Raw genomic sequence first — 55,881 nt, forward strand, 5'->3', positions numbered from 1 at the left:
GCCCTGTCCCCCACCCCGCTCGAGCTCAGCCCGTGATCTCACGGGGGCCTTTACGGCCCGGCATTTAGGAAACTTTTTCCATATTTGGCGCCGTACTTGAGCCACAATCCCGCGGCGTTCTGATAAGAGACAAGCTTGAATCGCGGGGACGCCTGTGGGGGCTGCCGGCGATTTTCATGGGGTCAGAGGAAGGCGATGTTGCAAATGACGCGACCTTCCTTCGGCATTCGAAAGACATCGAGAGAGCTTTACCCGTCCAGCTGTTCGTAATTTCGGCCGGCCCCATCAAGGGGCTTTCTGGGCGCGGACAGTTGTGCGGCTTGCCTGCTCCGGCGATCCCCGTTCAAGAGGGCAGCCTGGGACAGGTTCGAAACCGGGCATCTTGGGTCGTTGAGTTGGGGGACTTGGGTTGAACCACAGGACGTCACGCGGCACTTACGGGCGTGAGACCGGGATCATCGATCTCGGCCACGAGCCGCCGCTGTCCGTCGATGGTTCTGAAGCCGCGGTGATCGACCGCCGACGCGTCTCGGTGCAATGGTTCAGCGGGACAATTTTGACCGGACTCTGCGGCGCAGCCCTGATCGGCGGCGCCGTTTTCGCTTCGCTCGACGGCGAGATGACCTTCGCCAAGGTGCCGGAGCGGGTCGAAGGCGCGCTGCGCGGAGCATTCGGCGCCGCCGATCGTGCCGCCACGCTGCACAAGAGCGATCGCCTGCCGCCGCCGAGCGAATCCACCGCTTCACGCAACGTGATGCGCGTCTCGACGGTTGCCCGCGTCGGCAACCGTGACGTGATGCGGGTGCGTCCGTTCGTGCGGATCGCCGGCAATCTGTCGATGACGACGAGCGATCTGTCGGCGAAGATCCCGCCGTTCAACGCCCAGCGCCTGCTGACCGATGTCGGCTCCGACCCGAAGACGGCGTCCGACGATCCCAACAATCCCGAAGCCGTCGAGCCCGACGCGGAAGTGTCCTTCGTCACCAAGGACCTGTCGCCGGTGCTGCCGAAGGCCAAGATTTCCGCGGTGGTGGCACTCGACGACATCCTGATGCGGGTGCGCGATGCCGCCAATTGGCGCGGCAATGGCGGGGTGCGCTACGCCTCGCTCGCCAACACGGCTGCCGACATCTCCGGCGCGACCGGTCCTTCCGACATCAGAACCGCCTACGCCGCCGAGGCCTCGCCGTCCGATCCCTATGCCGGCTTCGAGACGCGCGTGGTGCCGGAGAACGTCACGCTGCTACCCAAGACCAAGGAGCAGATCACCGGCGGCAATCCCAACGGCGAACGCGTCCACATGGTCAAGAAGGGCGACAGCGTCGCCGGCGTGCTGCGCGATCTCGGCGCCAATGCCGACGAGATCAAGGCGATCACCGCGACGCTCGGACCGCGCGGCCGCGACGGCGGCCTGAAGGAAGGCGAGAAGCTCCGCATCCTGATGGCGCCCGCAAGTCCCGGCGCCCGCCTGCAGCCCTATCGCGTCGTGGTTGCAAACGACACGATGGTGGAAGCGATCGCGGCGCTGTCCGATCTCGGCAAATACGTCGCCGTCGACGTCTCCAGCATGAATACCGTCGCCGATACTGCGGCCAACGCCAGCAGCGACGACGAGGATGACGATGACGGCTCCGGCGTGCGGCTCTACCAGAGCATCTACGAGACCGCGATGCGCAACAAGGTCCCGATGCCCGTCATCGAGGACATGATCAAGATCTACTCCTACGACGTCGATTTCCAGCGCAAGGTGCAGCCCGGAGATTCCTTCGACGTGTTTTACGCGGGCGAGGACGAGGGCGTGACCGCGACCGAGAAGAACGAGGTGCTGTTCGCCTCGCTCACCGTCGGCGGCGAGACCAAGAAATACTACCGCTACCAGAGCCCCGACGACGGCCTCGTCGACTATTACGACGAGACCGGCAAGAGCGCGAAGAAGTTCCTGGTCAGAAAGCCCGTCAACAACGCCATCATGCGCTCCGGCTTCGGCGGCCGCCGCCACCCGATCCTCGGCTACGTGAAGATGCATACCGGCGTCGACTGGTCCACCTCCTACGGCACGCCGATCTTCGCCTCCGGCAACGGCATGATCGAGAAGGCCGGCCCCGAGGGCGGCTATGGCAAGTACATCCGCATCAAGCACGCCAACGGCTACGAGACTGCCTACGGCCACATGTCGGCCTTCGCCAAGGGCATGGAGCCCGGCAAGAAGGTGCGGCAGGGCCAGGTGATCGGCTTCGTCGGCTCCTCCGGCCTGTCGACCGGCCCGCACGTCCATTACGAGATCCTGGTCAACGGCCGCTTCGTCGACCCGATGCGCGTGAAGCTGCCGCGTGGCCGTTCGCTGGAGGGCCCGATGCTGGCAAGCTTCGAGAAGGAGCGCGACCGGCTCGACGGCATGATGAGCGGCCGCGGCGGCGCCATCGCCCGGATGTCGGACGCCACCGGCGGGCCGCTGCAGGTCACCAACCGGTAAGCCGACAACCGGCCGAGAAGGCCGGTATTTTCAAACAGGATTTCAAGCAAGTACGCTGCGCAGCGAGGCCGCTTCGCGGCGTCACAACGTCAAGTTTCGTTTGCCAAAGCCGCAGGACGGGCGAATACTTTCCAAAAAATGGGAGGTCACGCCATGAGAAACAGGCTCGCCTGCGCAGCCCTGATTGCTGCGCTGTTCTCCACAACGAGCGCATCGGCCGACGGCTGGGAGGTCACGAGACTCGTGCCGGGCTCGGCATTCCACGGCGTGCACGGGCTCGGTGTCGACAAGGCCGGCCATTTGTTTGCCGGCAGCGTCGCGGGCGCTGCGCTCTACGAGGTCGACATTGCCGGCGGCAGCGCCAAGGTTGCAATCCCGGCACCGGTGGGGATGGCCGACGACATTGCATTCGCGCCCGACGGCACCATGGCCTGGACCGGCTTCCTCGCCGGCGATCTCTATGCGCGCAAGGGCGACGGACCGATCAAGAAGCTCGCGTCCGGGCTGCCCGGCATCAACTCGCTCGCCTTCCGCAAGGACGGCAGGCTCTACGCCACCACCGTTTTCCTCGGCGATGCGCTCTACGAGATCGACGTCGAGGGCGTCAAACCGCCCCGCCAGATCATGGAGAAGATGGGCGGCCTCAACGGCTTCGAGTTCGGTCCCGACGACAAGCTCTATGGTCCGCTCTGGTTCAAGGGCCAGGTCGCAAGGGTCGACGTCGACAAGGCCGAGCTGAGTGTCGTCACCGACGGCTTCAAGATCCCGGCCGCCGTGAACTTCGATTCCAAGGGCAATCTCGTCGTGATCGACACCGCGCTCGGCCAGCTCGTCCGGGTCGATCCCAAATCGGGCGCCAAGACCATGGTCGCGCAGCTGAAGCCGTCGCTGGACAATCTCGCCATCGACGACAAGGACCGCATCTATGTCTCCAACATGGCCGACAACGGCATCCAGGAGGTCGATCCCGCGACTGGTCATGCCAAGCAGATCATCATCGGCAAGCTCGCTTTGCCCGGCGGCATCGGCGTCACCTCGGAGAACGGCAAGGACACGATCCACGTCGCCGACCTGTTCGCCTATCGCACGGTGGACGGCGTGACCGGCGAGGTCATCGAAAAGGCGCGCATGCACGCCGCTGGCACGACGCTCGAATATCCGATGAGCGCGACGGCGAAGGGCAACGACGTGGTCCTGTCGAGCTGGTTCACCGGCACCGTGCAGGTGATCGACGGCAAGACCGGCGCGACGCGCGACATGCTGCACGACTTCAAGGCGCCGCATGACGCGGTCGTGCTCGCGGACGGCAGCATCCTGGTAGCCGAGCTCGGCACCAAGTCGCTGGTCAAGGTGAGCGGCGAGCACGGCAAGGATCGCACCACGCTGATCGGCGCGCTCGAGGGTCCGATGGGTCTCGTCCGCGGGGCCGGCGACGAGGTTTACGTCACCGAGGCTTTTGCTGGCATCATCTCCAAAATCAACAGCACCGGCGAAAAGACCGTGATCGCCAAGGATCTGAAGATGCCAGAAGGCATCGCGCGCACCGGCGACGGTAAGCTGATCGTCGCCGAAGTCGGCGCCAAGCGGCTGATCGAGATCGTGCCGGAATCCGGCAAGGTCACCGAGATCGCAGCCAATCTCCCGATCGGCCTGACCGGCGCCCCCGGCGGCTTGCCGACGCATATCCCCACCGGCGTCGCAGTCGGCGCGACGGGCGCGATCTACGTCAGCTCGGATGTCGAGAATGCGATCTACAAGGTGGTGAAGAAATAGCAGTGGCGTGCACGGGGCTCGACCCCGGGAACCGGCGCGCCGGTTCGCCGTTTAGACGCTGACCGGAAGCCAGCAGGAGGATCGCCCATGACGCGCCTCTCACGCGACGATGTCGTCAAAGCCGTGGACCGCGCCGACGATGTCACCATTGCCCAGATTATCGGAACTGGCGCGACCGCCGAGGAGCTTGCCGAGGCCCAGGCCTGGCTCGCCAACGACGAGCCGATGATCAACGATTTGCGCCCGCTGGCGCAGGGCCGGGTGCGCGAGCTGGTGGATATTTTGTCGGAGCTGGAGGAGGAGGAGGAGGACGGCGTCGAGCCGCGCTCCGCCCTGGCGGCCGGCAACTAAATTTGGCGAGACAGCAAAACAAGACGCCCCGGAGAGGTGACCTCCGGGGCGGATTTCATTTCAGATCCTCACCCTCCGGCTGGTTCACGAGATACTCGGACCGAGGTTCGAGGCCATGATGATCAGCATGTCGCGGAATCGCCGGTACAGCCCTGCCCTCGGTCAGCGGGCCGTCGCCGAGTACCTGCAACAGAACGTTGCAGACTCTAGCCCGCACGCACCCGTGCGAACAATTCCGACGGCATCATACCGAACATGTCGCGGAAGGCCGTGCTGAAATGCGCGGAGCTGGAAAAGCCCGCGTCATGCGCGGCCTCGGTCAGCGATTGGCCTTGTGCGACCGCCCGCGCGGCAGCGCCGATCCGGGACCAGATCCGGTAGCGGCGGAGCGGCACACCCGTGACGTCCTTGAAAAGATGCAGGAAGCGCGAGGACGAAAGTCCGGCCCTGCGGCCGAGTTCAGCAAGGGTGTGCGAACCGCTGGGCTGCTCGCGCATCCGCTCGATGGCGGCGGCAATTCTTGCATCTGGCTGCGGACTTGATCCGATCCCAAGCATATCGCGGGCTGCTTGCTGCGCGTCCTCAGATGCGAGGCGTCGCTCCGCGATGGCGCCGAACAGCGCGACGACCGACCTCTCGTCGATCATGTCGAACGCGGCCCTCGATCCGACCTCCTTCATTCGTGAGCGAAGCGCCTCGATATCGCGGCCGAGGGGATCGACATAGAGGAAGGCCATCCGTCCAGCATCGGTGCGGAGATGGTGCAGACTGTTGGGCATGATCAGCACGCTGCGGGTCTGGCGATAAGACGGTGAGCGCGCCCTCGGATCGTTAGCTACGCCTATCGCCCCGTCGAGCGCGACGGCCAGCACGCCGGTGGCATTGCGGTGGGGCGTCAGCCCGAAGGCTGGACCGAGATAGAGCACCCGCGCGTCCCAATCGAGCATCCGCGCCCTCTTTGGTCCGCCGCTGGGCGGCGTGCTGATAGCCAGTTCCTGAAAGCCGGAAGGCGAGGTCATGCCTCATCATAGCGCACCGGCACAGCGCTGCCGATGACCCGGGAGATCATATCGATGGACAGAGTTCTGGTAGACGACGCCGCACAAATCGCCGCGATCCGCGCCGCCATCACGCGCTACGCGACCGCCTGGCAGGCCGGTGACCGCGCCGCGATCGCCGCCTGCTACCACGATGAATTCATGCTGAACTATGCCGGCCATAATCCGCTCGCCGGCACTCACCGCGGCAAGGCGGCCGCGCTTGCCACTCTGGCCGAGGTCGCACGCCGCTCCAACCGAAAACTGCTCGCCATCGATGACGTGATGGCCGGGCCGCGGCGCGGCGCCATTCTCGCACGGGAATCATTCAGCCGGGACGGTCGCACGGCTGAACTGGAACGGTTGCTGGTCTATGCCGTGCGTGAAGGCCTGCTGAGCGAATGCTGGGTCTACGACCGCGATCAGGCAGTGGTGGACGCGTTCTTAGCGGATTGAAAACGCCCTCCGCGAGTTTGGCGCGGAGGGCGTGTATTTCATCAGTTCAGCTTCCGCTTTGCCAACGGCGCCTCGAACTGGGTGATCTCGGCGGTCTGCGGCGCCTTGCCGTTGAAGGTCAGCACGTTGCCTTCGGACGAGATCGCGACATTGTCGCCGTCCCTGACGTCGCCGGCGAGGATCATCTCGGCGAGCGGGTCCTGGAGGTAGCGCTGGATCACCCGCTTCAAGGGCCGTGCGCCGTAGGCGGGATCCCAGCCCTTGGCAGCCAGCCAGTCGCGGCCGGCGGCATCGAGGCTCAGCACGATCTTGCGATCGGTCAGGAGCTTCTGCAGCCGCGCGAACTGGATCTCGACGATCCGGCCCATCTCGCTCCGCTGCAGGCGGTGGAACAGGATGATCTCGTCGACGCGGTTGAGGAATTCGGGGCGGAAGTGCGCCCGCACCATTCCCATCACCTGCTCGCGCACGGCCGAGGTGTCCTCGCCCTCCGGCTGGTTCACCAGATATTCCGAACCAAGGTTCGAGGTCATGATGATCAGCGTGTTGCGGAAGTCGACGGTGCGGCCCTGGCCGTCGGTCAGGCGGCCGTCGTCGAGCACCTGCAGCAGCACGTTGAAGACATCAGGATGCGCCTTCTCGATCTCGTCGAACAGCACCACCTGGTAGGGTCGGCGCCGCACCGCCTCGGTGAGCGCGCCGCCCTCGTCATAGCCGACATAGCCCGGAGGCGCGCCGATCAGCCGCGAGACCGAGTGCTTCTCCATGTATTCGGACATGTCGAGGCGGACCATCGCGGTCTCGTCGTTGAACAGGTACTCCGCGAGAGCCTTGGTCAGCTCGGTCTTGCCGACGCCGGTCGGCCCTAAGAACATGAACGAGCCGGTGGGGCGGTTCGGGTCCTGCAAGCCGGCACGCGAGCGGCGCACGGCGGTTGCGACCGCACGCACGGCCTCGGCCTGGCCGACGACGCGCTTGCCGAGCTGCTCCTCCATCTTCAGGAGCTTCTCCTTCTCGCCTTCCAGCATCTTGTCGACGGGCACGCCGGTCCAGCGCGAGACCACCTGCGCGATGTGGTTGGCGGTAACAGCCTCCTCCATCATCTCGCCCGAGTTCTCCTTGGCTTCGATATCGGCAAGCTGCTTCTCGAGCTGCGGGATCCGTCCATAGGCCAGCTCGCCGGCCTTCTGGAATTCGCCGCGCCGCTGCGCATTGGCGAGCTCGACACGCAAGCCGTCGAGCTCGGCCTTCAGCTTCTGGGCGTCGGAGAGCTTGTTCTTCTCCGCGCTCCAGCGCGCCGTCAGCGCCGCCGACTTCTCCTCGAGCTCGGCCAGGTCCTTCTCCAGGGTCTGGAGCCGCGACTTGGAGCCGACATCGCTTTCCTTCTTCAGCGCCTCCTGCTCGATCTTGAGCCGGATGATCTCGCGGTCGAGCGAATCCAGCTCTTCCGGCTTGGAATCGACCTGCATCTTTAGCCGCGCCGCGGCCTCGTCCATGAGGTCGATCGCCTTGTCGGGCAGGAAGCGGTCGGTGATGTAGCGGTTGGACAGCGTCGTCGCCGCAACAAGCGCGGAATCGGTGATCCGCACGCCGTGATGCTGCTCATACTTGTCCTTCAAGCCGCGCAGGATCGAGATGGTGTCCTCGACCGAGGGCTCGCTGACGAAGATCGGCTGGAATCGCCGCGCCAGCGCGGCGTCCTTCTCGACATGCTTCTGGTACTCGTCGAGCGTGGTCGCGCCAATGCAGTGCAGCTCGCCGCGCGCGAGCGCCGGCTTGAGCAGGTTGGAGGCGTCCATCGCGCCGTCGCCCTTGCCGGCGCCGATCAGCGTGTGCATCTCGTCGATGAACAGGATGAATGTGCCCTCGCTGCCGGTCACTTCCTGCAGCACGGCCTTCAGCCGCTCCTCGAACTCGCCGCGGTATTTCGCGCCTGCGATCAGTGCGCCGAGGTCGAGCGAGAGCAGCTTCTTGTCCTTGAGGCTCTCCGGCACGTCGCCGTTGACGATGCGCAGCGCGAGGCCTTCGGCGATGGCGGTCTTGCCGACGCCGGGCTCGCCGATCAGGACGGGGTTGTTCTTGGTCCTGCGCGAGAGCACTTGAATCGTGCGGCGGATCTCCTCGTCGCGGCCGATGACCGGATCGAGCTTGCCGTCGCGCGCAGCCTGGGTGAGGTCGCGGGCATACTTCTTCAGGGCATCATAAGCGTTCTCAGCGGTCGCGCTGTCGGCCGTGCGGCCCTTGCGCAGCGCCTCGATCGCCGCGTTGAGGTTTTGCGGCGTGACGCCGCCTTTGCTCAGGATGGTGCCGGCCTCGCTGGTCTTCTCCAGCGTGAGCCCGAGCAAAAGCCGTTCGACCGTGACGAAGCTGTCGCCGGCCTTCTCGCCGGCCTTTTCGGCCGCATCGAAAGTGCGGGCCAGCTCGGGCGCGAGATAGATCTGCCCGGCACCGCCGCCGGAGACCTTCGGCACCTTGTTGAGGGCGTCCTCGGTCGCCTTCAGGATTGCGCGGGAATTGCCGCCAGCGCGGTCGATCAGACCGGCGGCGAGCCCCTCATTGTCGTCCAAGAGGACCTTCAGCACATGCAGGGTTGAGAACTGCTGGTGCCCCTCGCGCATGGCGAGCGACTGCGCGGACTGGATGAAGCCCCTGGAGCGTTCGGTATACTTCTCGATATTCATCTTTTCTGTCCCTCGGCCTGCCCTCGGGGCCCTCTAAGGCACCCCAAACGGCATCTTCATTGGGTTTCCAATTACCGCATTGACGTTTCTCAACCGGTAACGGTCGTCTTTTGCCGGCGTTGCCGCCGGCCTCGGCCAGATGTGGGAAGCAGGTTGCGGATGCGAAAGAGGCTACTTCACCATTTCGTGCGCGGACGGGCGGGCTTGGCGGTGGCGGGCCGAATCCCTTAAGTAGCGGCATGACAGCCAGCCATACCGCCGAGATCACCGGCCTCTACCGCTACCCGATCAAGGGCCTGACGCCGGAGCGCCTGTCGCACGTTCCTTTGCGGGTCGGCCAGACCCTGCCGGCCGACCGCCGCTACGCCATCGAGAACGGCCCGAGCGGGTTCGACCCCGAGGCGCCCGAATGGAAGCCGAAAATCCAGTTCCTGATGCTGGCGCGCAATGAGCGGCTGGCCGAGCTCGACAGCCGGTTCGACGACGAAACCAACGTGCTGACCATCCGCAAGGACGGCCAGATCGTCGCCAGCGGCGATCTCGAGACCGCCGCCGGGCGCGCCGCCATCGAGGCCTATTTCACGGAGAACTTTCAGCCCGAGTTGAAGGGCCCGCCCAAAATCCTCTCCGGCCGCGACCACAGCTTCTCCGACGTTGCCCGCAAGGTCGTCTCCATCATCAATCTCGACAGCGTCCGCGCCATCGAGACCATGCTCGGCGGCGTCGCCGTGCATCCGCTGCGCTTCCGCGCCAATCTCTACGTGAAAGGCTGGCCGGCCTGGTCGGAGCTCGACCTCGTCGGCCAGACGCTCGCGATCGGGCAGGCCAGACTGAAGGTGATCAAGCGCATCGTCCGCTGCCCGGCCACCAATGTCGACCCCGAGACCGCCAAGCGCGATCTCGAAATCCCGCCCACGCTCTCGCGCCATCTCGGCCATATGGACTGCGGCATCTATGCCGAGGTGATCGCCGACGGTGACGTCGGCGTCGGCGATGTGGTGGCGGTGGAAGAGCCGAAGCTGCTGTGAGCTAACTCCGCTGCCGTAGGGTGGGCAAAGGCGCTCTTGCGCCGTGCCCACCATCTCGTCGAGCGGAGGGCACGCTTCGCTTTGCCCACCCTACGAGACCGTCGCTACAGCTCCACCGTCAGTTCGGCATCACATACGCATAGATCTTGCCGCGCGAGACCGGGGCTTCGCGGACGCGGTTGCCGTTGTTGCCGGAGATCATGATCGGATTACCCTGCGCGTCGATGCCGGTGATGATGCCGACATGACCGCCGCGGCGGCCGCGCGACATCACGGCGATGGCACCGACCTGCGGTCCGGAGATGCGCGTGCCGTAGCGCGCGAACGAGCTCGCCATGTCGGAGCCGGTGCCCCGATGGCCGGTATGCTCCAGCACCATGTTCATGAAGCGCGCGCACCACAGGCGGCCGCGCCCGGTCGGATTGCCGCCGATATGGCGGCGAGCCTCGGAGACGAGACCCGATCCTCCGCTGAAGCCTCCATTCATGCCGGCACCGCTGGCATTGGCATTCGGATCATAGCTCGCCTGGGTGTCGGCGAAGCCGCTTGCCTGCAATTGCGCCGCGCTGCGCTCGAAGCGCGAACTGCGGGCATGATGGCGATAGTGACGGTGGTGATGATGTCTGGCGTGATGCACGTAACCGTGCCGCTCTGCGCTATGACGATGATACGGCCGTGCCGAGGCCGGAGAAACGAACACGGCGAACGCCGCGAAGAACAGCGCCAGCGCGACAACACAACGCGACAGGCGAGACGCAAACAACTCGAACATTCTTCATCCTTCTTGACACCCCCACTTCCCGCCGGCCCGTGCAATGGCCGACATCCGTTTGGCCGTTAAGCCGCCCGATGTGGCGAGAAAAAGACGCAACGCCCGCGAATGGCTGCAATGATTTTGTGTTCGTGCTCGGCGCTGCTGCCGCATTGCCGACAACAGAATTAACTGCGATCCTCGAACACGGCTTGAAACAGAGGGAAACGGTTAATGCCCCACGCCACGACCAGGGACGGCGTCCGCATCTATTTCGAGGAGGCGGGCCAGGGAACGCCGATACTTTTTCTGCACGAGTTCGCGGCCGACTACACCAATTGGGAGCCGCAGATGCGCTACTTCTCGCGTGGCCATCGCTGCATCACCTATTCGGCGCGCGGCTACACGCCGTCGGACGTGCCTGACGGCGAGGTCTACACCTACACGCATTTCTACACCGATGCGCTTGCGGTGCTCGATCATCTCGGCATCGAGCGCGCGCATCTCGTCGGTCTTTCGATGGGCGCCTATTCCTCGTTGCAGATCGGGTTGAACGCGCCGCAGCGCGCACTGTCGATGACGCTGGCCGGCGTCGGCTCCGGCTCGGAGCTCGAGAACCTGGAGACCTGGCGCACGCAGTGCCGCGCCAATGCCGAGCAGTTCGAGACGCTGGGATCGGTGGAGGTCGCGAAAGTCACGCGCGAGGCGCCGAGCCGGATTCCGTTCCTGGTGAAGGATCCACGCGGGCATGCCGATTTCTACGCCGCACTGGCGCGGCACGATGCCAAGGGATCGGCGCGCACCATGCGCGGATTCCAGGGCGGCCGTCCCTCGATCTACACGATGACGGACGCGATCAGAGGCGCGGCAACACCCGCGCTGATCATCTGCGGCGACGAGGACGAGCCCTGCGTGGGCGCCAGCCTGTTCCTGAAGAAGCACCTGCCCGCGGCGGGGCTCGCGATGTTTCCGAAGTCCGGCCACGTGCTGAACCTGGAGGAGCCCGCGCTGTTCAACGAGAGTGTCGAGCGGTTCGTGACGCTGGTGGAAGCAGGACGTTGGCCGGTGCGGGACCCGCGGTCGCTGGTTTCCCACTAGCTGTCATTCCGGGATGCGCCGAAGGCGCAGGCCCGGAATCCATCGGGCTGCAGGCGCTGTTGGACGATGGATTCCGGGCTCGATGCTTCGCATCGCCCCGGAATGACGGAGAGAAACTACTTCCCCCCGCCGCGGCTCAGCAAGAACACCGCCTGCTCGCCGAACATGTTCCACACCCACCAGGGCAGGTTCAGCGGCACCGGGCGGCCGTAGAGATCGAGCGCGACCGAGCGCTCCATCTTGACGTTGATCTCGTCGCAGAGCTGCACGAAATCCTTGATGGTGCAGAAATGGATGTTGGCGGTGTCGTACCAGGTCGCCGGCAGATTCTCCGTGCGCGGCATGTGGCCGCCGATCAGGAGCTGGAGCCGCATCTTCCAGAAGCCGAAATTCGGGAACGAGACGATGGCGCGGCGGCCGATGCGCAGCAGGTTCTCCAGCACGACCTTCGGCTGCCGCGTCGCCTGCAGCGTCTGCGACAGGATCACGTAGTCGAAGGCATCGTCGGGATAATTGACGAGATCGGTGTCGGCATCGCCCTGCACCACCGCGAGCCCCTTGGCGACGCAGCGGTTGACGCCTTCGCGCGACAATTCGATGCCGCGGCCGTCGATGCCGCGGGTCTCCAGCAGCTGAAGCAGATCGCCGTCGCCGCAGCCGACGTCGAGCACTTTCGAGCCCGGCTTGACCATCTCGGCGACCAGCCGATGATCGGCGCGATAATCACCCGATGGCCTGGCGGCAACGCCGTCCAGCGGCAACACTTCCTGCACGGACATCGCTAACGGTCCTCGAGGTTGAGTCCGCGGGCCTTGCCTGCCGATTGCAGGAAGGCCCGGGAGATGTCGAAGAATTCGGGCACGTCGAGCAGGAAGGCGTCGTGGCCGCGATCGGTCTCGATCTCGGCGAATGACACGCGCGCGCTCGAAGCGTTCAGCGCGTGCACCAGCGCGCGCGATTCCGAGGTCGGAAACAGCCAGTCGCTGGTGAAGGAGACCACGCAGAAGCGGGTCTTGATGTCGGCGAAGGCCTTGGCCAGCACGCCGCCATGGTCGGCGGCGATGTCGAAATAGTCCATCGCCCGCGTCAGGTAGAGATAGGAATTGGCGTCGAAGCGCTCGACGAAGGACGAGCCCTGGTAACGCAGATAGGATTCGACCTGGAAATCGGCGTCGAACGAGAAGGTCGGCAGCTCGCGGTCCTGCATGCGCCGGCCGAACTTGCGGTGCAGCGCCGCGTCCGAGAGATAGGTGATGTGCGCCGCCATCCGCGCCACCGCGAGCCCGCGATGCGGATGGATGCCGCGGTCGGCATAACCGCCACCGTGCCAGTCGGGGTCGGCCATCACGGCCTGGCGGCCGAGCTCGTGGAAGGCGATGTTCTGCGCCGAGTGCCGCGTCGCGCAGGCGATCGCCAGCGCGGAGTACACGCGCTCCGGATAGGCGGCGGTCCATTGCAGCACCTGCATGCCGCCCATCGAGCCGCCGACGACCGCAAACAGCGTGTCGATGCCGAGCCGGTCGATCAGCATCGCCTGCGCGCGCACCATGTCCGGAATGGTGATGACGGGGAAGTCCAGGCCCCAGACCTTGCCGGTGGCGGGATTGATCGACGCCGGCCCGGTCGAGCCCATACAGCCGCCGATCACGTTGGAGCAGATGATGAAGTAGTGCTTGGGATCGATGGGTCGGCCGGGACCGACCAGCGTCTCCCACCAGCCCGGCTTGCCGGTGACGGGATGTACGTTGGCGACATGCTGGTCGCCGGTCAACGCATGACAGATCAGCACGGCGTTGGAGCGATCGGCATTGAGCTCGCCATAGGTCTGGTAGGCGATCTGGAACGGGGTGAGATCGACGCCGCAATCGAGCCGCAGCGGCTGCTCGGTGCCGAAATGCGCAACCAGCGAGCTTGGATGATCCACCTCGTGCGATCGCTCATCGGCGCTGATCGCAGGACTCGGTATCGACTTGACGCTACCCATCTCGGACATCGACCTCGTTTGCGACTGGCTGCTCGACCGCGCCGCTGACATCAGGCCATGAAAAACCCGGCCTGAACGATAGGTTCGGCCGGGATCGGAAGCGTCCCCGGCCTGTTTAGCGAGTTTTTTAACGTGGCTGCAAGCCGGCCGGCTCAAATGACCACGGAACGGGCAAAAGCTACCGTCTTGGGCGGTTTTCGTCAAGTCGCGGCCCGGATCGGCCCAATTCGCCTCTGCCGCGACGCCCGCAAAGCACGTCATTTCTCTTTGCTTTCGCCGCCCCGACTGCCTAATCAGGATATCCCCCACCGGAACGATCGACGACCAGACATGTCCCAACGTCCGCCCGCGCCACCATCGCTTCAGGAACTGCGCAAGGAGATCGACGCGATCGACGAGGGCATGCATCGCCTCCTCATGCAGCGCGGCGAGATCATCGATCGCCTGATCCAGGTGAAGCAGACCCAGGAGGTCGGCTCGGCGTTCCGTCCCGCGCGCGAGGCTGCCATGATGCGCGAGATCGTGCAGCGTCATCGCGGCATCCTGCCGCTCGACACGGTCGAGAGCATCTGGCGCGTCATCATCTCGACCTTCACTTACGTACAGGCGCCGTTCTCCGTGCATGCCGACATCTCGGCCAGCGAGGCGGCGATGCGCGATTCCGTGCGCTTCAATTTCGGCTTCACCGTGCCTTACGTCGCGCATTTCAGCGCACAGGCCGCGGTCGAGGCGGTAGCGAAATCCAAGGGTGATCTGGCAATGGTCTCGGCGACCTCGAGCCGCACGCCATGGTGGCTGGAGCTGGAAGCGGACGGCGCGCCGAAGATCATCGCGCGGATGCCCTTCATCGAGCGTGCCGACCATCCGGCCGCCTTGCCGGTGTTCGCGATCTCGCGCGTCGCCGACAGCGCCCTGGTGACGGAGGTCGAGACCTTCAGCGTGCGCGTCTCGGGATGGAACGCCGAGGTCGCCCGCGCGCTGTCGCCGCTCGCCGAGATCGTGGCCGTGCCTGATACCGCCTTCGACGGCGCGGCGCTCTTGGTCTCGGTCACCGGCGCGACCAGCATCGACAAGATCAGGGCTGCCCTGATCGAGGCGGGGGCCTCGGTGCGCTCTGTGGCCCTCGTCGGCAGCCACGCAACGCGCTATACGGTGCCCCCGACCGGGCCGAAATCGTAAAATCGCGAGCAGCCCAGCCTATCCGGAGTCCAAGATGTCCCGCCCCGTGCCGAATCCCGGCATTCTCGATATTGCGCCCTACACGCCCGGCAAGAGCCCGGTGCCGGAGCCGGGCCGCAAGGTGTTCAAGCTCTCCGCCAACGAGACGCCGTTCGGCCCCTCGCCCAAGGCGATCGAAGCCTTCAAGCGCGTGGCGGATCATCTGGAAGACTATCCGGAAGGCACCTCGCGCGTGCTGCGCGAGGCGATCGGCCGCTCGTTCGGGCTCGATCCCAACCGCATCATCTGCGGCGCCGGCTCGGACGAGATCCTCAATCTGCTCGCGCACACCTATCTCAGCCAGGGCGACGAGGCGATCTCCACCGCGCACGGCTTCCTGGTCTACCCGATCGCGACCATGGGGAACGGGGCCAATAACGTGGTCGCGCCCGAAACCAACTTCACTGCCGACGTCGACGCCATTCTCAAAGCCGTGACGCCGAAGACGAAGCTGGTCTGGCTCGCCAACCCCAACAACCCGACCGGCACCTATCTTCCATTCGACGAGGTCAAGCGGCTGCGCGCCGGCCTGCCCTCGCACGTGCTGCTGGTGCTGGACGCCGCCTATTGCGATTACGTCTCGCGCAACGACTATGAGATGGGGATCGAGCTTGTCGCCACCACCGAGAACACGGTGGTGACGCACACCTTCTCCAAGATCCACGGTCTTGCCGCGCTGCGCATCGGCTGGATGTTCGGGCCCGAGCACGTCATCGACGCGGTCAATCGCATCCGCGGTCCCTTCAACGTGTCGACGCCGGCGATGTATGCCGCGGTCGCCGCGATCGAGGATACCGCGCATCAGGCGATGTCGAAGCAGTTCACCGAGACCTGGCGCAACTGGCTCACCGAGGAGATCGGCAAGCTCGGGCTGAAGGTGACGCCGAGCGTCGCCAATTTCGTGCTGATCCACTTCCCGACCGATAAGGGCAGGACCGCCGATGACGCCGATGCCTTCCTGACCAGGCGGGGGCTCGTGCTGCGCGGCTTGAAGAACTACGGCCTGCCGCATGCGCTGCGCATGACCATCGGCACTGAGGAGGCCAACCGCCTCGTCGTCGAAGGCTTGCGCGACTTCATGGGCGGCAAATGAGCGCGCAGGCGCACTTCCAGCGCGTGGCGCTGATCGGCTTCGGCCTGATCGGCGGCTCGATCGCCCGCGCTGCGAAGCTCCAGGGACTGGCCGGTGAAATCGTCACCACCGCGCGCTCGGAGAAGACACGCGCGCGTGTCGCCGAGCTCGGCATCGTCGATCAGGTGGTGGCGACCAATGCGGAGGCCGTGAGGGATGCCGATCTCGTCATCCTCTGCATTCCCGTCGGCGCCTGCGGACCCGTAGCGCAGGAGATCGCGCCGCATCTCAAGCCGGGTGCGATCGTCTCCGACGTCGGCTCGGTCAAGGGCGCTGTGGTCCGCGACATGGCCCCGCATCTGCCGGGCGGCATTCATTTCGTGCCGGCGCATCCGGTGGCAGGCACCGAGCATTCCGGCCCGGATTCGGGCTTCGCCGAGCTCTTCATCAACCGCTGGTGCATCCTGACCCCGCCTGATGGCAGCGACGCAGCGGCGACGGAGCACCTGCGCGCGTTCTGGGCGGCGATGGGCGCCAAGGTCGAGGTGATGACGCCGGATCATCACGACCTCGTGCTCGCCATCACCAGCCACCTGCCGCATCTGATCGCCTACACCATCGTCGGCACCGCCGACGAATTGGCGCAGGTGACGGAATCCGAGGTGATCAAATTCTCCGCCGGCGGTTTTCGCGATTTCACCCGCATCGCGGCGTCCGATCCGACGATGTGGCGCGACGTCTTCCTCGCCAACAAGGAGGCCGTGCTGGAGATGCTCGGCACCTTCACCGAGGATCTGGCAAAGCTCACCCGCGCGATCCGCCGCGGCGACGGGGAGGCGCTGTTCGACCACTTCACCCGCACCCGCGCCATCCGCCGCGGCATCGTCGAGATCGGCCAGGATTCCGCAGCGCCCGATTTCGGACGGCCGCATGCGGCGCTGAAGAAGCCGTGAGCCTGTAGCCCGGACAAAGCTGCGTAGCCCGGATGGAGCACAAGCGTAATCCGGGACAGTGCCAGCTGTGATCAAGAACCCCGGATTGCGCTGCGCTCCATCCGGGCTACGGGAGCCAACTAATACAGCGGCGGGATCTGACCGACCTTGACCGGGCCGAGCAGCACGGCACCGTCGACGAATTTCAGCGGGAAGCTCCGCGCTTTCTTGCCTTCCAGCGTGCTCTCGGTACCGATCGAATTGATGCCGGCGGCAACGCCGGCATTGGCGTTCTGCTTGATGACCTTGCCGAGGCCCGGCACGGCGCGGTCGAGCGCGCCGAACAGATTGTTGAGGTCCTGCGACTTCACGCCCGGCGCAACGCGGTCCAGCGTGGCCTGCGGCACGCCCTCCTCCAGCATCTTCTCGATGCCGAGCGCCGGGATCACGCGCTCGAGGCCGGTCACCGTCATCTGCAATTCGCCGTCGAGCCGGCCGTTGGGCGACAGGCCGAGCGTGCCGGCCGCGACCGCGATCATCTCGCCCTGCTGAATGCGCGACTGCACGATCTCGATGTGACCGCCGGCAGCCTGGATCTCGCGGAAGCGCTGCGGCCACGGTTTGGGCGTGAGGTCGGAGAGGCCGGTGATCTTGGCGCGGGTGTCCGCCTCGAACGGCTCGGCGAGCAGCGGATGCACGCCCTGGATGCTGCCCTGCGCGACATGGAGCACGGTCTCGATCACCGGATGATCGGCCGGCGAGCCATCGGCAAGGCGCCCGTGCAGCTCGACCTGCTTGGCGCGCGCAAGCGGCACCTGCACGCTGCCATCGAGACGGTTGAGGCTGGGGTCGTCGAACACGATGGAAGCGCGATCCGGCACAGCCGGCAGACCCGCCACACTGGCGCGGCCCTTGCTCCAATTCACGGTGAAGGTGTTTTGCGTAATGCCGTCGATCAGCGTGGCGGGCGCTGCGAATTCGGCGATGATGCGCTTGGGGTCGTAGACCTGGGCCACGACCAGGATGTTGTCGAGCTTGGCCGTGAACGGCGTCTTGCTCGCGTTCTGCGAGACCAGGGCGACGCTGGCGCCGGAGCACTGGACCTCGAAGCGGAACGGGAAGCCGGCGATCGAGCGCTTGGCACAATCATAGATGCGGCCGGCCTTGGCCTCCTGCGCCCGCCAGGCGTCGGCGACGATTTCGGCCTGCCACGCCGCATAGAACCAGAAGCAGGTCCAGCCGACGGCGAGGACCAGGACGAGAACGGGGGCAATGAAAAGGCCCCAGCGGGAGCGGCGGCCAGTGGCAACGGTCATATTGGACATGCGGCGACCCTTTGACGCCAGATTCAGGCAAATGTAAGCGGGGCGGGCCTGCGACGAAAGGCGCAGAAATCGCTTCGCTTGGGCGCAGGGTTCTGGTAGCCGTCCCCGAAATGTCCGAAATCACCCTCCCCTCCGTCACCACAGCCAAGGGCGACCTCTGGGTGTTCGGCTACGGCTCGCTGATGTGGCGGCCGGGCTTCGATTTCGAGGAGCGCGTCCCGGCGCGGCTGGTCGGCGAGCATCGCGCGCTCTGCGTCTATTCCTTCGTGCATCGCGGCACGCCGGAGAAGCCGGGCCTGGTGCTCGGACTCGACCGCGGCGGCGCCTGCCGCGGCATCGCCTTCCGTGTCGCCGAGAAGAACCGTGCCGAAGTGGTCGCCTATTTGCGCGCACGCGAGCAGGTCACCTCGGTCTATCGCGAGGTGATGCGCTCGGTGTGGCTGGAGAACGATGCACGCCAGCGCGTCGCCGCGCTCGCCTACGTCGTCGACCGCGGTCATGTGCAATATGCCGGCCGCCTCTCGCTGGCCGAGCAGCACCGCCATGTCGTCCAGGGCCACGGCCAGTCCGGCGCCAACCGCGACTACGTCACCGCGACGGTGAAGGCGATCGAGGCCGAAGGCTTTCGCGACACGCAGCTGCATCAGCTTGCATTGATGCTGCATGGTGATGCGCATTCCCTGCACACGACGGCTCCGGACGAAGATCGCGAAAGCCGCTAAAGCATGATCCGGAAAAGTGCGAAGCGGTTTTCCGGAAAGATCATGCGTAAACAACAACCCAAAGCGCGATGAAGATTCATCCCAATCTCATCGCGCTTTAGCCGGTCGGCGCGTAGCTCGGCGCCGAGCCGATCAACTGCTCTTGCTCCTTCCGCCCTGCTTCGACGAGCCGGGCGGTCGCGTCCTCGATCGCCGCTTGCACGCGTGCGAGAAACTCGTCCTTCGGCAGGCCCGGCGGCAACGGTTCGAGAAACTCGACCACCAGCGTGCCCGGATAGCGCATGAAGGTGCGGCGCGGCCAGAACAGGCCGGAATTGAGCGCGATCGGCAGGCACGGCACGCCGCAGGAGGAATAGATCTGCGCAAAGCCGGTCTTGTAATCGGGCGGCGCGCCCGGCGCACGGCGCGTGCCTTCCGGAAAGATCACGAGCTGCTTTCCACTGCGCACCGCCTCGCGCGCGCGCCGCGTCATCTCGAGCAGCGCCTTCACGCCGGCATTGCGGTCGATCGCGATCATCCCGGTCTTGACCAGGAACTGACCGAACACCGGGATCTGCATCAGCTGGCGCTTGAGGATGAAGATCGGCCGGTTGAAGAAACCCGGCAGCACGAAGGTCTCCCAGAACGACTGATGCTTGGCCACAATCAGCAGCGGTCCTGTCGGGATCTTCTCCACCCCGCGGAATTCCACCTTGATGTTGCATACCAGGCGCATCAGGACCAGCGTGGCCTTGGCCCACCATTGCGCCACCGTCAGCATGGCGCGCGGCGGCAATGCAAAGGTCGGCAGCGCAACGATCGCCAGACAGACCAACACGGCATAGAACAGCACGTTGAATACGAGCGATCGCAGGAAAATCAGGAACATCGATGGTCCGATCAATTGGCCTGCGCGGTGGCGGGCCGCTTCGGTTGCTGACCTGCAGGCTGCTCCGACATCTCGGGCCAAAGGTCAATCCCGAAATCCTCCAGCCGCACCCTGAGCTCGGCCGCAACGTACTTGACGTATTCGGACAGGAGCAGCCGCAGCGTCGAGCCTGAGATCCACCACGGCTCCTCGCGCCATTTTTCGCCGACCACCGCGAACGGGATCAGCGTCGTCCGCGGCATCGCATGCGAGAATTCCACCAGCGCGCGCGGCATGTGATAGTTCGAGGTGACCACGATCAGAGACGTAAACCGGCGCCCCTCGGCCCAGCGCCGCGCCTCCGCGGCGTTGCCGCGGGTCGAGAGCGCGGTGCGGTCGAGGTCGACGCAGCAGGTCATGAAGGACTGATTCTCCGGCAAGGTGCGGGAGATGTCGTTCGCCGTCGAGGTCGGATGCACGCCGGAAATCAGGAGCCGCCTGCCGTAGCCGGCAGCCAGCAGCTCCATCGCGTCCGATACCCGCGAGGAGCCGCCGGTCAGGACCACGATGCCGTCCGCCTTGCGATCGGGTACTTTCTCGGCCCCGCGCAATTGCGCCAGGAACGCAATGAAGCCCGCCGCCGCGCCGACGAAGGCGAGCGCGATCGTCGACACGATTGCCGCGCGCAGCCAGCCGCGCGGCAGTTTCGGCGATCGATCGTCGGTCGGCGAGCTCATGCGATGTCGGTGATCCCTTCCCGATCTGATTTTATGACGTTTTGAGGCGAAGTGGAGTCCGGTTTCTTCACCCTCTCCCCTTGTGGGAGAGGGTCGCATAGGCGGCCGCCGGCCGCCGTTCTTAAGAATGCCGATGCTTTGCATCGGCTATGGCGAAAGCGGCGAGACGGGTGAGGGGTTCTCTCCGCGCATTCACCTCGACATCTGTACGCGTGGACAGAACCCCTCCTCCGGCGCTTCGCGCCACCTTCTCCCACAAGGGGAGAAGGGAAGAAAAGAAACTCAATCAACATCATTCAATGTCGCGAACAGCGTTTGGCGCGAGGCGACTGCGGTAATGGCGCCGATCAGGACGGCCTGAACCGCGAGCACGATGTAGCCGGAAGGGCGCAGCGAGAAGGTGCCGAGCAGCGCGGCGAACTGGTCGCCGACGGGAGTCCCGGAAAACCAGCCTGCGATGGACTCGGAGAAGCCGAACATCAGCATGGCGGCACCGCCGCCGATCACGCCGCCCTCCAGGCCCAGCCTGAGGAAATGACGCAGGAAGTGGTTGGCGATGTAGCGGTCGCCGGCGCCAACGAAATGCAGCACCTCGACGATCGGACGGTTCGCCGCCATTGCGCCGCGCGTCGCGAACGACACCGAGATGATGGTTGCGACGATGACGAGCGCGAGGATGCCGAGGCCGGCCAGCACGGTGGCGTTCGTCATCAGGCGCATGCGCTCGATCCAGGCGCGGTGATCGTCGACGCTGGCGCTAGGGGCGACCTGCGCCACGCGCGCGCGCAAGGCGCCGAGATCGAGCGGCGTGCCCGGCTGCACGCGCGCGATGATCATGCGCGGCACCGGCAGATCGTCCATCGACAGGCCGGTGCCGAGCCAGGGCTCGAGCAGCTTGCCGCTCTCGTCCCTGGTGAACGGCTTGACCTCGACGATACCGGCTTGCGTGCGCATCGCTTCCGCCACGGCGGCGGTGTCGCGATCGAGATCGCGGCCGGCCTGCGGACGAATCTGGATGGTGATTTCGCTCGCGACATCCGATTGCCATTCGGCGGCGGAGGCACTCACCAGCAGCACCGTGCCCGTGGCCATCGAGGCGAGGAACGTCATGATGGCGACCACCGCGAGCAGCGCTCTGCCGTGGATCGAGGCGCGCGGCACGATCGGCGACATGTTGCGCGCCTTGGCCGGAAGCTGCGGACGCTCCTGCCCGAGATCGACCAGCACGCCGCGCTCGTCCAGCCTACTCATAGACGTGCAGCCGTCCCTGGTGCAGCACCAGGCGCCGCGCCTCGTACTGGTCCATCAGGCCGATGTCGTGGGTGGCGATGATGACGGCGGTGCCTGATTTGTTGAGCTCGATGAACAACCGCAGCAGGCGGCGGCCGAGCGTCGGATCGACGCTGCCGGTCGGCTCGTCCGCGAGCAGCAGCTGCGGCCGCGAGATCACGGCGCGCGCGATCGCGGCGCGCTGCTTCTCGCCGCCTGACAGGATCGGCGGCAGCGCGTCCATGCGGTCGCCGAGGCCGACCCAGCGCAACAGATCGATCACCTCCTTGCGGTAGCTCGACTCGCTGCGGCCCATGACGCGGAACGGCAGCGCGACGTTCTCATAGGTCGTCATGTGATCGAGCAGGCGGAAATCCTGTAGTACGATGCCGATGCGCTTGCGCAGGTCTGCGATCTCGTCCTTGCCGAGCTGCGAGATGTCGTGGCCGAACAGATTGACGAGGCCCCGCGTCGGTCGATGCGACAGGAACAACAGGCGCAGCAGCGACGTCTTGCCGGCGCCGGACGGTCCGGTGAGAAACTGGAAGGAATGCGCGGGGATCTGGAAGGTGAGGTCGCGCAAAATCTCCGGCCCCAGACCGTAACGCAATCCGACATTTTCGAACCGAACCAAGCTCAGCTCCGTTCGAGAGGAGGCGCGGGCCGCCTTGCGGCGCTCCGCCATACGCGATCAACGGGTTTTGCCGCCGTTATGGTTTCCGGTTCGTTAACGGTCGCCCAGTAGCATAAGGGGCGCCCGGTCTCCGCGACCGTGGCATCGTCAAGACCTTCGTTCATGCATCAAGGCTCGTCCATGCATATCGTCTGCCCCCATTGTATGACATCCTACGCCATCAAGCTCGCGAGCCTTGGGGCGAACGGGCGGGCGGTCCGCTGCTCCCGCTGCAAGGAGACCTGGATCGCCCACGCCGAGGATGCCATCGAGGAGGCGTCCGTTCCGGCCATGGCCGCGGCCAGCCGAGCCGACGACCAGTCCGACCTCGCCGAACAATGGAACTCCTATGCCAAGGACGACGGCGCCACTGATACGCCGGTCGTCGATAGTCCCTCGATCGCCAGCGACTGGCCGGATGAGGAGACCCGCGAGACCGAGGACGAATGGTCGGCAGCGGCCCGGCAGGCCGAAGAGGAGGCCGTCGGCGCGCAACACCAGTCCTGGTTCCGCAGCCTGTTCCCCCGCCGCGGCGCGCGGGTGAGCCGCCCGGTCGCCACCACAGCTCCGCGCAAATCCTATCTTGGCCTGCCGACCGCCTGCGCCGCGATGGGCGCGCTGGTGCTAGCACTGGTGCTCTGGCGCGGCGACGTGGTGCGGCTGCTGCCGCAGACGGCAGCGTTCTACAAGATGGTCGGGCTCGAGGTGAACTTGCGGGGTCTCGCCTTCAAGGACGTCAAGCTCTCCAGCGAGACCGTGGACGGTAAACAGGTGTTGGTGATCGAGGGCGTCATCGTCGGCGAGGGCAAGAAGCCGCTCGACATTCCGCGGCTGCGTTTTGCCGTGCGCGACGCCCAGGGCGCGGAGATCTATGCCTGGAATGCGGTGCTGGAGCAGACCGTGCTGCGGCCAGGTGAGCGCGCCTTCTTCCGCTCGCGCCTGGCCTCACCGCCGCCGGAAGGCCGCAACATCGACGTTCGTTTCTTCAACCGGCGCGACATTGCCGGCGGCAGCGTATAATCGCCCCCCAGGGGAGGTTGATACCAAGGTTCGTCTCATGCCGAAGATCTTGATCGCCGACGACGAGGATTCGATGCGCGCGCTGGTGGCGCGCGCCATTGCCATGGACGGCCACGAGACCGTCACCGCCCAGGACGGTGCAGAGGCGCTGGAGATCCTGACCCGCGAGGATGGCGCCTTCGACCTATTGCTCACCGACATCCAGATGCCGGTGATGGACGGCATCGCGCTGGCGCTCTCCGCGGCGCGCGATTTTCCCGACCTGACCATCCTGCTGATGACCGGCTTTGCCGACCAGCGCGAGCGCGCCTCGAACCTGAACGCGCTGGTGCATGACGTCGTGACCAAGCCGTTCTCGGTCGCCGATATCCGCACGGCGGTCGCCGATGCGCTGGCGGCGAAGAAGGGCTAGCGTCGGCATTCGCCACACATGCCGCTGTCATGCCCCGCCTAGTGCGCAATTGCGCACGGGGGGCGGGGCATCTAGTACGCCGCTGCTTCTCGATTCAATCACTGCGGTCTCGGCGTACTGGATCGCCCGGCCAAGCCGGGCGATGACACCGAGTGTGGAGTTAAAACTCCTTCAGCAGCCGCTCGAGATAGTCGAGCTCGATCTGCGGCCGCGAAGGATCGCCGAGACGGCGGCGGAGCTCTTCGAGAATGCGGCGGACACGCTGCGTGTCGATCTCGCCGGGAATCTTGACTGTATAATCGTCGCCATATTCGCGCCCATGCAGCGGCCGGCCGAGCGGATCGGTCTGGTTGCCGCCGCTCTGCTGCCGGCCGGCACGCTGGCCGGGGCCGTCGCCCTGGCCGTCGCCATCGCCCTGCTGCATCGCCTCGGCCATCTTCTGCGCACCCTTGCGCATGGCGTCGAGTGCCTTGCCCTGCGAGTCCACGGCGCCGTCGGCATTACCCTCGCCGAGCTTTGATCCGGCATCGCCCATGGCACCGTCGGCTGCGTCCAGGCTGCCGTCATCGCCCTGGTCGCCGTCCTGATCGCCGTTCTGGCCGGGCTGGCCCTGTTCGCCTTGCTGCCCCTTCTGGCCCTTCTGTGCCTGCTGGCCCTGCTGACCCTTCTGCCCCTTCTGGGTGAGGCCGCGCTTGGCAAGCTCGTCCTGCAGCTTCTTCAGGCGGTCGCGCAGTCCCTGCTGGTCCTGCTGCAGCTCCGACATGGACTGATCGCCCTGCTGCTGCTTGCCGCGCGAGCGGTCGCGCCGGGAGTCCTGGCCCTGCTTGAACGTCTTGTCGCGCAATTGCTGCTGCTTGCGGATCATGTCGCCGAGCTCATTGAGCGCCTGCTCCATCTCGCTCTCGCCGGACTGTCCCGGCTGCGCCATCTGCAGGCCTTCCAGCATCTGCTGGAGCTGGTCGAGCAATTGCTTGGCGGCATCCTTGTCGCCGGAGCGCGACAGGCGCTCCATCCGGTCGATCATGTTCTGCAGATCCTGCTGGCGCAGGACCTTGGTGTTCGGATCGAGCGGCCGCGCCAGCTGCTGCGGGTCATTGTTGTTGCGGAACTGCTCGGCGAGCTGACGCATGAAATCGTTCAGCGCCTGACGCAGATCCTGCGTGAGCTTCTTGATCTCCTCGTCGCTCGCGCCGCGCTCCAGCGCCTGCTTCAGCGCCTCCTGGGCCGCGCGCAACGCCTTCTCGACGTCGGAGATCTTGCCGTCCTCGATCGTCACCGCAAGCGCCCACAGGCTCGCCACGACCTCGCGCAGGGCATCGTCGGTACGCGCCGCTTCGAGCTGCCGGGCCACGCTGTGCAGGCCGAGATATTGTCCCGGCTCCGGCGTGAACATCTCGGGCGCGATCATCAGGCCGTCGAGCGCGGCATAGACGTCCGAATTCTTGTTGGCGTCGAGCGCGAGGATGCGGCGCTGCTCGATCAATGCACGGGCCAGCGGCTTGGTGAAGAGCCGCTCGGGCAGGCGCATGTTGAACGGCTCGCTGGCGGCCTCGTTGCCGGCCTCGTCCTTGGCCGTGAGCGTCAGCGTGACCTCGGCGCCGGCATAGGGATCCTCGCTGAGATCCTTCACGGATTGCCCGACGCCGTTGCGGGTGCGCGCATTCGGCAGGGCGAGCGGGAATTTCGGCGGCTGGAACAGCGGCCGCGGCGCCGTCCTGCTGTCGCCATCACCGGCGGCGGCCTTCGGACCATCCTTGGGGCCATCCTTGGCACCATCTTTGGCGTCGGTCGGCCGCGGGGCGAATTTCGCCTCGGCGCCGGTGACGCCGTAATCGTCCTCGATCTTGTAGGAGAGCTGGAGCGCGCCGCGCGCCTGGCGCTCCGGGTCCTTCGCGAGCGCGATCGTCGGCGGACGATCCGGCGTGGCGGCGAAGGCCCATTGCGGCTGGCCGGAGGGCGCCCGGACATGCGCGGTGCCGTCGCCGGAAATCGCGAAATGCCTTTCGTTGGTCCCCTTGGGGCTGGCTTCGGCCGGGGCGACCTCCTTGAGGCCGCCGGAGACGGCGACATCCAGGTTGCCGCCGGAGGAGCGCACGATCAGGGTCGAGCCGGCGGGAACGGCAAGCGGGCCGCTGGCGGGCAGCGCCGCGGCTTCCTTGTTGGCGGCCGACAGGATGACCGGCGGCCTGCCGGTGTAGAGCGGCGGCGTGACCCAGGCATCGACGCGAACATTGGCCGGCGCCAGCACCCCGTTCCAGTCGAAGGCGGCGCCAAGGCGCATCGCACGCTCGTCACCCGCGGCAAAGAAGGTCGCGACCAGCATCACCATCACGAGGGCACGCAGCGCCCAGGGGTCGTGAAGCGCGAGCCGGGGCTGCGGCACACCGGCGCGGATGCGCTTGATGGAGGCGAGCGTGCGCTCGCGCTGCGCCTGCCACAGCGCCTGCGCGACCGGGTCCTGTGAGGTCAGCGTGTCCGTGAGCGCGGTGGCCGGGCGGTGCCGGATGCCGGAGCCACGGTCGAGCCGAGCCAGCGCTTCCTCGCGGCTCGGCCAGCGGAAGCGAATCAGCGGGAACAGGGCGGCCGCCGCGATCGCGGCGAAGAGGGCGAGACCGACGGCCCTGGCCGTGAACGGCAGCGCCAGCCAGAGGCCGGCCCAGGACACCACCAGGAACAGGCCGACGACGGTCAGAAGGCGCGCCGCATTGGGCCAGGCACGCTCCCACGCGATGGCATAAGTTGCCCGATCAAGGGCCTGCGCCAGCTTCAGCCGCGACAGCGCATCGCCGTTGCGGATCGGGTCTGACGGCTCGGGGGTGAGGCCGTTCAATCAACTCTCCAGGTTGCCCGGTAGAGCAGAGCCTATCACAACGGCAGCACTGAGGCATCCGTTCCTGTACGGGAGCGCCTCCTTTTCCCGCATAACACGAGGACGTGACTGGCCGGGTGCAACCCCGTAATTTCCGCGCGCCAATCTCGAGGGAAACGAAGGAAACGCCATGGACAAGAAGATGCACGACAAGGGCCTGGAAGTCCGCAAAGCGGTGCTGGGCGAGGCCTATGTCAACAACGCCCTGAAGAACGTCGACGATTTCAACCGCCCGTTCCAGGAGATGCTCAACGAATATTGCTGGGGCACGGTGTGGGGCCGCGAGGAGCTGCCGCGCAAGACCCGCAGCATGCTCAACATCGCCATGATCGCGATCCTCAACCGTCAGCACGAGTTTCGCGCGCACCTGAAGGGCGCGCTGACCAACGGCGTCACCCGCGAGGAGATCCGCGAGATCCTGATGCAGGTCGCGATCTATGGCGGCATGCCCGCCGCGGTTGACAGCTTCCGCATCGCGCGCGAGGTGTTCGCAGAGATCGACGGGAAGGCGTGAGACCCAGCGCCAATCTCAACTGTCGTCCCGGGGCGCGCGAAGCGCGAGCCCGGGCCCCATAGCCACAGGACGATGTTGCTACGACGACTCGGAGTGGCGCCTTTGCGGGACGATTCCTCCTTGTGGTTATGGGTCCCGGACCGGCGCGCGCTTTAGGGCGCGCTTGTCCGGGACGACATCGGTGTGCGCGTTTTCAACAACCAAAGGGAAACACCATGGACATCGGATTCATCGGGCTCGGAAACATGGGTTTCCCGATGGCGCGGCGGTTGATCGAGGCGGGGCACAGGCTCGTCGTATTCGACACGCGCAAGGAGGTCATGGACAAGCTGGTCGCGCGCGGTGCCACTGCCGCGTCGTCGCCGAAGGACGTCGCTGACCAGGCCGAGACCGTGATGGCGAGTTTGCCTTCGCTGCAGGCTTCACTCGACGTCGCAACGGGAGCGAACGGCGTGATCGAGGGCAGGCGCGCCAAACGCTTCGTCGATCTCTCCACCGTCGGCTCGGCAATGGCTGTGAAGATTCACGGGCTGCTCGCCGAGCGCGGCATCGTGCAGATCGACTGTCCCGTCTCCGGCGGCGTCGGCGGCGCCGAGAAGGGCACGCTTGCCGTGATGGTGTCGGGCCCGAAAGCCGAGTTCGAGCTGCTCAAGCCCGCGCTCGAGGTGATCGGAAAGGTGTTCTTCATCGGCGAGAAGCCGGGCGCGGCGCAGACCATGAAGCTCGCCAACAATTTTCTGTCGGCCACCGCGATCGTCGCGACGTCGGAAGCCGTGGTGATGGGCGTGAAGGCCGGGCTCGATCCCGCCGTGATGATTGACGTCATCAATGCGGGCTCGGGCATGAACACCGCGAGCCGCGACAAGTTTCCGCGCGCGGTGCTGCCGCGCACCTTCGACTTCGGCTTCGCCACGGGATTGATGGTGAAGGACGTGCGGCTGGCGCTGGAGGAGATGAAGCAGCTCGGCCTGTCGATGGAAGTCGCCGACGCCGTCGGACGGTTGTGGGAAACGGTGATCAGCGCGGAAGGCGCCGAGTCCGATTTCACCGCGGCGATCAAGCCGATCGAGAAGAAAGCGGGTGTGATCGTAGGCGGAAAAAACTGACGTTCAGCGAAATAGCGCGGTCGTGCTGAATCTGCTCGACAGTTCAAGCGGTTTTGCCCGACGGCCACGCATCATTCCGAAACCCCCAGTCTACTGTGCATGGGGTTGTTTTGCAGGTTTTGGTAGCGGCCTCACAGCCACGGCGCCGGCGTGTCCATAGCAATGAGCTGCTCCACCTCGATGCGCGGGCGCACCACGGCGTATTGGTCGCCCTTCACCAGCACCTCGGGCACCAGCGGCCGGGTGTTGTAGGTGCCGGCCTGCACGGCGCCATAGGCACCGGCGGTCATGATGGCGAGGAGATCGCCGGGCGCGGGCGTCGGCAGCGTGCGGTCGAGGGCGAGATAATCGCCGGTCTCGCAGACCGGGCCGACGACATCGGCCTTGATGGTGGCGGCGCCCTTGGCGGGCTGCTTCACCGCCAGGATGTCGTGATGCGCCTCGTACAGTGTCGGGCGGATCAGGTCGTTCATGGCCGCGTCGATGATGACGAAATTCTTGCCGTCGCCGTGCTTCACATAGATCACCTTGGCGACCAGAATGCCGGCATTGCCGACGATCATGCGGCCCGGCTCGAACATCAGTGTGCAGCCGAGATTGTGGCTGACGCGCCTGACCATGGCGGCATAGGCGGCGGGCGCAGGCGGCGCCTCGCGATCCATGTAATAGGGGATGCCGAGACCGCCGCCGAAATCGACGTGGCTGATGTCGTGGCCGTCCGCCCGAAGGGTCTGCACGAATTCGGAGAGGATGCGGAACGCGGTCTCCATGCCGGACAGGTCGGTGATCTGGCTGCCGATATGCACGTCGGTGCCGGTCACCTTGATTCCGGGCAGCTTCGCCGCGCGCGCATAGACCTCGCGGGCATGCACGATCGGGATGCCGAACTTGTTCTCGGACTTGCCGGTGGAGATCTTTGCGTGCGTGCCGGCATCGACGTCGGGATTGACGCGGAGCGAGATGCGCGCGGTCTTGCCCATCTCGGTCGCCAGGCGCGACAGCAGCTCGAGCTCCGGCTCGGATTCGACGTTGAGGCAGAGGATGTCGGCGGCGAGCGCCGCGCGCAGCTCTGCCTCGGTCTTGCCGACGCCGGAGAAGACGATCTTGCTGGCGGGAATGCCGGCGGCCAAAGCGCGCTTCAGCTCGCCGCCCGAAACCACGTCGGCGCCGGCGCCGAGCTTGGCCAGCGTCCGCAGCACCGACTGGTTGGAGTTCGCCTTCATGGCGTAGCAGACCAGCACCTTCTCGCCGGCAAAGGCCTCGGTGAAGACGCGGTAATGCCGCTCCAGCGTTGCGGTCGAATAGCAGTAGAACGGCGTGCCGACGGTGGCGGCCAGCTCGGACAGGTTCACCGCCTCGGCGTGCAGCACGCCGTTGCGATAGTCGAAATGGTTCATGGCGCAGGCTCGGTTGTCCCGGCTTATTTCTTGCCGGGAGGTTCGTCCAGGAGCGGGTCGAGAATAAACGATTTCTTCCGGCCCTTGGCCGCCGCGGGCGCGGCATCCGCGCTGGCCGTGGGTTCGAACAGGCTCGGCGCCTTCTGGGCCGCGGTCTCGGGCTCGACGGGTGCGGCGCCGGTGGCTGCGGGGGCGTTGGAGGCGGTCGGCGGCAGATCCAGCGGGCCCTTGCGGCCGCAACCTGCAAGCGCGAGCGCCGTCAGGCTCAAGACAATGATGGCCCACCCCGAGCCGGCCGGGCGAAACTTTGACGTCACGACGAAAATCCCCACTACGCGCGGCGCACCATACAGAGATTGGCGCGTTCTGGCGAGAGCCGGATGACCATGAAACATAAGCGAAATTTTGCCCTCAGCCCAATTTTCGCTCTTTTTCCAGCCGCTTCGCCCAGGCCTTGGCCTGGGACGCCACGTTCTTCGGCGCGGTGCCGCCAAAGCTGGTGCGGCTCTTCACCGACGATTCGACCGACAGCACGCCGAGCACGTCCTTGGTGATTTTGGGCTCGATCGCCTGCATTTCCTTGAGCGGCAGCTCGTGCAGCGCGACGCCCCCCTCGGCGGCCTTGGCGACGATGCGGCCCGTGACGTGGTGCGCCTCGCGGAACGGCATCTTCAGCGTCCGCACCAGCCAGTCGGCGAGGTCGGTCGCCGTGGCATAGCCCTCGCCCGCGGCCGCCTTCATCTTGGCTTCGTCCGGAACGAGATCACGGACCATGCCGGTCATGGCGCGGATTGCCAGCGACAGCGCGGCAAAACCCTCCATGGCGCCCTGCTTGTCCTCCTGCATGTCCTTTTGATAGGCGAGCGGCAGGCCCTTCATGACGATCAGGAGGCCGTTGAGCGCGCCGATGACGCGGCCGGTCTTGGCGCGCACCAGCTCGGCGGCATCCGGGTTGCGCTTCTGCGGCATGATCGAGGATCCCGTGGTGAACTTGTCGCTGAGCCGGATCATGCCGACCAGCGGCGAGGTCCAGATCACGATCTCCTCGGCAAAGCGCGACATGTGCACGGCGCAGATCGAGGCGGCCGACAGCGTCTCCAGCACGAAATCGCGGTCGGAGACGGCATCGAGCGAGTTCGCCATCGGGCGGTCGAACAGGAGCGCCTTCGCGGTGGCATGGCGGTCGATCGGGAACGAGGTGCCGGCGAGCGCAGCCGCGCCCAGCGGCGATTCGTTCAGGCGCTTGCGGGCGTCCTGGAAGCGGCCGCGGTCGCGCGCCGCCATCTCGACATAAGCCAGCAGGTGATGGCCGAACGTGACGGGCTGCGCCGTTTGCAGATGCGTGAAGCCGGGCATCACGGTTGCGGCGTGCTCCAGCGCGCGGTCCACCAGGGCCTGCTGGAACGCGGCGAGCGCGGCATCGGTCTCGTCGATGACGTCGCGGACGAACAGACGGAAGTCGGTGGCGACCTGGTCGTTGCGCGAACGCGCGGTGTGCAGCCTTCCGGCGGCCGGGCCGATCAGCTCCGACAGGCGGCTCTCGACATTCATATGGATGTCCTCGAGCGCGCGCTTGAATTCGAAGCCGCCCTTGCCGATCTCTGACAGGATTGTGTCTAGACCCTTGCCGATATTTTTCGCATCAGAAGCCGTGATGATGCCCTGATTGGCCAACATCGCGGCGTGGGCCTTGGACGCGGCAATGTCCTGGGCGAAGAGGTGACGATCGACGTCGATGGAGACGTTGATCTCTTCCATGATCTCGTCGGGGCGTTCCGAGAACCGGCCGCCCCACATCTTGTTGCTCATGATCCCCTGCTCACGCCTGATTTGCCGCACGTTTGCTGGCCGCGGCCAGCCGTATTAAGAGGCCCCTGATAGCCATATCTGCGACCGGATGACAAACGATATGCTCGACCAGAAGCCCTCCGCCACGCGCCGCATCCCCTTCGTCATCGCCGCCGTGGCGATCGTCGGGCTGGCCGGCTTCGCCGCGCTGTACGGGCTCGGCCCGAGCCGGGCGCCCTTGGGCGATCCGACCTGCAAGGCGGCGGTGGCGACGGCGCAGAAGATCGCCCCGCTTGCCCATGGCGAGGTGGCGGCGCTGACCATGGCAAGCGCCCCGCTGAAGCTGCCCGACCTCACCTTCGAGGATGCCGAGGGCAAGCCGAAGAAGCTGTCCGACTTCCGCGGCAAGACCCTGCTGGTGAACCTCTGGGCCACCTGGTGCGTGCCCTGCCGCAAGGAGATGCCGGCGCTGGACGAGCTCCAGGGCAAGCTATCGGGCCCGAATTTCGAGGTGGTGGCGATCAACATCGACACCCGCGACCTGGAGAAGCCGAAAACCTTCCTGAAAGAGGCCAACCTGACCCGGCTCGCCTATTTCAGCGACCACAAAGCCAAGGTGTTCCAGGATCTTAAGGCCGTGGGACGGGCACTGGGCATGCCCACCTCCGTGCTGGTCGACCCTCACGGGTGTGAAATCGCGACGATCGCGGGGCCGGCGGAATGGGCGAGTGAGGACGCGCTCAAGCTGATCCGCGCGGCAACCGGCAAGGCCACCGCGGCGCTTTAAGGGTTTAGGCCGTCACATTGAGATTGCCGCCGACGCCGGGGGCGACATTGGCGAGCGAGGGCTGGCCGGTGCCGAGCAGCGTCAGGACGGTGGATTTCTCCATATCCGCGTTCTGCTTGGTCAGCGTCGCCGCGATATTTGACTGCAGCGCGCCTTGCTGTGCGGCCAGCATGCTGCTGACCATTGCCATCATGTCCATTACGCGAACCCTCGTGCCGGCCGTAACCTAGGCGCGAGAGGTTAACGCGACATGAATTGTCATGGAGCAGTACGGGCCATCGTGTCCCGGACAAGGGGCGGCACGCAAGTGACGCACCGCAGAGCCGGGACCTAGCCTTCAGCGCGCGGCTCCTGGGCCTCGGCTCTGCAGCGCTCCGCGCTGCGTCCGGGGCACAAGGCCACCTTACCGCGTCGGCACCGGCTTGGCGCCGCGGTAGTCGTAGAAGCCGCGCTGGGTCTTGCGGCCGAGCCAGCCGGCCTCGACGTATTTGACCAGCAGCGGGCACGGGCGGTACTTGGAGTCGGCTAGCCCCTCGTGCAGCACCTGCATGATGGAGAGGCAGGTGTCGAGCCCGATGAAATCGGCAAGCTCGAGCGGACCCATGGGATGGTGGGCGCCCAGTTTCATCGCCGCGTCGATCGCCTCGACGTTGCCGACGCCTTCATACAGCGTGTAGATCGCCTCGTTGATCATCGGCAGCAGGATGCGGTTGACGATGAAGGCCGGGAAATCCTCGGAGACCGCGACCTGCTTGCCGAGCTTGCCGACGAAGTCCTTGGCGGTCTCGAAGGTGGCGTCGTCGGTGGCGATGCCGCGGATCAGCTCGACCAGTTCCATCAACGGCACTGGATTCATGAAGTGAATGCCGATGAAGCGCTCCGGGCGGTCGGTGGCGGCGGCGAGGCGCGTGATCGAGATCGAGGACGTATCGGAGGCGACGATCGCCTCCGGCTTCAATACGGCGCAGAGCTCGTGGAAGATCTTGCGCTTGACCTCTTCCTTCTCGACCGCGGTCTCGATGACGAGGTCGCAATCGGCGAGATCGTCCAGCTTCTCGGCTAGCTTGATACGCGCAATCGCCTTGGCCCTGTCGTCCTCGGTGACGGCCTTCTTGGAGACCTGACGCGCCAGATTGCCGTTGATGGTGGCCATGCCCGACTTGAGGCGGTCGGCCGAAACGTCGTTGAGCACCACGTCGAAGCCAGCGAGCGCCGCGACATGCGCGATGCCATTGCCCATCTGACCCGCGCCGATCACGCCGACCTTCTTGATCACTGCCGCCATATTGTCATCCACCGGAACGGCGCGCGGGGGGCGCGCCCTGCCTTTCCCCTCGAGCCGGGAGGTCCGATTTAATCAGAACCTTGGCTCGAAACCTAGATTGGATCGTTTCCAAGGCGCGCCCACGCCAAAGAAAACGCCTCAGAAACGCAACACCGGCCGGAGTTTATACCTCCGGCCGGTGTTTTCGATGCCTTTTACTTGCCGAGCTTGCCGAGTTCGGCCGTCAGCTCCGGAACCGCCTGGTAGAGATCGGCCACCAGGCCGTAATCGGCGACCTGGAAGATCGGCGCGTCCTCGTCCTTGTTGATCGCAACGATCACCTTGGAGTCCTTCATGCCGGCCAGATGCTGGATCGCGCCGGAAATGCCGACCGCAACATAGAGCTCGGGGGCCACCACCTTGCCGGTCTGGCCGACCTGCCAGTCGTTCGGCGCATAGCCGGCATCGACCGCGGCGCGCGAGGCACCGACACCGGCCCCAAGCTTGTCCGCGAGCGGCTCGATGTACTTGGCGAAGTTCTCGCGGCTCTGCATGGCGCGGCCACCGGAGACGATGATCTTGGCCGAGGTTAGCTCGGGGCGATCACTCTTGGCGACTTCCTCACCGACGAAAGTCGACAGGCCCGGATCGGCCGCCGCCGCCACGGTCTCGACCTGGGCGCTGCCGCCCTCGCCTGCTGCGGCGAAGGTGGAGGTGCGGACCGTGATGACCTTCTTGGCGTCCTTCGACTTCACCGTCTGAATGGCGTTGCCGGCATAGATCGGGCGCTCATAGGTATCGGGCGCGACCACCTTGGTGATCTCCGAGACCTGCATGACGTCGAGCAGAGCGGCGATGCGGGGCATCACGTTCTTGAAGCGCGAGGTCGCCGGCGCGACGATGGCGTCATAGCCGGACGCCAGCGACACCACCAGCGCAGCCAGCGGCTCGGCCAGATCGTGCGCGTAGAGGTCGCCATCGGCGAGCAGCACCTTCTTCACGCCAGCGAGCTTGGCAGCGGCATCCGCCGCGGCCTTGGCGTTCTGGCCGGCGACCAGCACCTCGACATCCGCGCCAAGCGCGGCTGCTGCGGTCAGGGCCTTGTTGGTGGCGTCCTTGAGCGACGCATTGTCGTGTTCGGCAATCAGAAGCGTCGTCATCAGAGCACCCCGGCTTCGTTCTTGAGTTTCGACACCAGCTCGGCGACGTCCTTGACCTTGACTCCGGCCTTGCGGCCCGCGGGCTCAGCCGTCTTCAGAACTTCGAGGCGCGCGGCGATGTCGACGCCGTAATCGGCGACCGTCTTCTCCGCGATCGGCTTCTTCTTCGCCTTCATGATGTTGGGCAGCGAGGCGTAGCGCGGCTCGTTGAGGCGGAGATCGGTGGTGATGATCGCCGGTCCCTTCAGCTTCACGGTCTGCAGACCGCCATCGACTTCACGCGTCACCTTGAAGTCGGTACCTTCGACCTCGAGCTTGGAGGCGAAGGTCGCCTGCGACCAGCCGAGCAGCGCGGCCAGCATCTGGCCGGTCTGGTTCGAGTCATCGTCGATCGCCTGCTTGCCGAGAATGATCAGGCCCGGCTGCTCTTCGTCCGCAACCTTCTTCAGGATCTTGGCGACGGCGAGCGGCTCGACGGTGCCGTCCGCCTTCACCAGGATGCCGCGATCGGCGCCCATGGCAAGACCGGTGCGGATCGTTTCGGACGCCTGCGCAGGTCCAATCGAGACCACCACGACCTCGGTGGCCTTGCCGGCTTCCTTCAGGCGCAGCGCTTCCTCGACAGCGATTTCGTCGAAGGGGTTCATGGACATCTTGACGTTGGCGAGTTCAACGCCCGATCCATCGCCCTTGACGCGGACCTTGACGTTGTAATCGACCACCCGCTTTACCGGCACTAAGACCTTCATCGATCCTCTTTCACTCAATTTGGGAGGGGGGTTATCAACTGGCGCGGAACCTAAAGGCCCGATCTGCCCCGGTCAACGCGCGAACGGGTCTAATTTTGGCCTTCTGAAATGCGGGAGCGCGATGGGTCAGCGGTTCTGGCCGGGAACCCAGAGCACGTCGCCGGCGCCATTGCCGTTCACGACCCGGCTGGCCACGAAGAGAAAGTCGGACAGGCGATTCATATATTGGATGCCAGCCGCGCTGACCGGCTCGCCCGGCTGGGCCGCCAGTTCCACGATCACGCGTTCCGCCCTGCGGCATATCGTGCGCGCCACATGCAGATGGGCCGCGGCCGGCGTGCCGCCGGGAAGCACGAAGGAGGTCAGCGGCGCGAGCTTGTCGTTGAGCATGTCGATGTCGCGCTCGAGCCGCTCGACCTGGCTCGCCACCACCCGCAGCCGCTCGGCCTTGCCTTCCCGCTCCGGCACGGCGAGATCGGCACCAAGATCGAACAGATCGTTCTGGATGCGGCCGAGCATCGCATCGAGCTCGGGCATCTCCGCGGTGTAGAGCCTGACCACGCCGATCGCCGCGTTGGTCTCGTCGACGGTGCCATAGGCCTCGATTCGCAGATCGTATTTCGGACGCCGCTCTCCGGTTCCGAGCGCCGTCGTGCCATCGTCACCGGTCTTCGTGTAGATGCGGTTCAACACCACCATGATCAGCGTCCCATCGCCCAGACCGCGAGCATCGCGACGATGATCGCCACGAACTGAAGCAGCACGCGCCAACGCATCAGCTTCTGCGAGGTGTTGGGCGAGCCGCCGCGCATCATGTTGATGAGCCCGAGCAGCAGCACCAGCGCCACGGCGCCGGCTGCGGCCGGCAGGATGAAAGTACTCAGAAAAGATGCCATTTGAGGGTAGATAACACCGTGTGTGCCGGTCCGCCATCTCCCCAGCTCGTCATTCCGGGCGACGCGGCGGGATCGAGCGAAGCGAGACCCGGCGCGTCGAGCCCGGAATCCATCGGGCCACTTGCGCTGCGGCTAGATGGTTTCCGGGCTCGCGCTTGGCGCGCCCCGGAATGACGGCGGGGCGCTTCGCGAACTGGCTTTTGGGCCAGGAATATCAGATGGTAGCGCGATGATTTTTCGATTTGCGCCCATTGCTCGTTCTCCTGGCCTCTCCCTACGTGCAGAGGGAGAGAGCAGCGGCGTAGGTGCCAAGTGAAAGCCATCCGCTACATCTACTGCGTCGCTGAGGACGCGTTCTACACGTTCCTCGCCGATGACGGCTGGGCGATCGCGAGCCACATCGCGCTCTCGACGCTGATGGCGCTGTTCCCATTCCTGATCGTGCTGACCGCGCTCGCCGGCTTCTTCGGCTCCAAGGAACTCGCCGACCAGGCCGCCAGCCTGATGCTCCAGGTCTGGCCCAAGCAGGTCGCCGATTCGATCTCGGGCGAGGTGCATGACGTGCTGACCACCACCCGGACCGGCCTTTTGACCATCGGCGCGGCGCTGTCGGTCTATTTCGCCTCGAACGGCGTCGAGGCGCTCAGGGTGGCGCTCAACCGCGCCTATGCGGTGGTGGAGATGCGAAGCTGGTACTGGCTTCGGCTGGAGTCGATTGCCTATACGATCATTGCGGCCTTCACAGCGCTCGCTATGGCGTTCCTGATCGTGCTCGGTCCGCTCATTATCGAGGCGGCGCGGCGCCACATTCCGCTGTTCGTCGAATCCAACGAGAGCATCCTCACCTGGGTGCGCTACGGCATCTCCATCGGCGCGCTGGTGGTGGCGCTGATCATCCTGCACGCCTGGCTGCCGGCGGGACGGCGCAGCTTCCTGCAGATACTGCCCGGCATCGTCTTCACCATCGTGGCGTCACTGATCTCCAGCATCGTGTTCGGCCAATACCTGGCCCGCTTTGCCAACAACTACGTGACCATGTATGCGGGGCTCGCCTCGGTGATCATCGCGCTGGTGTTTCTGTACTTCATCGCCGCGATCTTCGTTTACGGCGGCGAGCTCAATGCCGCGATCATCAAGTCGCGGCTTCCTCACGGCGTGTCGCTTCAAGCAGCGCAGTCGCTAAAGCCCTCGGAGACACAGGCTTGACCAGGAAGGCGTCGGCCCCGGCTTCGCGCGAGGCGGCCTCGTCCTCGCCGCGGCCGGACACGCCGATGATCGGGATCCGAGCCAGCGGCGTTGTCAGCCTGCGGATCCGCCGGATGGCCTCGATGCCGTCGATGCCCGGCAGCACCATGTCCATCAGCACCGCGTCGAATGCGCCCTGCTCCAGCCGGTTCACGGTGTCCTCGCCGCGCCCGATGAACTCGGCGTGATGGCCGAGCTCGGTCAGGATGGTGTTGAGCACGACGCGGCCGAACGGATTGTCCTCGACGCTGAGAACGCGAAGCGCAGCGGCCGCCTCGGGCTCGCTGCCGTCCTTTGCCTTGCGGGTCTTGCCCGGTCCCGCCGCGTCCAGCGACACCGTCAATGTGAAGGTGGCGCCGCCACCGCGGCGCGGAGCGACGGTGATGTCGCCGCCCATCGCCCGCGCCAATTGCTTGACCGAGGAGAGCCCCAAGCCGGCGCCGCCGAAGCGCGCGGCAATGGTGACATTGGCCTGGGTGAACGGGCGGAAAAGCCGCTTGATCTCGGCCATGGTCAGGCCGATGCCGCTGTCGGACACGGCGAAAGCGACGCCGACCCTGCCCTTTGCTTTGCCTTTGGCGGGACGCCACGGCTCGACGGCGAGGGCCACTCCGCCCTGGTCGGTAAATTTCACGGCGTTGTCGATCAGGTTCTCGAGCGCGGCGCGCAGGCGGACGGAATCACCGACCACGAGCCCTGGGATCTTGTCGGCTATCTCGACCTTGGCCTGGAGACCTTTGGCCGCGGCGCGGCCGGCCAGGGAATCGCCGGCGGTGCGGGCGAGCGCCTTGAGATCGAACAGATCCTGGCGCGGCGTGCTGCCGCCCTTCTCCGTTCTGGCAGCATCCACGAACAGCGTGGCGAGGCTCGCCAGATGCTCGGCGCCGGCCTTGATGGTGTCGGCCCAGCGCCGCTCCCGCTCGCCGAGATCGGAGGTCGCGAGCAGGTCGCTGATCGCGAGAATGCCGGTCAGGGGGGTGCGGACCTCATGGGCAAACGCGGCCAGCGCCGCCTGGACGACATCAGGCGCAGCCGCCTTGGTGCTGCGCTTGCGCAACTGGCCGGCCGCCTTGGGCCGCTTCCGAAGCGGCCGCCGCCTGGACGTCCGGGTGGTGCGCACTGGACGCGTCTTCGCCGCCATGAATCCCCTTCGAAGTACCCTCTTCGAACCCCGCGCTGGCCAAGCATGGCACGGAGGAACGCCCGGAGTCACGGCGACGTTTCGCTAACCCCCAGAGAAACTTAACCTAATCCCACCAGCCGGCGGATCGCGGCAGGCGTGAGGCCGGCCGCGCGCAATTCGCGCAGACCGGTCGAGCGGCCCGATTTCGACAGCTTCCGACCCGCCTCATCGCGAATCAGCCGGTGATGGCGATAGGCCGGCTCGGGCAGGCCGAGCAGAACCTGGAGCAGGCGGTGCACCGCGGTGGCGTAAAACAGGTCCTGCCCCCGCACGATCTCGCTGGCGCCCTGGAGCGCGTCGTCGACGACCACCGAGAGATGGTAGCTGGTCGGCGTCTCCTTGCGGGCCAGGATGACATCGCCCCAGGCCTCCGGCCGCGCCGGCACCACGCCGCGCTCGCCGTCCGGCCCCTCGCCGAGCTCGTTCCAGCTCACGCCGGGGGCGTGACGGCAGGCGGCCGCCATGTCGAGCCGCAGCGCATAGGGCGCGCCCGAGGCGATCAGCCGCGAGCGCTCGTCAACCGACAGCGATTTGGCCTCGCCCGGATAAAGCGGCGCGCCGTCGGGATCGCGCGGCCACGGCCCGTCGGCCTCGCGCGCCGTGACCAGCCTTGCGATCTCGGCCCGACTTTCGAAGGCGGGATAGACGAGACTGAGCGCAGACAGCTTGTCCAGCGCAGCGCGATAATCGGCGAAATGCTCCGACTGCCGCCGCACCGGCGTCTCCCAGGCAATCCCGAGCCAGGCGAGATCCTCGTAGATCGCCGTCTCGAACTCCGGCCGGCACCGCGTCGCGTCGATGTCCTCGATTCGCAGCAGCAATCGGCCGCCGGACTCGCGCGCTCGGTCGAAATTGAGCAGCGCGGAATAGGCGTGGCCGAGATGCAGGAAGCCGTTCGGGCTCGGGGCGAATCGGAAAACGGGTGGTGCCATCACATGAATCTCGTCATGGCCGGGCTTGTCCCGGCCATCCACGTTCTTCGGTACCACAGACCGATGGTGTCAACGTCACGAACAAACACCACGATCACCGCTCATGCTACACAGTGCCTCGCGGTGAGAAAGACGTGGATGGCCGGGACAAGCCCGCCATGACGCTGGAGAGAACCCGCCCCCCATGACCATCCACCTCGAAACCCAGTCCGATCTCGAAGAGGCCGTCCACGCGCTGATCAAGCGCGATCCGCGGCTCAAGCCCGTGCTCGAGATCGCGGGCATGCCGGCGTTGCGGCGGCGCGAGCCGGGGTTTACGGGGCTCGCGCACATCGTCTGCGGGCAGCAGCTCTCCACCGCGAGCGCCGCGGCGATCTGGGGGCGGCTGTCGGCCGCGTTCGATCCGTTCGACCATGACGCGATGCGCCGCGCCCGCGCCGACCGGCTGGGGCGGCTCGGCCTCTCCGCCGCCAAGATCAAGACGCTCAAGCATCTCGCCCGCGAGATCGCCGCGCAGCGGCTGAACCTCGACGTGCTCGCGGAGGAGGATGCCGACGCGGCGCATCACACCCTGATCGCGCTGCCCGGCATCGGCCCCTGGACGGCCGACCTCTACCTGCTGTTCTGTCTCGGCCACGGCGATGCCTGGCCGGCCGGCGACCTCGCCGTGCAGGAAGGCATCCGTATCGGCCTCGGCCTCAAGGCGCGGCCGACGGAGAAGCAGATGGCGCCGATCGCCGAGCCCTGGCGTCCGCTGCGCGGTGCGGCGGCGCATCTGTGGTGGAGCTATTACCGCGCGGTGAAGAAACGCGAGGGCGTGCTCGCGGGATCGGGCTAGCCCCGCAGCCGCGCGCGGTCTGTCCGGGCGCATTCGGCGACGAAATCGATCACGGCGCGTACCGCCGGGAGCTCGACGAGGTCGGGATGGGCCAGCAGCCAGAGATCCGCAACGCTGGCGAGCTTCTGCGGGGCGACGCGCACGAGATCGGAATAGGCTTCGGCGACGAAGCACGACAGCGCGGAGATTCCGATGCCGGCGCGGACCGCCGCCAGCATGTCCCCCTGGGACGAGCAGCGCATCGCCACCCTTGCCTGCCGCGTGACGACGTCGCTCCAGCGCGCAAGCTGCGCATTGGACGTCTGGTCGGCGAAGCCGATGACGCTGTGCTCCTTCCAATCGCCGCGCCTTTCCGGCAGGGACCGCCCGGCGGCATAATCGCGCGAGGCATAGAAGCCGGTGCCGAGACGGCCGATCTTGCGGCCGACCAGGTTCTCCTCCCCGGTATCGAAGGGCCGCAGCACCACGTCCGCTTCACGCCGGCGCACGCTCGCCGGAAATGGATGGGTGATGATCTCGAGCTGGATATGATCGTGCGCGCGCAGGAAGGCTGGCAAGCGCGGCATCAGCCAGTGCGAGGCCAGCGTCGCGCCGATCGACAGCTTGACGATGCCGCGCGCCTTGTGTCCACCCGCCGCCACTGCGGTTTCGGCCCGCAGCGCTGCGGCCGCCATGGCCTCGGCGTGCTCGCGCAAGGTCCGTCCATCCGCGGTCAGCGCCAGGCCATCGGCAGCCCGCGCCACCAATCTGGTGCCGAGCTGGGCTTCCAGCGCTGCGATCTTGCGGCTGACGGTGGGATGGCTGGTGTGCAGGCGGCGGGCGGCGGCGGTGAAGCTGCCGGTATCGGCGACCGCGACGAAGGTCTTGCAAAGGTCCCAATCCATCGGCGGCCCTGTTCATACCTGAATGATCGTCCGTTCATTATTGAACGGCCCGGGCGGCGCCGTCCAACCTTATAATGGGATCAAATCCGCGGCCACGGGCGGCCCATCCGCCCGCGCGACAATCAAAACGGAAACGCCTCGTGATCCGCCCGCCGGCGGGGCCGCGTTTCGGGAGGACATGATGGCACTGCCCACTCTCTTGAAGGATTCGCTCGAGCTGCCCGTGGTCGGCTCGCCGCTGTTCATCGTCTCCGGCCCGGAACTGGTGATCGCCCAGTGCAAGGCGGGCGTCGTCGGCTCCTTTCCCGCGCTCAATGCCCGCCCGGTCGAGAAGCTCGGCGAATGGCTGAGCCGGATCGAGGACGAGCTCGGCGAGTACAAATCGCGCAATCCCGGCAAGAAGGTCGCGCCCTACGCCGTCAACCAGATCTGCCATGCCTCCAACGACCGGCTGATGAAGGACATGGAGACCTGCGTCAAGCACAAGGCGCCGATCATCATCACCTCGCTGCGGCCGCCGGCGGAGATCGTCGAGGCCGCGCATTCCTATGGCGGACTGGTGTTCCACGACGTCATCAACGTCAAGCACGCGCGCAAAGCGGCCGAGCAGGGCGTCGACGGCCTGATCCTGGTCTGCGCCGGTGCGGGCGGACACGCCGGCACGCTGTCGCCCTTTGCGCTGGTGCGCGAGGTCAAGCAATGGTTTGAAGGCGCCGTCCTGCTGTCGGGCGCGATCAGCGACGGCTATGGCATCGCCTCGGCGCTGACGCTGGGCGCCGACCTCGCCTATATGGGCACGCGCTTCATCGCGACGCAGGAAGCCAATGCCGACCAAGCCTACAAATCGGCGCTGACGCAGCACGCCGCGCACGACATCGTCTACACCAACCTGTTCACCGGCGTGCACGGCAATTATCTGGGACCGTCGATCGCTGCCGCCGGCCTCGATCCGGACAACCTCCCCGCCGCCGACAAATCGAAGATGAATTTCGGCTCCGGCGGCAACATGAAATCCAAGGCGTGGCGCGACATCTGGGGATCGGGCCAGGGCATCGGCCAGATTACTGATGCCCCGCCCGTTGCGGAGCTCGTCGACCGCATGAAGCGTGAATTCGATCAGGCGAGGCAGGATTTCCTAATGCGCGTCAGCGCCTGACGTCTCCAACTGACAAGACAAACGGGAGGATATCATGAAGCTGGCAGCCGCACTGATCGGTCTGTCCCTGCTGGCACTCGCCACGGACAGCGCCCACGCCGAAGGCACGGAGATCCGCATCGGACAGACCCTGCCCTATAGCGGCCCGGCCTCCGGCTTCGGCGCGATCGGCCGCACGCAGGAGGCGTTCTTCGAGAAGATCAATGCCGAAGGCGGCATCAACGGCCGCAAGGTCAAGTTCATCACGCTGGACGATGCCTACTCGCCGCCGAAGACGGTCGAGCAGACCCGCAAGCTGGTGGAGCAGGACGAGGTGCTGATGCTGTTCGGCTCGCTCGGCACCGCCACCAACAGCGCCGTGCATCGCTACCTCAACGGCAAGAAGGTGCCGCAGCTGTTCGTGCTTTCCGGCGCGACCAAATGGGCCGACCCGCAGAAATATCCATGGACCATGCCCGGCATGGCCGCCTATGAATCCGAAGGCGTGGTCTATGCCAAGCACGTGCTGCGCACCAAGCCGGGCGCCAAGATCGCCATCCTCTCCCAGAACGACGATTTCGGCCGCGACTACGTCGCCGGCTTCAAGCGCGCGCTCGGCGACAAGGCTGCCGGCATGATCGTTGCGGAAGCGACCTACGAGACCAGCGCGCCGACGATCAGCTCGCAGCTCTCGACCCTGAAGGCATCGGGCGCCGACGTGCTGTTCGGCGTCGTGCTCGGCAAGTTCACCTCGCAGATGATCAAGGGCGTCGCCGAGCTCGGCTGGAAGCCCGAGCTGTTCTTCGTGCCGACCTCGGCCTCGTCGATCTCGTTCCTGGAGCCGGCCGGGCTCGACAACGCCGTCGGCCTGATCTCGTCGAGCAATCAGAAGGACACGATGGACCCGCAATGGGCCAGCGATCCCGGCGTGAAGGAGTATTTCGCCTTCATGAAGCAGTACATGCCGAACGCGGACCTCTCCAACTCCAACTATGCGGCCGGCTACCATTACGCGACGCTCCTGATGACGGTGCTGAAGGCGTGCAAGGACGATTTCAGCCGCGACAACATCATGCGCCAGTCCGCCTCGCTGAAAGAGGTGAAGCTGCCGCTGCTGCTGCCCGGCATATCCGTCAGCACCGCCGCCGACGACTATCTGCCGTTCCAGCAGCTGCAGCTGCGGCGCTTCAACGGCAAGAGCTGGGTCGGCTTCGGCGACGTGCTGGACGATCGCTGACTCCAACGGAATGGGAATGACCATGATCATCAGCGGCGAACGCCGGATCGGCCATGACGAGATCCAGGCGCGCATCAGACGCGCGGCGAGCGGGCTGCGCACCCTCGGCCTTGCCGAAGGTGCGCCGGTTGCCATGTTGCTGCGCAACGACTTCGCCTTGTTCGAGGTGGTCGCGGCCTCGGCCGCACTGGGCAGCCCCGTGGTGCCGATCAACTGGCACCTGAAGGCCGAGGAGGTCCGCTACATCCTGACCGACAGTGGCGCGAAGATCCTGATCTGCCACGCCGACCTGCTGCCACAAATCCGCGGGGGCATTCCGGAGGATGTCCGCCTGCTCGTGGTCGCAACCCCGCCCGAGCTGGCGGCGACCTTCGCCATTCCCCGTGAGCTGACCGAGGTCTCTTCGGGCCTGACCGATTGGGACCGCTGGCGCGACGGCCACACGGAAACAGAGGAGCCGCCGCGCCGGGCCGCGGCGATGATCTACACGTCGGGGACCACAGGCATGCCGAAGGGCGTGCGGCGCATGCCGATGCCGCCGGAGCAGGCCGCCGCCTCGGAGCGCGTCGGCGCGATCGCCTACGGCATCAAGCCGCGCGAGGACCAGGTCGTGCTGATCAACGGTCCGATGTATCACTCGGCGCCGCATTCCTACGGCATGATGGCCTTCCGCAACGGCTGCACCATCGTGCTTCAGCCGCGGTTCGACGCCGAGGAGCTGCTGGCGCTGATCGAGCGCCACCGTGTGACGCATATCCACATGGTGCCGACCATGTTCGTGCGCCTGTTGCGCCTGCCCGAAGCGGTCAGGCAGCGCTACGACCTGTCGTCGCTGCGCTTCGTCGTGCACGGCGCGGCGCCCTGCCCGCCCGAGGTGAAGCGGGCGATGATCGAGTGGTGGGGACCGGTCATCAACGAATATTTCGGCTCGACCGAGACCGGCATCCCGGTCTGGCACTCGGCCGAAGAGGCGCTGAAGAAGCCCGGCACGGTCGGCCGCGCCATCGAAGGTGGCATCGTCAAGATCTTTCGCGACGACGGCAGCCTCTGCGATGCTGGTGAGGTCGGCGAGATCTACATGCGCCAGACCGCGGTGCCGGATTTCGACTATCACGGCAAGGCGCAGGCGCGCGCCGAGGCCGGGCGCGACGGTCTCGTCAGCGTCGGCGATGTCGGCTATCTCGATGAGGACGGCTATCTGTTCCTCTGCGACCGCAAGCGCGACATGGTGATCTCGGGCGGCGTCAACATCTATCCCGCCGAAATCGAGAACGTGTTGATCGCGATGCCCGGCGTGCGCGATTGCGCCGTGTTCGGCATTCCGGACGCGGAATATGGCGAGCGGCTGTGCGCCTGCATCGAGCCCGACAGGGTCGAGCAGCTCTCCGCCGCCGCGGTGCAGGCTTATCTGCGCGAGCGTCTGGCCAACTTCAAGGTGCCGAAGGAGGTCAAGTTCCTGGATGCGCTGCCCCGCGAGGCAACCGGAAAGATCTTCAAGCGCAAGCTGCGCGACCCCTATTGGGCGGACCGGAGGCCGGGCGGCGCTTAAGTCGTTCTCCGGCCGCGTCCGCACGTGCGGAATTCCGGGCCATATTCCGTCCGGGCAGGGCCGCATGCCGGCCTCGCTCAGGTCCGCGGCTTTTGGCCGGCGGCGAAACCGTATAGCGTTCGATCTCTGAGGAAACGCCGCGAAGACGGCCATGAGGTCGCGCATGCTGGACCGGACGCAGGATATTTCCATCGCCGCACAGGCCTGGCTCGACGACTTCGAGCGCACCTTAAGCAGACCTGATCCCGCGACGCTGGGCCCGCTCTTCCTCGCCGACGGCTTCTGGCGCGACGTGCTGGCGCTGAGCTGGAACCTGCAGACCATCGCGGGCCGCGATGCGATCGCGCAAGAGCTTGCGGCGCGCGCGCCCAAGGCGGCGCCCAGCAATTTCAAGATCGCGCCGAACCGGGCGCCGCCGCGCTGGGTGACGCGCGCCGGCACCAACAACATCGAAGCGATCTTCAATTTTGAGACCGCGCTCGGCCGCGGCAGCGGCATTGTCCGGCTCATTCCCGACGGCCCTGACGACAGCCTGAAAGCCTGGACGCTGCTCACCGCGCTCGACGAATTGAAAGGCTTCGAGGAACAGCTCGGCACCTCGCGGCCGCGGGGGCAGGCCTATTCTCGCGACTTCCGCGGGCCGAACTGGCTCGACCAGCGCAACGCTGCGCGCGCCTATGCCGACCACGATCCGGCCGTGCTGGTGGTCGGCGGTGGCCAGGCCGGGCTCGCGATTGCCGCGCGGCTGAAGCAGCTGAACGTCGACACCCTGATCGTCGATCGCGAGATGCGGATCGGCGACAATTGGCGCAAGCGCTATCACGCGCTGACCCTGCACAACCAGGTGCAGGTGAATCACCTGCCCTATATGCCGTTTCCGCCGAACTGGCCGGTCTATATCCCCAAGGACAAGCTCGCCAACTGGTTCGAGGCCTATGTCGATGCGATGGAGCTGAACTTCTGGACCGGCACCGAGTTCGAGGGCGGCGCCTATGACGAGGCCAAGGGCCACTGGACCGTCACGCTGCGGCGCGCCGACGGCAGCAAGCGCACCATGCATCCGCGCCATGTGATCATGGCGACCGGCGTCAGCGGCATCGCCAACATTCCCGACATTGCGACCCTCGACAATTTCAAGGGGACGCTGGTGCATTCCAGCGGCTACGAGGACGGCGAGAACTGGACCGGCAAGCGCGCCATCGTCCTCGGCACCGGCAACAGCGGTCACGACATCGCGCAGGATCTTCATTCCAGCGGCGCCGAGGTGACGCTGGTGCAGCGCTCGCCCACACTCGTGACCAATATCGAACCGTCGGCGCAGCTCGCTTATGCGACCTACAACGAGGGCACGCTAGAGGACAACGATCTGATTGCGGCCTCGATGCCGACGCCGCTCGCGAAGAAGACGCATGTGATGCTGACCGAGCAATCCAAGCAGCTCGACAAGGAGCTACTCGACGGCCTCGCGCGCGTCGGCTTCAAGCTCGATTTCGGCGAAGCCGGCACCGGCTGGCAGTTCAAATACCTCACCCGCGGCGGCGGCTATTACTTCAACGTCGGCTGCTCCAACCTGATCGTCGAGGGCAAGATCAGCCTCAGGCAGTTCTCCGACATCGAAAGCTTCAACGCTGAGGGCGCGCGGATGAAGGACGGCTCGATCATTACCGCCGACCTGGTCGTGCTCTCGACCGGCTACAAGCCGCAGGAATATCTGGTGCGCAAGCTGTTCGGCGACGGCATCGCCGACCGCGTCGGGCCGATCTGGGGTTTTGGCGAAGGCTTCGAGCTGCGCAACATGTATGCGCGCACCAGGCAGCCCGGCCTCTGGTTCATCGCCGGGAGCCTGGCGCAATGCCGGATCAACTCGAAATATCTGGCGCTGCAGATCAAGGCGATCGAGGAAGGTATTTTGGCACGAATATAGCTACAGCCGTCATTCCGGGGCCCGCGAAGCGCGAACCCGGAATCCATCTAACCACAGAGTATGCTGCCCAATGGATTCTCAGATGCGCAATTGCGCATCATAGGTCACGCTTCGCGCGCCCCGGAATGACAAGAGGAGAGATCAATGCCAGCCATTCTCGGCACCGGCGAGCACCGCTACCGCGTCGTCGACAACTTCGCGAAATTGCCGGACGGCTGGCAGCTCACCGACGTCGCCTCGGTGGCGGTCGACAGCAAGGACCGCGTCTACGTCTTCAACCGCGGCGCCCACCCGATGGTGGTGCTGGACCGCGAGGGCAATTTCCTGCGCAGTTTTGGCGAAGGCCTGTTCTCGCGCGCGCACGGCCTGCATATCGACGCCGACGACAATCTCTATTGCACCGACGACGGCGACCATACCGTGCGCAAATGCACCACTGACGGCAAGGTGCTGCTGACGATCGGCATTCCTGCAAAGCCGGCGCCGTTCATGAGCGGCGAGCCGTTCCACCGCTGCACCCACACCGCGCTGTCGCCGAAGGGCGAGATCTACGTCTCCGACGGCTATGGCAATGCGCGCGTGCACAAATTCACGCCCGACGGCAAGCTGATCAAGAGCTGGGGCGAGCCGGGCACTGATCCCGGCCAGTTCAACATCGTGCACAATATCGCCACCGATGCCGACGGCTGGGTCTATGTCGCCGATCGCGAGAACCACCGCGTCCAGGTGTTCGACGGCGAGGGCAAATACGAGACGCAGTGGAACAATCTGCACCGACCCTGCGCGCTGTGCTGTTGCGGCGGGGCCAAGAGCCCGACCTTCGTGATCGGCGAGCTCGGCCCCGGCCTCGCCATCAACCGCAATGTACCCAATCTCGGCCCGCGGCTGTCGATCGTGGACACCAAGGGAAATCGCATCGCGCGGCTCGGCGGCGAGGAGGGGCCGGGCGTCGCCAGCGGCAAATTCCTGGCGCCGCACGGCATCGCGCTGGACTCGAAGGGCGATATCTATGTCGGCGAGGTCGGCGTCACCAACTGGACGACGAGCTTCCCAGACGAGGAGATGCCTGCTGTGGTGCGCGCGACGCGGTGCCTGCAGAAGCTGGAGCGGGTACGGGAGTAGCTGCCATGGCAAAGGCAGCGCACGCTGGGGCGGTTCCGCGCGCCCCCGGGATCGCGGCTTTTTGAGCACTTTTGCCACCCCGCCGCCGCATTGCTTGCGCTTGAATAAGTCGCTCAACGGGCTTCACAATCCCGTCACGCTGCATGTAGTATGTCACTACATGCTGCTTCGCAGCGTATATTGGAGGCCGGGAGCGTTACTTGAACGCACATGTCTCGCAAGGCAGTTGGCCGGTGTTGGTGCTGAATGCGGACTTCCGGCCGCTGAGTTACTACCCACTGTCGTTGTGGTCGTGGCAAGACGCGATCAAGGCGGTGTTCCTCGACCGCGTCAACATCGTCGCACATTACGATCAGGCGGTTCGAAGTCCCACGCTGGAAATGCAGCTGCCCAGCGTCGTCTCGCTCAAATCCTTCGTCAAGCCCACCACCCACCCCGCCTTCACCCGCTTCAACGTCTTCCTGCGCGATCGTTTCGCCTGCCAATATTGCGGCTCGCCCGAAGACCTCACCTTCGATCACATCATCCCGCGCAGCAAAGGCGGCCAGACCACCTGGGAGAACGTGGTCGCGGCGTGCTCGCCGTGTAATTTGCGCAAGGGCAATCTCACACCGGCGCAGTCCAAAATGTTTCCGCGCCAGACAGCGTTCGCACCCACCGTGCACCAGCTCCACCGCAACGGCCGGCTGTTTCCGCCGAACTATCTGCACGACAGCTGGCTGGACTATCTGTACTGGGATACGGAGCTGGATCCGTAGGTGCGAGCCAGCGCGCTCTGCTACCCCCGCTGCAACGCCAGCGTGACGCCGCCGAGCGTGAGCGCCATCGCCGTCCATTCGCGATAGCCGAGCGGCTCGCCGAGAATGATCGCCGCTGAGACGACGCCGATCACGGGCACGATCAGCATGCCGGTCGACGCCGTGGTTGGGGGCAGACGGCGCAGCGTCTCGAACCAGGTGACGTAGCAGAGGCCCATCGGCACCAGCGTCATGTAGACGAAGCAGCCGAGCCCCAGCGGAGTGATGGCGGTGACGTCAGGGCGCTCGAACAGCACGCCGAGGACCAGCATCGTGGCGCAGCCCAGCCCGACCTGCCAGGCGACGACGACCAGCGGCGGCATCGGCAGCGGCTTGCGGTTGAGCACATTGCCGAGCGCGAACAGGATGGCGCAGAGCAGTGCGAGCGCAATGCCGACCAGCTTGTCGGTGCTGAACGCAAGACCGTTGCCGCTCAGGAGCAGCGTGACGCCGGCAATGCCGAGGACAAGCCCGAGAACATCTCGTCGCGCCGGCCGCGTGTGCAGCACCGGCCAGGCGAACAGCATCGCCCAGATCGGCATCGTATAGGCGAGCAGCGCGCCCTCACTCACGCTCACATATTTCATCGCGACCGTGCCGAGACCCATCCAGGCCAAGACGTTGGTGAAGGTCGCAAACAAGAGGCGCGGCACCGCCTCGCGCGGGACGGCGAAGGATTCCTTCCGGATCAGCACCAGGGTGCCGAGAATGAGCGAGGCGCAAACACCCGCAAGGCCGCGCGCGAACAAAGGCGGCCATTGCTGCAGCAGCAGCTTCATCAGCGGCCAGTTCAACGCCCAGCCGAACGCCGTTACGCACAGGCAGAGAGAGCCGATCGTCCTGTCGCGTCGCGCCGTGTCCATACCCAGCGCTTAGCAGGCCAGCGCCGGCCGCTCCACCTCGCCTGGTGCATGCGGGCCATCGCGGAGCAAGGAACCCGAAGCTCCCACGACCGTTCAGACCGTGGGCCAGGCATGCTCGCCTGCGCACGTTCCGCCATACGCATGTTTCGGATGGCAATATACCAAATGAGGGAAGGCCATGCCCACAGCCGAGCACGATCACGTCTACAAGATCCTGGACCTCGTCGGATCATCCGAGACCTCGATCGAGGATGCGATCAAGAACGCCATCAGCCGCGCCTCCAAGACTGTTCGCGAAATAAGATGGTTCGAGGTCGTGCAAACGCGCGGCCACGTCGAGAACGGCGCCGTGCGTCATTTTCAGGTGACGCTGCGCGTCGGCTTCACGTTGGAAGGATGAGACGTCAGGCCGCCCATCGCGCGGCGACACCACCATGAAAGCGGGCCGACGAGAGTGGAACTCGATGTCGGCCATGTTCCCGGTCGAGTACAGACCCCGCACAATCATCGCGGATATTGCAACAAGCCGTTAAGGCGAAAGTGAGAGGTTTGCTCCGATTTGGAGCAAGCCTGATGGTCACAAGCCGCGAACTCGGCAAGACGCGCCTTCCGCTCTGGGCGGCCGGATTCGTCGTGCTGACTTGCGTGGCTATCCTCGGCCTGAGTGCGTGGCGCGAATGGGAGGCGCGCAACGCCGATCTGAGGAACGCCGAAATCGACGTCACCAACCTCGCTCAGTCGCTGATCCAGCACGCGGACGACACGTTCGAGCTTGCCGATACGATTCTCGTCGGGCTGGTCCACCGGCTCGAGATCGACGGGATGGGCCCGGACACGATCATGAAGCTCCAGGCCTATCTGCCCACCCGCAAATCATCGGAACGCATCCGCGGCATCTTCATCTATGATGCGACCGGCCGCTGGCTCGCCACGACGGAGCACCTCGATTTCTCCAAGCTCAACAACAGCGACCGTGAATATTTCCAACGCCATCGCGATTCTACGGACACGGGCACGCTGATCGGGCGACCCGTCAAGAGCCGCTCCGGCGGTCAGTGGATCGTCACCGCATCCCGTCGGATCAACGATTCCGACGGCGGCTTCGCCGGCGTCGCCCTGCTCACGATCGACGTCAGCTATTTCGTCAAATTCTACGAGCGGTTCGACATCGGGCCGAACGGCTCGGCATCTCTGCTCAACGACAGCGGCATCATGCTGGCGCGCAGCCGTGACGAGAGCGGCGCCTTCGTCGGACGCGACCTGTCCGATGCGCCCTTGTTCAGAAGCTGGAAAAGCCGCCCCGCCGCGGCGGTCTATTACTTCAAATCGCCGCTCGATGGCGCGCAGCGGCTGAGCTACTACCAGCGCAGCAGCCGCTATCCCCTGATGGTGCTGGCGAGCAAGTCGCAGGCCGACGTGCTCGCCCCCTGGCGACGCGCGGCAGCAGCACGCATGAGCTTCGTCCTCGGACTCGTCCTCTTGATCGCGGTGATCGGCTACTATCTGGTCCGTCAGTTGCTGCAGCGGCAGCGCACGGCACAGGCCCTGGTCGCCAAGGAAGCCAATTTCCGCCTGCTGGCCGAGCAATCCAGCGACATGGTGACCCGCATCGGGCTGGATAACCGGTTGCTCTACGTCTCTCCCTCCTGCGCGCGCATCACCGGCTGGTCGGCCGAAGAACTGATGGGCACCTCGGCCCTGGCCGGCATTCACGCCGACGACATGGAACGAGTTGAGCAGGCCATCGCCGCGCTGAAGAATGGCGAGGCGGAGGAAGCGCGGTTCGTCTATCGGCAGCGTCATCGCGACAAAGGCGAGATCTGGGCCGAGGCGGCGCTACACGTCACCGTGGCGTCCGACAGCGGCGTGATCGACGGCGTCGTCGCGGTCGTGCGCGACATGACCGAGCAGAAGGATCTTCAGGACAGGCTCGCCTCGCTGGCAATCACTGACGGTCTCACCGGCCTCGCCAACCGTCGCGCCTTCGACGACCACCTTGCCGACGAATGGGCGCGGGCTCGGCGCGACGGAACCCAGCTCTCGCTGCTACTGATCGATGTCGATCATTTCAAGAAATTCAACGATCTCTATGGGCATCTGGCGGGCGACGCCTGCCTGCGCGCGCTGGCCCGGATTTTATCCGCCCAGGCCAGGCGTCCGGCCGACCTCGCGGCGCGCTATGGCGGCGAGGAATTCGCCGTGCTGCTGCCGAACACCGGTCCTGAAGGCTGCGCCGAGGTCGGCGAAGCGATTCGCCAGGCGCTGCTCGATCTCGCCATGCTGCACGCGCAAAATCCGCCTTCGCGGCTGGTGACTGCGAGCATCGGCGGCGCCGCGGCTCTTCCGTCCCAGACCGCGATGGACTCTAGTACGCTGGTCGCCGCCGCCGACCGTGCGCTCTACGTCGCCAAGGAGAGCGGCCGAGACCGGCTGGTGATGTCGGGCCAGGTGATAGCATGGCCCGCGAAAAGCGCGTGAGCTGATCGGCCGTCTACGGATTCATAGCACTACGCCAGATGGCACGCCACGAAATGGCCGCCCGCGCCCTCCTTCAGCGGCGGCGCGCTTTCCGCGCAGCGTGGCTGGGCGATCGGGCAGCGGGTGTGGAAGTGACACCCGGAGGGCGGCTTCATCGGGCTCGGCACGTCGCCCTTGAGGCGGATGCGCTCGCGCTTGAGTTTTGGATCTGGCACCGGCACCGCCGACAGTAGCGCCCTGGTGTAGGGATGCTGCGGGTTGCGGTAGAGGTCGCTGGCTTTCGCGAGCTCGACGATGCGGCCGAGATACATCACCGCGACGCGGTCGGAGATGTGCTCGACCACCGAGAGATCGTGCGCGACGAACAGATAGGTCAGGTTCAGCTCGGCCTGAAGGTCCTCCAGCAGGTTGATGACCTGGGCCTGGATCGACACGTCGAGCGCGGAGACCGGCTCGTCGCAGACGATCAGCTTCGGCTCGACCGCGAGCGCGCGCGCGATCACGATGCGCTGGCGCTGGCCGCCGGAGAATTCATGCGGATAGCGCCGCATGTGCTCGGCCTTGAGCCCGACCTTGACCAGAAGCCCCGCAACGCGCTCCTCGCGCTCTTTCGAGGAGGAGGCGAGATTGTGGATGGTAAAGGCCTCGCCGAGAATGGCCCCGACCGTCATGCGCGGATTGAGCGAGGCGAACGGATCCTGGAACACCAGCTGCATGTTCCGCCGCATCGCGCGCAGATCGTTGCCGCCGAGCTTGCGCACGTCCTGGCCGTCGAAGGTGACCTCGCCGTCGGTCGGCTCGATCAGGCGCAGCACGCAGCGCCCGGTCGTCGACTTGCCGCAACCGGATTCGCCGACGAGGCCGAGCGTCTCGCCGCGGTTGACCGAGAACGACACGCCGTCGACCGCATAGACGGTGCCGACCTGGCGCGACAAGAGGCCGCCGAGCACCGGGAAATGTTTCTTCAGGCCGCTGACGCGGAGCAAGGGCTCGCTCATGACGCGGCTCCCACGCTGGTATCTCCGAGATGACAGGCCATGCGGTGACCGGGCGCGATCTCGCGCAGCAGCGGCTCCTTCTCGATGCAGACATTCATGGCGAACTTGCAGCGCGGCGCGAAGCGGCAGCCGGCCGGCGGGTTGATCAGGATCGGCACAGAGCCGCCGATCGCCTCGAGCCGCGTCTTGTGCTCGCTGTCGAGATCGATGCGCGGAATCGAGCGGATCAAGCCTTGCGTATAGGGGTGACGGGGATCGCCGAAGAGATCGTCGACGGGCGCCTCCTCCACCACCTTGCCGGCATACATCACGACGACGCGCTGCGCGGTCTCGGCGACGACGCCCATGGCATGGGTGATCAGCATCACCGCCATGCCGAAGCGGTCCTTCATGTCCTGCAACAGGTCGAGGATCTGCGCCTGGATGGTGACGTCGAGCGCGGTGGTGGGCTCGTCGGCGATGATCAGCTTCGGCTTGCAGGCAAGCGCCATCGCGATCATCACGCGCTGGCGCATGCCGCCGGAAAACTGATGCGGATAATTGTGCACGCGGCCTTCGGCGTTCGGGATCTGCACCAGTTTCAGCATCTCGATGGTGCGCTCGAGCGCCTGCTTCCTGGTCACCGCTTCGTGCCGTCGCAGGCTCTCGGCGATCTGCTCGCCGATGGTGAGCACCGGATTGAGCGAGGTCATCGGCTCCTGGAAGATGAAGCCGATCTCCTTCGCCCTGATCTCGTCGAGCTGGTTGCTGGTCAGCGGCACCAGATCGCGCCCCTCGAAGATGATCTGGCCCGCCGCGATCCGGCCCGGCGGCATTGCGATCAGCTTCAGAATCGACATCGCGGTCACGGTCTTGCCGCAGCCGGATTCGCCGACGACGCAGAGCGTCTCGCCCCTGTTGATGGAGATGTCGACACCGTCGACGGCCTGGAGGATGCCGTCGTCCGTGGAGAAGTGGGTTTTCAGGCCCTTGATCTCGAGCAGCGGCGCCATCAGATCACCCGTCGCGCATCGAGCGCGTCGCGCAGACCGTCGCCGATGAAGTTGATGGCCACCACCGCGACGAAGATCGCGCCGCCCGGAAACAGCGCCCAGTGCGGGCCGATGTCGAGAAAATCCTTGGCGTCAAACAGCAGCCGGCCCCAGGTCGGGGTATCCGGCGGGAAACCGAGGCCGAGGAAGGACAGCGTCGATTCCGCGATGATCGCGGCGGCGACGTCGATGGTACCGGCGATGATCACCGGGCCGACCGCATTGGGCAGGATGTGCCGTACCACCTGCCGCACCGGACTGGCACCGAGCGCACGGGCGGCTTCGACGAACTCCTTTTCGCGGAGCGACAAGAACTGGGCACGCACCAGCCGGGCCACCGGCATCCAGCGCAGACCTCCGATCACGAGCACGATCAAGATGAAGATGCCGCCTTCGGGCCCGAACACCTGCTTCAGCCCGTCGCGGAACAGATAGATCAGCAGCAGCAGCAGCGGCAGCTGCGGCAGCGACAGGAACAGGTCGGTGAGCCACATCAATCCGTGTCCGAGCGCGCCGCGCGACATACCGGCGAGCGCGCCGATCACTGTGCCGATGATGACAGCGACCAGCATCGCGGCGAGCCCGACCGCGAGCGAGATGCGGCCGCCATAGATCATGCGCGCCAGAATGTCCTGGCCGAGATCGTCGGTGCCGAAGGGATGGGCGAGCGACGGACCCTGCAGGCCCGCGACGATGTCGATCTCGTTGATCTTCACACGCCACACGAACGGCCCAAGCACGACGGCGAGCACCAGGATGAGGAGCAGGACAGCGCTGACCACCGCGAGCCGGTGGCGGCTGTAACGCCGCCATGCTTCGCGCCAGGGCGAATAGGCGCGCCGCTCAGCGGAGGGAGATGCGAGGGTCAAGCCAGCCATAAAGCACGTCCGCGATGAGATTGAACAGCACCACGAGGCACGCGAAGACGAAGGTGACGGCCATCACCACCGGCGTGTCGTTGGAAAGGATGGAGGAGATCAGCAGCGAGCCGATGCCGGGAATGCGGAAGATCTGCTCGGTGACGATGGCGCCGCCGAACACCGCGGGCATCTGCAACGCGATCAGCGTGACCACGGGAATCATGGCGTTGCGCATCACGTGCTTGATGATCACCGTGGTCTGGCCGAGGCCCTTGGCCCGCGCCGTGGTGACGTAGTCGAGCCGGATGACGTCGAGCATCGCCGAGCGCACGAAGCGCGTCATCGACGCCGCCTGGAACAGGCCGAGCACCGCCACCGGCATGATCGCCTGACGGATCATCTCCAGCACCCAGCGG

The 55,881-nt window shown here is 65.8% G+C and carries 53 protein-coding genes and 1 riboswitch (1 of these 54 only partly in view); of the genes, 25 read left to right on the forward strand and 28 right to left on the reverse strand.

The window, feature by feature from the left end; genetic code table 11:
• The first annotated feature begins 409 nt into the window (after positions 1 to 409).
• The 3 genes from I6F12_RS25565 (at position 410) to I6F12_RS25575 (ending at position 4,597) form a co-directional block, all read left to right on the forward strand.
• On the forward strand, positions 410 to 2,473 hold the full coding sequence (locus I6F12_RS25565; protein ID WP_035996962.1) for a M23 family metallopeptidase: 2,064 nt from the start codon (positions 410 to 412) through the stop codon (positions 2,471 to 2,473).
• 153 nt (positions 2,474 to 2,626) lie between these two features.
• On the forward strand, positions 2,627 to 4,246 hold the full coding sequence (locus I6F12_RS25570) for a hypothetical protein (RefSeq protein ID WP_225157509.1): 1,620 nt from the start codon (positions 2,627 to 2,629) through the stop codon (positions 4,244 to 4,246).
• 87 nt (positions 4,247 to 4,333) lie between these two features.
• On the forward strand, positions 4,334 to 4,597 hold the full coding sequence (locus I6F12_RS25575; protein WP_225157510.1) for a hypothetical protein: 264 nt from the start codon (positions 4,334 to 4,336) through the stop codon (positions 4,595 to 4,597).
• 206 nt (positions 4,598 to 4,803) lie between these two features.
• On the opposite strand, the gene I6F12_RS25580 is transcribed toward I6F12_RS25575, so the two are convergent.
• Positions 4,804 to 5,544 (reverse strand): AraC family transcriptional regulator, encoded by a 741-nt coding sequence (locus I6F12_RS25580; protein ID WP_225157511.1) that lies wholly within the window; start codon positions 5,542 to 5,544, stop codon positions 4,804 to 4,806.
• Positions 5,545 to 5,670: 126 nt separating this feature from the next.
• Between I6F12_RS25580 and I6F12_RS25585 the strand changes: the two genes are divergently transcribed.
• On the forward strand, positions 5,671 to 6,090 hold the full coding sequence (locus I6F12_RS25585; protein WP_225153184.1) for a nuclear transport factor 2 family protein: 420 nt from the start codon (positions 5,671 to 5,673) through the stop codon (positions 6,088 to 6,090).
• Between the two features lie 41 nt (positions 6,091 to 6,131).
• Here the strand turns inward: I6F12_RS25585 and clpB are convergent, their stop codons facing one another.
• Positions 6,132 to 8,771: an ATP-dependent chaperone ClpB gene (clpB, locus tag I6F12_RS25590; RefSeq protein WP_225153186.1), complete on the reverse strand. Its 2,640-nt coding sequence runs from the start codon at positions 8,769 to 8,771 to the stop codon at positions 6,132 to 6,134.
• 239 nt (positions 8,772 to 9,010) lie between these two features.
• Between clpB and I6F12_RS25595 the strand changes: the two genes are divergently transcribed.
• Complete coding sequence (locus tag I6F12_RS25595; protein WP_225157512.1) at positions 9,011 to 9,799, forward strand: MOSC domain-containing protein; 789 nt, start codon at positions 9,011 to 9,013, stop codon at positions 9,797 to 9,799.
• Between the two features lie 118 nt (positions 9,800 to 9,917).
• Here I6F12_RS25595 and I6F12_RS25600 read toward each other — a convergent pair whose 3' ends face one another.
• Positions 9,918 to 10,571, reverse strand: a complete 654-nt coding sequence (locus I6F12_RS25600) for a TIGR02594 family protein (RefSeq protein WP_109142255.1) — start codon at positions 10,569 to 10,571, stop codon at positions 9,918 to 9,920.
• A gap of 213 nt (positions 10,572 to 10,784) precedes the next feature.
• Here I6F12_RS25600 and I6F12_RS25605 point away from each other — a divergent pair, with 213 nt between their 5' ends.
• Positions 10,785 to 11,648, forward strand: a complete 864-nt coding sequence (locus tag I6F12_RS25605) for an alpha/beta hydrolase (RefSeq protein WP_035996943.1) — start codon at positions 10,785 to 10,787, stop codon at positions 11,646 to 11,648.
• Positions 11,649 to 11,764: 116 nt separating this feature from the next.
• Here the strand turns inward: I6F12_RS25605 and metW are convergent, their stop codons facing one another.
• Both metW and I6F12_RS25615 read right to left on the reverse strand, forming a co-directional pair.
• A complete protein-coding gene (metW, locus tag I6F12_RS25610) occupies positions 11,765 to 12,427 on the reverse strand; it encodes a methionine biosynthesis protein MetW (protein ID WP_035996939.1) in 663 nt (220 codons plus the stop codon).
• A gap of 2 nt (positions 12,428 to 12,429) precedes the next feature.
• Positions 12,430 to 13,632 carry a homoserine O-acetyltransferase gene (locus tag I6F12_RS25615; RefSeq protein WP_157286853.1) on the reverse strand — a complete coding sequence of 401 codons (1,203 nt, stop codon included), beginning with the start codon at positions 13,630 to 13,632 and terminating at the stop codon, positions 12,430 to 12,432.
• Between the two features lie 94 nt (positions 13,633 to 13,726).
• Positions 13,727 to 13,806: riboswitch (SAM riboswitch) on the reverse strand.
• 156 nt (positions 13,807 to 13,962) lie between these two features.
• On the opposite strand from I6F12_RS25615, the gene I6F12_RS25620 reads away from it, so the two are divergent.
• Genes I6F12_RS25620 through I6F12_RS25630 form a run of 3 tightly spaced genes read left to right on the forward strand, consistent with a single transcriptional unit; the run spans position 13,963 to position 16,875 of the window.
• Positions 13,963 to 14,811 carry a chorismate mutase gene (locus I6F12_RS25620; protein WP_036040392.1) on the forward strand — a complete coding sequence of 283 codons (849 nt, stop codon included), beginning with the start codon at positions 13,963 to 13,965 and terminating at the stop codon, positions 14,809 to 14,811.
• Between the two features lie 34 nt (positions 14,812 to 14,845).
• Positions 14,846 to 15,943 carry a histidinol-phosphate transaminase gene (gene hisC / locus I6F12_RS25625; protein ID WP_225157513.1) on the forward strand — a complete coding sequence of 366 codons (1,098 nt, stop codon included), beginning with the start codon at positions 14,846 to 14,848 and terminating at the stop codon, positions 15,941 to 15,943.
• Positions 15,940 to 16,875 (forward strand): prephenate/arogenate dehydrogenase family protein, encoded by a 936-nt coding sequence (locus I6F12_RS25630; RefSeq protein WP_225128579.1) that lies wholly within the window; start codon positions 15,940 to 15,942, stop codon positions 16,873 to 16,875. The genes hisC and I6F12_RS25630 overlap by 4 nt, the downstream gene beginning before the upstream one ends.
• Before the next feature lie 119 nt (positions 16,876 to 16,994).
• Here the strand turns inward: I6F12_RS25630 and I6F12_RS25635 are convergent, their stop codons facing one another.
• On the reverse strand, positions 16,995 to 18,179 hold the full coding sequence (locus I6F12_RS25635) for a DUF2125 domain-containing protein (RefSeq protein WP_036020798.1): 1,185 nt from the start codon (positions 18,177 to 18,179) through the stop codon (positions 16,995 to 16,997).
• A gap of 110 nt (positions 18,180 to 18,289) precedes the next feature.
• Between I6F12_RS25635 and I6F12_RS25640 the strand changes: the two genes are divergently transcribed.
• Positions 18,290 to 18,901: a gamma-glutamylcyclotransferase gene (locus I6F12_RS25640; protein ID WP_225113041.1), complete on the forward strand. Its 612-nt coding sequence runs from the start codon at positions 18,290 to 18,292 to the stop codon at positions 18,899 to 18,901.
• Positions 18,902 to 18,998: 97 nt separating this feature from the next.
• Here the strand turns inward: I6F12_RS25640 and I6F12_RS25645 are convergent, their stop codons facing one another.
• From I6F12_RS25645 to ftsE, 4 genes are all read right to left on the reverse strand, one after another.
• Positions 18,999 to 19,769: a lysophospholipid acyltransferase family protein gene (locus I6F12_RS25645; protein WP_035996922.1), complete on the reverse strand. Its 771-nt coding sequence runs from the start codon at positions 19,767 to 19,769 to the stop codon at positions 18,999 to 19,001.
• An 11-nt stretch (positions 19,770 to 19,780) separates the two neighbouring features.
• Positions 19,781 to 20,485 carry a YdcF family protein gene (locus I6F12_RS25650; RefSeq protein ID WP_225147391.1) on the reverse strand — a complete coding sequence of 235 codons (705 nt, stop codon included), beginning with the start codon at positions 20,483 to 20,485 and terminating at the stop codon, positions 19,781 to 19,783.
• Between the two features lie 282 nt (positions 20,486 to 20,767).
• Entirely contained in the window at positions 20,768 to 21,736 is a 969-nt protein-coding gene (locus I6F12_RS25655) for an ABC transporter permease (RefSeq protein WP_035996909.1), read from the reverse strand.
• The gene (gene ftsE, locus I6F12_RS25660; protein WP_057028593.1) at positions 21,729 to 22,388 is read right to left on the reverse strand and encodes a cell division ATP-binding protein FtsE; all 660 of its coding nucleotides are present in this window, start codon (positions 22,386 to 22,388) and stop codon (positions 21,729 to 21,731) included. Before ftsE ends, I6F12_RS25655 begins: the two co-directional genes overlap by 8 nt.
• Positions 22,389 to 22,568: 180 nt before the next feature.
• Here ftsE and I6F12_RS25665 point away from each other — a divergent pair, with 180 nt between their 5' ends.
• The gene (locus tag I6F12_RS25665; protein ID WP_225128574.1) at positions 22,569 to 23,447 is read left to right on the forward strand and encodes an MJ0042-type zinc finger domain-containing protein; all 879 of its coding nucleotides are present in this window, start codon (positions 22,569 to 22,571) and stop codon (positions 23,445 to 23,447) included.
• 37 nt (positions 23,448 to 23,484) lie between these two features.
• Positions 23,485 to 23,859, forward strand: coding sequence for a response regulator (locus tag I6F12_RS25670; RefSeq protein WP_035996894.1), 375 nt, complete (start codon positions 23,485 to 23,487; stop codon positions 23,857 to 23,859).
• A 160-nt stretch (positions 23,860 to 24,019) separates the two neighbouring features.
• Here I6F12_RS25670 and I6F12_RS25675 read toward each other — a convergent pair whose 3' ends face one another.
• A complete protein-coding gene (locus tag I6F12_RS25675) occupies positions 24,020 to 26,689 on the reverse strand; it encodes a TIGR02302 family protein (protein WP_225157514.1) in 2,670 nt (889 codons plus the stop codon).
• A gap of 169 nt (positions 26,690 to 26,858) precedes the next feature.
• Between I6F12_RS25675 and I6F12_RS25680 the strand changes: the two genes are divergently transcribed.
• Both I6F12_RS25680 and I6F12_RS25685 read left to right on the forward strand, forming a co-directional pair.
• Positions 26,859 to 27,242 (forward strand): carboxymuconolactone decarboxylase family protein, encoded by a 384-nt coding sequence (locus tag I6F12_RS25680; protein WP_028134137.1) that lies wholly within the window; start codon positions 26,859 to 26,861, stop codon positions 27,240 to 27,242.
• A gap of 215 nt (positions 27,243 to 27,457) precedes the next feature.
• A complete protein-coding gene (locus I6F12_RS25685; protein WP_225157515.1) occupies positions 27,458 to 28,348 on the forward strand; it encodes an NAD(P)-dependent oxidoreductase in 891 nt (296 codons plus the stop codon).
• Between the two features lie 131 nt (positions 28,349 to 28,479).
• On the opposite strand, the gene lysA is transcribed toward I6F12_RS25685, so the two are convergent.
• From lysA to argH, 3 genes are all read right to left on the reverse strand, one after another.
• The gene (lysA, locus tag I6F12_RS25690; RefSeq protein WP_035996848.1) at positions 28,480 to 29,745 is read right to left on the reverse strand and encodes a diaminopimelate decarboxylase; all 1,266 of its coding nucleotides are present in this window, start codon (positions 29,743 to 29,745) and stop codon (positions 28,480 to 28,482) included.
• A 23-nt stretch (positions 29,746 to 29,768) separates the two neighbouring features.
• Entirely contained in the window at positions 29,769 to 30,062 is a 294-nt protein-coding gene (locus tag I6F12_RS25695) for a lipoprotein (protein WP_035996882.1), read from the reverse strand.
• 94 nt (positions 30,063 to 30,156) lie between these two features.
• Positions 30,157 to 31,554, reverse strand: coding sequence for an argininosuccinate lyase (argH, locus tag I6F12_RS25700; RefSeq protein WP_225128567.1), 1,398 nt, complete (start codon positions 31,552 to 31,554; stop codon positions 30,157 to 30,159).
• A gap of 100 nt (positions 31,555 to 31,654) precedes the next feature.
• On the opposite strand from argH, the gene I6F12_RS25705 reads away from it, so the two are divergent.
• A complete protein-coding gene (locus I6F12_RS25705; RefSeq protein WP_225157612.1) occupies positions 31,655 to 32,320 on the forward strand; it encodes a TlpA disulfide reductase family protein in 666 nt (221 codons plus the stop codon).
• A gap of 4 nt (positions 32,321 to 32,324) precedes the next feature.
• On the opposite strand, the gene I6F12_RS25710 is transcribed toward I6F12_RS25705, so the two are convergent.
• The 6 genes from I6F12_RS25710 to I6F12_RS25735 all read right to left on the reverse strand — a co-directional run bounded on the left by I6F12_RS25710 (position 32,325) and on the right by I6F12_RS25735 (position 36,389).
• Positions 32,325 to 32,519, reverse strand: coding sequence for a hypothetical protein (locus I6F12_RS25710; RefSeq protein WP_036020754.1), 195 nt, complete (start codon positions 32,517 to 32,519; stop codon positions 32,325 to 32,327).
• A gap of 204 nt (positions 32,520 to 32,723) precedes the next feature.
• The gene (locus I6F12_RS25715; RefSeq protein WP_035996839.1) at positions 32,724 to 33,605 is read right to left on the reverse strand and encodes a 3-hydroxybutyryl-CoA dehydrogenase; all 882 of its coding nucleotides are present in this window, start codon (positions 33,603 to 33,605) and stop codon (positions 32,724 to 32,726) included.
• 194 nt (positions 33,606 to 33,799) lie between these two features.
• A complete protein-coding gene (locus I6F12_RS25720; protein ID WP_225142848.1) occupies positions 33,800 to 34,744 on the reverse strand; it encodes an FAD-binding protein in 945 nt (314 codons plus the stop codon).
• The gene (locus I6F12_RS25725) at positions 34,744 to 35,493 is read right to left on the reverse strand and encodes an electron transfer flavoprotein subunit beta/FixA family protein (protein ID WP_109142244.1); all 750 of its coding nucleotides are present in this window, start codon (positions 35,491 to 35,493) and stop codon (positions 34,744 to 34,746) included. The genes I6F12_RS25720 and I6F12_RS25725 overlap by 1 nt, the downstream gene beginning before the upstream one ends.
• A 126-nt stretch (positions 35,494 to 35,619) precedes the next feature.
• Positions 35,620 to 36,192, reverse strand: coding sequence for a cob(I)yrinic acid a,c-diamide adenosyltransferase (locus I6F12_RS25730; protein WP_035996833.1), 573 nt, complete (start codon positions 36,190 to 36,192; stop codon positions 35,620 to 35,622).
• A gap of 2 nt (positions 36,193 to 36,194) precedes the next feature.
• On the reverse strand, positions 36,195 to 36,389 hold the full coding sequence (locus tag I6F12_RS25735) for a twin transmembrane helix small protein (RefSeq protein WP_036020744.1): 195 nt from the start codon (positions 36,387 to 36,389) through the stop codon (positions 36,195 to 36,197).
• A 312-nt stretch (positions 36,390 to 36,701) separates the two neighbouring features.
• Here I6F12_RS25735 and I6F12_RS25740 point away from each other — a divergent pair, with 312 nt between their 5' ends.
• Positions 36,702 to 37,595: a YihY/virulence factor BrkB family protein gene (locus I6F12_RS25740; protein ID WP_109142243.1), complete on the forward strand. Its 894-nt coding sequence runs from the start codon at positions 36,702 to 36,704 to the stop codon at positions 37,593 to 37,595.
• On the opposite strand, the gene I6F12_RS25745 is transcribed toward I6F12_RS25740, so the two are convergent.
• Complete coding sequence (locus I6F12_RS25745) at positions 37,522 to 38,775, reverse strand: ATP-binding protein (RefSeq protein WP_225157516.1); 1,254 nt, start codon at positions 38,773 to 38,775, stop codon at positions 37,522 to 37,524. The genes I6F12_RS25740 and I6F12_RS25745 overlap by 74 nt on opposite strands.
• A gap of 101 nt (positions 38,776 to 38,876) precedes the next feature.
• Entirely contained in the window at positions 38,877 to 39,749 is an 873-nt protein-coding gene (gene gluQRS, locus I6F12_RS25750) for a tRNA glutamyl-Q(34) synthetase GluQRS (protein WP_225157517.1), read from the reverse strand.
• 184 nt (positions 39,750 to 39,933) lie between these two features.
• Here gluQRS and I6F12_RS25755 point away from each other — a divergent pair, with 184 nt between their 5' ends.
• On the forward strand, positions 39,934 to 40,587 hold the full coding sequence (locus tag I6F12_RS25755) for a DNA-3-methyladenine glycosylase (RefSeq protein ID WP_036020722.1): 654 nt from the start codon (positions 39,934 to 39,936) through the stop codon (positions 40,585 to 40,587).
• Here I6F12_RS25755 and I6F12_RS25760 read toward each other — a convergent pair.
• On the reverse strand, positions 40,584 to 41,471 hold the full coding sequence (locus tag I6F12_RS25760; protein WP_225157518.1) for a LysR family transcriptional regulator: 888 nt from the start codon (positions 41,469 to 41,471) through the stop codon (positions 40,584 to 40,586). The genes I6F12_RS25755 and I6F12_RS25760 overlap by 4 nt on opposite strands.
• Before the next feature lie 181 nt (positions 41,472 to 41,652).
• On the opposite strand from I6F12_RS25760, the gene I6F12_RS25765 reads away from it, so the two are divergent.
• From I6F12_RS25765 to I6F12_RS25790, 6 genes are all read left to right on the forward strand, one after another.
• Positions 41,653 to 42,627, forward strand: coding sequence for a nitronate monooxygenase family protein (locus I6F12_RS25765; protein WP_225157613.1), 975 nt, complete (start codon positions 41,653 to 41,655; stop codon positions 42,625 to 42,627).
• A gap of 34 nt (positions 42,628 to 42,661) precedes the next feature.
• A complete protein-coding gene (locus I6F12_RS25770) occupies positions 42,662 to 43,843 on the forward strand; it encodes an ABC transporter substrate-binding protein (RefSeq protein ID WP_036020716.1) in 1,182 nt (393 codons plus the stop codon).
• Between the two features lie 22 nt (positions 43,844 to 43,865).
• Positions 43,866 to 45,392, forward strand: a complete 1,527-nt coding sequence (locus I6F12_RS25775; protein WP_225157614.1) for an acyl-CoA synthetase — start codon at positions 43,866 to 43,868, stop codon at positions 45,390 to 45,392.
• Positions 45,393 to 45,555: 163 nt separating this feature from the next.
• Positions 45,556 to 47,316, forward strand: coding sequence for an NAD(P)/FAD-dependent oxidoreductase (locus tag I6F12_RS25780; RefSeq protein ID WP_225157519.1), 1,761 nt, complete (start codon positions 45,556 to 45,558; stop codon positions 47,314 to 47,316).
• Between the two features lie 144 nt (positions 47,317 to 47,460).
• Entirely contained in the window at positions 47,461 to 48,438 is a 978-nt protein-coding gene (locus I6F12_RS25785; protein WP_225157520.1) for a peptidyl-alpha-hydroxyglycine alpha-amidating lyase family protein, read from the forward strand.
• A gap of 200 nt (positions 48,439 to 48,638) precedes the next feature.
• The gene (locus tag I6F12_RS25790; protein WP_057028390.1) at positions 48,639 to 49,196 is read left to right on the forward strand and encodes an HNH endonuclease; all 558 of its coding nucleotides are present in this window, start codon (positions 48,639 to 48,641) and stop codon (positions 49,194 to 49,196) included.
• A gap of 20 nt (positions 49,197 to 49,216) precedes the next feature.
• Here I6F12_RS25790 and I6F12_RS25795 read toward each other — a convergent pair whose 3' ends face one another.
• Complete coding sequence (locus I6F12_RS25795; RefSeq protein WP_157286813.1) at positions 49,217 to 50,098, reverse strand: DMT family transporter; 882 nt, start codon at positions 50,096 to 50,098, stop codon at positions 49,217 to 49,219.
• Positions 50,099 to 50,276: 178 nt separating this feature from the next.
• Between I6F12_RS25795 and I6F12_RS25800 the strand changes: the two genes are divergently transcribed.
• Together I6F12_RS25800 and I6F12_RS25805 are read left to right on the forward strand one after the other, a co-directional pair.
• A complete protein-coding gene (locus I6F12_RS25800; RefSeq protein WP_036020706.1) occupies positions 50,277 to 50,498 on the forward strand; it encodes a dodecin in 222 nt (73 codons plus the stop codon).
• Between the two features lie 173 nt (positions 50,499 to 50,671).
• Complete coding sequence (locus I6F12_RS25805) at positions 50,672 to 52,576, forward strand: diguanylate cyclase (RefSeq protein ID WP_225128544.1); 1,905 nt, start codon at positions 50,672 to 50,674, stop codon at positions 52,574 to 52,576.
• Positions 52,577 to 52,605: 29 nt separating this feature from the next.
• Here the strand turns inward: I6F12_RS25805 and I6F12_RS25810 are convergent, their stop codons facing one another.
• The 4 genes in view from I6F12_RS25810 to I6F12_RS25825 are tightly spaced (each overlapping or abutting the next) and all read right to left on the reverse strand, a layout consistent with a single transcriptional unit that may run on beyond the window.
• Positions 52,606 to 53,574 (reverse strand): dipeptide ABC transporter ATP-binding protein, encoded by a 969-nt coding sequence (locus I6F12_RS25810; protein WP_035996776.1) that lies wholly within the window; start codon positions 53,572 to 53,574, stop codon positions 52,606 to 52,608.
• Positions 53,571 to 54,566 carry an ABC transporter ATP-binding protein gene (locus I6F12_RS25815; protein ID WP_225157521.1) on the reverse strand — a complete coding sequence of 332 codons (996 nt, stop codon included), beginning with the start codon at positions 54,564 to 54,566 and terminating at the stop codon, positions 53,571 to 53,573. The genes I6F12_RS25810 and I6F12_RS25815 overlap by 4 nt, the downstream gene beginning before the upstream one ends.
• A complete protein-coding gene (locus I6F12_RS25820; protein ID WP_035996800.1) occupies positions 54,566 to 55,483 on the reverse strand; it encodes an ABC transporter permease in 918 nt (305 codons plus the stop codon). Before I6F12_RS25820 ends, I6F12_RS25815 begins: the two co-directional genes overlap by 1 nt.
• On the reverse strand, positions 55,449 to 55,881 hold the final stretch of the coding sequence (locus I6F12_RS25825; RefSeq protein WP_025033623.1) for an ABC transporter permease. The gene runs 527 nt beyond the window's last position; only the last 433 of its 960 coding nucleotides appear in the window; its start codon lies off the right edge, out of view; it ends in the stop codon at positions 55,449 to 55,451. Before I6F12_RS25825 ends, I6F12_RS25820 begins: the two co-directional genes overlap by 35 nt.

The sequence above is a fragment of the Bradyrhizobium sp. IC4059 genome, assembly GCF_020193615.1.
GTDB classification, from domain to species: Bacteria; Pseudomonadota; Alphaproteobacteria; order Rhizobiales; family Xanthobacteraceae; genus Bradyrhizobium; species Bradyrhizobium yuanmingense.

Bases quoted from the DNA above. Each gene is read 5' to 3' on its own strand.
- I6F12_RS25570 (WP_225157509.1), top strand. From the start codon at position 2,627: ATGAGAAACAGGCTCGCCTGCGCAGCCCTGATTGCTGCGCTGTTCTCC.
- I6F12_RS25575 (WP_225157510.1), top strand. From the start codon at position 4,334: ATGACGCGCCTCTCACGCGACGATGTCGTCAAAGCCGTGGACCGCGCC.
- I6F12_RS25580 (WP_225157511.1), bottom strand. From the start codon at position 5,544: ATGCTCGATTGGGACGCGCGGGTGCTCTATCTCGGTCCAGCCTTCGGG.
- I6F12_RS25585 (WP_225153184.1), top strand. From the start codon at position 5,671: ATGGACAGAGTTCTGGTAGACGACGCCGCACAAATCGCCGCGATCCGC.
- clpB (WP_225153186.1), bottom strand. From the start codon at position 8,771: ATGAATATCGAGAAGTATACCGAACGCTCCAGGGGCTTCATCCAGTCC.
- I6F12_RS25595 (WP_225157512.1), top strand. From the start codon at position 9,011: ATGACAGCCAGCCATACCGCCGAGATCACCGGCCTCTACCGCTACCCG.
- I6F12_RS25600 (WP_109142255.1), bottom strand. From the start codon at position 10,571: ATGTTCGAGTTGTTTGCGTCTCGCCTGTCGCGTTGTGTTGTCGCGCTG.
- I6F12_RS25605 (WP_035996943.1), top strand. From the start codon at position 10,785: ATGCCCCACGCCACGACCAGGGACGGCGTCCGCATCTATTTCGAGGAG.
- metW (WP_035996939.1), bottom strand. From the start codon at position 12,427: ATGTCCGTGCAGGAAGTGTTGCCGCTGGACGGCGTTGCCGCCAGGCCA.
- I6F12_RS25615 (WP_157286853.1), bottom strand. From the start codon at position 13,632: ATGGGTAGCGTCAAGTCGATACCGAGTCCTGCGATCAGCGCCGATGAG.
- I6F12_RS25620 (WP_036040392.1), top strand. From the start codon at position 13,963: ATGTCCCAACGTCCGCCCGCGCCACCATCGCTTCAGGAACTGCGCAAG.
- hisC (WP_225157513.1), top strand. From the start codon at position 14,846: ATGTCCCGCCCCGTGCCGAATCCCGGCATTCTCGATATTGCGCCCTAC.
- I6F12_RS25630 (WP_225128579.1), top strand. From the start codon at position 15,940: ATGAGCGCGCAGGCGCACTTCCAGCGCGTGGCGCTGATCGGCTTCGGC.
- I6F12_RS25635 (WP_036020798.1), bottom strand. From the start codon at position 18,179: ATGTCCAATATGACCGTTGCCACTGGCCGCCGCTCCCGCTGGGGCCTT.
- I6F12_RS25640 (WP_225113041.1), top strand. From the start codon at position 18,290: ATGTCCGAAATCACCCTCCCCTCCGTCACCACAGCCAAGGGCGACCTC.
- I6F12_RS25645 (WP_035996922.1), bottom strand. From the start codon at position 19,769: ATGTTCCTGATTTTCCTGCGATCGCTCGTATTCAACGTGCTGTTCTAT.
- I6F12_RS25650 (WP_225147391.1), bottom strand. From the start codon at position 20,485: ATGAGCTCGCCGACCGACGATCGATCGCCGAAACTGCCGCGCGGCTGG.
- I6F12_RS25655 (WP_035996909.1), bottom strand. From the start codon at position 21,736: ATGAGTAGGCTGGACGAGCGCGGCGTGCTGGTCGATCTCGGGCAGGAG.
- I6F12_RS25665 (WP_225128574.1), top strand. From the start codon at position 22,569: ATGCATATCGTCTGCCCCCATTGTATGACATCCTACGCCATCAAGCTC.
- I6F12_RS25670 (WP_035996894.1), top strand. From the start codon at position 23,485: ATGCCGAAGATCTTGATCGCCGACGACGAGGATTCGATGCGCGCGCTG.
- I6F12_RS25680 (WP_028134137.1), top strand. From the start codon at position 26,859: ATGGACAAGAAGATGCACGACAAGGGCCTGGAAGTCCGCAAAGCGGTG.
- I6F12_RS25685 (WP_225157515.1), top strand. From the start codon at position 27,458: ATGGACATCGGATTCATCGGGCTCGGAAACATGGGTTTCCCGATGGCG.
- lysA (WP_035996848.1), bottom strand. From the start codon at position 29,745: ATGAACCATTTCGACTATCGCAACGGCGTGCTGCACGCCGAGGCGGTG.
- argH (WP_225128567.1), bottom strand. From the start codon at position 31,554: ATGAGCAACAAGATGTGGGGCGGCCGGTTCTCGGAACGCCCCGACGAG.
- I6F12_RS25705 (WP_225157612.1), top strand. From the start codon at position 31,655: ATGCTCGACCAGAAGCCCTCCGCCACGCGCCGCATCCCCTTCGTCATC.
- I6F12_RS25710 (WP_036020754.1), bottom strand. From the start codon at position 32,519: ATGGACATGATGGCAATGGTCAGCAGCATGCTGGCCGCACAGCAAGGC.
- I6F12_RS25715 (WP_035996839.1), bottom strand. From the start codon at position 33,605: ATGGCGGCAGTGATCAAGAAGGTCGGCGTGATCGGCGCGGGTCAGATG.
- I6F12_RS25720 (WP_225142848.1), bottom strand. From the start codon at position 34,744: ATGACGACGCTTCTGATTGCCGAACACGACAATGCGTCGCTCAAGGAC.
- I6F12_RS25725 (WP_109142244.1), bottom strand. From the start codon at position 35,493: ATGAAGGTCTTAGTGCCGGTAAAGCGGGTGGTCGATTACAACGTCAAG.
- I6F12_RS25730 (WP_035996833.1), bottom strand. From the start codon at position 36,192: ATGGTGGTGTTGAACCGCATCTACACGAAGACCGGTGACGATGGCACG.
- I6F12_RS25735 (WP_036020744.1), bottom strand. From the start codon at position 36,389: ATGGCATCTTTTCTGAGTACTTTCATCCTGCCGGCCGCAGCCGGCGCC.
- I6F12_RS25745 (WP_225157516.1), bottom strand. From the start codon at position 38,775: ATGGCGGCGAAGACGCGTCCAGTGCGCACCACCCGGACGTCCAGGCGG.
- gluQRS (WP_225157517.1), bottom strand. From the start codon at position 39,749: ATGGCACCACCCGTTTTCCGATTCGCCCCGAGCCCGAACGGCTTCCTG.
- I6F12_RS25755 (WP_036020722.1), top strand. From the start codon at position 39,934: ATGACCATCCACCTCGAAACCCAGTCCGATCTCGAAGAGGCCGTCCAC.
- I6F12_RS25760 (WP_225157518.1), bottom strand. From the start codon at position 41,471: ATGGATTGGGACCTTTGCAAGACCTTCGTCGCGGTCGCCGATACCGGC.
- I6F12_RS25765 (WP_225157613.1), top strand. From the start codon at position 41,653: ATGGCACTGCCCACTCTCTTGAAGGATTCGCTCGAGCTGCCCGTGGTC.
- I6F12_RS25770 (WP_036020716.1), top strand. From the start codon at position 42,662: ATGAAGCTGGCAGCCGCACTGATCGGTCTGTCCCTGCTGGCACTCGCC.
- I6F12_RS25775 (WP_225157614.1), top strand. From the start codon at position 43,866: ATGATCATCAGCGGCGAACGCCGGATCGGCCATGACGAGATCCAGGCG.
- I6F12_RS25780 (WP_225157519.1), top strand. From the start codon at position 45,556: ATGCTGGACCGGACGCAGGATATTTCCATCGCCGCACAGGCCTGGCTC.
- I6F12_RS25785 (WP_225157520.1), top strand. From the start codon at position 47,461: ATGCCAGCCATTCTCGGCACCGGCGAGCACCGCTACCGCGTCGTCGAC.
- I6F12_RS25795 (WP_157286813.1), bottom strand. From the start codon at position 50,098: ATGGACACGGCGCGACGCGACAGGACGATCGGCTCTCTCTGCCTGTGC.
- I6F12_RS25800 (WP_036020706.1), top strand. From the start codon at position 50,277: ATGCCCACAGCCGAGCACGATCACGTCTACAAGATCCTGGACCTCGTC.
- I6F12_RS25805 (WP_225128544.1), top strand. From the start codon at position 50,672: ATGGTCACAAGCCGCGAACTCGGCAAGACGCGCCTTCCGCTCTGGGCG.
- I6F12_RS25810 (WP_035996776.1), bottom strand. From the start codon at position 53,574: ATGAGCGAGCCCTTGCTCCGCGTCAGCGGCCTGAAGAAACATTTCCCG.
- I6F12_RS25815 (WP_225157521.1), bottom strand. From the start codon at position 54,566: ATGGCGCCGCTGCTCGAGATCAAGGGCCTGAAAACCCACTTCTCCACG.
- I6F12_RS25820 (WP_035996800.1), bottom strand. From the start codon at position 55,483: ATGGCTGGCTTGACCCTCGCATCTCCCTCCGCTGAGCGGCGCGCCTAT.